Annotated in this window: 20 protein-coding genes and 1 tRNA gene (2 of these 21 running past the window's edge); 5 read left to right on the top strand and 16 right to left on the bottom strand. The window is 37.1% G+C overall.

Annotated features, from left to right (window positions below):
* The 6 genes from ACJTDF_RS00630 to ACJTDF_RS00605 all read right to left on the bottom strand — a co-directional run.
* Window positions 1–6,573, bottom strand: partial view of a Vomp family autotransporter gene (locus ACJTDF_RS00630; protein WP_407965692.1) — the 5' portion only. Its footprint begins 3,087 nt before the window's first position; 6,573 of the gene's 9,660 nt are visible here — the first part of the coding sequence; the start codon lies at window positions 6,571–6,573; its stop codon lies beyond the left edge, outside the window.
* 551 nt (window positions 6,574–7,124) lie between these two features.
* Entirely contained in the window at window positions 7,125–10,469 is a 3,345-nt protein-coding gene (locus tag ACJTDF_RS00625; protein WP_407965691.1) for a YadA-like family protein, read from the bottom strand.
* A gap of 549 nt (window positions 10,470–11,018) precedes the next feature.
* On the bottom strand, window positions 11,019–24,359 hold the full coding sequence (locus ACJTDF_RS00620; RefSeq protein ID WP_407965690.1) for a YadA-like family protein: 13,341 nt from the start codon (window positions 24,357–24,359) through the stop codon (window positions 11,019–11,021).
* 329 nt (window positions 24,360–24,688) lie between these two features.
* Window positions 24,689–25,261: a hypothetical protein gene (locus tag ACJTDF_RS00615; protein ID WP_407965689.1), complete on the bottom strand. Its 573-nt coding sequence runs from the start codon at window positions 25,259–25,261 to the stop codon at window positions 24,689–24,691.
* A gap of 1,836 nt (window positions 25,262–27,097) precedes the next feature.
* Window positions 27,098–34,231, bottom strand: coding sequence for a Vomp family autotransporter (locus tag ACJTDF_RS00610; RefSeq protein WP_407965688.1), 7,134 nt, complete (start codon window positions 34,229–34,231; stop codon window positions 27,098–27,100).
* 794 nt (window positions 34,232–35,025) lie between these two features.
* A complete protein-coding gene (locus ACJTDF_RS00605) occupies window positions 35,026–35,184 on the bottom strand; it encodes a hypothetical protein (RefSeq protein ID WP_407965687.1) in 159 nt (52 codons plus the stop codon).
* Between the two features lie 287 nt (window positions 35,185–35,471).
* On the opposite strand from ACJTDF_RS00605, the gene ACJTDF_RS00600 reads away from it, so the two are divergent.
* Both ACJTDF_RS00600 and ACJTDF_RS00595 read left to right on the top strand, forming a co-directional pair.
* A complete protein-coding gene (locus ACJTDF_RS00600) occupies window positions 35,472–36,758 on the top strand; it encodes a YopJ/AvrA family T3SS effector serine/threonine acetyltransferase (RefSeq protein WP_407965686.1) in 1,287 nt (428 codons plus the stop codon).
* A 558-nt stretch (window positions 36,759–37,316) separates the two neighbouring features.
* Window positions 37,317–38,183, top strand: coding sequence for a YopJ/AvrA family T3SS effector serine/threonine acetyltransferase (locus ACJTDF_RS00595; RefSeq protein ID WP_407965685.1), 867 nt, complete (start codon window positions 37,317–37,319; stop codon window positions 38,181–38,183).
* Window positions 38,184–38,515: 332 nt separating this feature from the next.
* Here ACJTDF_RS00595 and pgi read toward each other — a convergent pair whose 3' ends face one another.
* The 3 genes from pgi to ACJTDF_RS00580 all read right to left on the bottom strand — a co-directional run bounded on the left by pgi (window position 38,516) and on the right by ACJTDF_RS00580 (window position 44,661).
* Window positions 38,516–40,180, bottom strand: coding sequence for a glucose-6-phosphate isomerase (pgi, locus tag ACJTDF_RS00590; RefSeq protein WP_407965684.1), 1,665 nt, complete (start codon window positions 40,178–40,180; stop codon window positions 38,516–38,518).
* A 200-nt stretch (window positions 40,181–40,380) separates the two neighbouring features.
* Complete coding sequence (locus tag ACJTDF_RS00585; RefSeq protein WP_407965683.1) at window positions 40,381–43,515, bottom strand: efflux RND transporter permease subunit; 3,135 nt, start codon at window positions 43,513–43,515, stop codon at window positions 40,381–40,383.
* A 33-nt stretch (window positions 43,516–43,548) separates the two neighbouring features.
* Complete coding sequence (locus ACJTDF_RS00580) at window positions 43,549–44,661, bottom strand: efflux RND transporter periplasmic adaptor subunit (RefSeq protein WP_407965682.1); 1,113 nt, start codon at window positions 44,659–44,661, stop codon at window positions 43,549–43,551.
* 374 nt (window positions 44,662–45,035) lie between these two features.
* On the opposite strand from ACJTDF_RS00580, the gene ACJTDF_RS00575 reads away from it, so the two are divergent.
* A tRNA-Arg gene (locus ACJTDF_RS00575) sits at window positions 45,036–45,112 on the top strand.
* A 239-nt stretch (window positions 45,113–45,351) separates the two neighbouring features.
* Here the strand turns inward: ACJTDF_RS00575 and ACJTDF_RS00570 are convergent.
* Complete coding sequence (locus ACJTDF_RS00570) at window positions 45,352–47,142, bottom strand: BID domain-containing T4SS effector (protein ID WP_407965681.1); 1,791 nt, start codon at window positions 47,140–47,142, stop codon at window positions 45,352–45,354.
* 1,193 nt (window positions 47,143–48,335) lie between these two features.
* On the opposite strand from ACJTDF_RS00570, the gene rpsU reads away from it, so the two are divergent.
* Window positions 48,336–48,569 carry a 30S ribosomal protein S21 gene (gene rpsU / locus ACJTDF_RS00565; RefSeq protein ID WP_078679857.1) on the top strand — a complete coding sequence of 78 codons (234 nt, stop codon included), beginning with the start codon at window positions 48,336–48,338 and terminating at the stop codon, window positions 48,567–48,569.
* 351 nt (window positions 48,570–48,920) lie between these two features.
* Here the strand turns inward: rpsU and ACJTDF_RS00560 are convergent, their stop codons facing one another.
* From ACJTDF_RS00560 to ACJTDF_RS00550, 3 genes are all read right to left on the bottom strand, one after another.
* Window positions 48,921–50,294 carry a glutamate--cysteine ligase gene (locus ACJTDF_RS00560; protein WP_407965680.1) on the bottom strand — a complete coding sequence of 458 codons (1,374 nt, stop codon included), beginning with the start codon at window positions 50,292–50,294 and terminating at the stop codon, window positions 48,921–48,923.
* A 66-nt stretch (window positions 50,295–50,360) separates the two neighbouring features.
* Complete coding sequence (locus ACJTDF_RS00555; protein ID WP_407965679.1) at window positions 50,361–51,104, bottom strand: 16S rRNA (uracil(1498)-N(3))-methyltransferase; 744 nt, start codon at window positions 51,102–51,104, stop codon at window positions 50,361–50,363.
* 484 nt (window positions 51,105–51,588) lie between these two features.
* Complete coding sequence (locus tag ACJTDF_RS00550) at window positions 51,589–53,469, bottom strand: AsmA family protein (protein ID WP_407965678.1); 1,881 nt, start codon at window positions 53,467–53,469, stop codon at window positions 51,589–51,591.
* 310 nt (window positions 53,470–53,779) lie between these two features.
* Here ACJTDF_RS00550 and folD point away from each other — a divergent pair, with 310 nt between their 5' ends.
* Window positions 53,780–54,679: a bifunctional methylenetetrahydrofolate dehydrogenase/methenyltetrahydrofolate cyclohydrolase FolD gene (folD, locus tag ACJTDF_RS00545; RefSeq protein WP_407965677.1), complete on the top strand. Its 900-nt coding sequence runs from the start codon at window positions 53,780–53,782 to the stop codon at window positions 54,677–54,679.
* Window positions 54,680–55,017: 338 nt separating this feature from the next.
* Here the strand turns inward: folD and pgl are convergent, their stop codons facing one another.
* From pgl to ACJTDF_RS00530, 3 genes are all read right to left on the bottom strand, one after another.
* Window positions 55,018–55,755, bottom strand: coding sequence for a 6-phosphogluconolactonase (gene pgl, locus ACJTDF_RS00540; protein WP_407965676.1), 738 nt, complete (start codon window positions 55,753–55,755; stop codon window positions 55,018–55,020).
* Between the two features lie 603 nt (window positions 55,756–56,358).
* Window positions 56,359–57,642, bottom strand: a complete 1,284-nt coding sequence (locus ACJTDF_RS00535; protein ID WP_407965675.1) for an NAD(P)/FAD-dependent oxidoreductase — start codon at window positions 57,640–57,642, stop codon at window positions 56,359–56,361.
* Window positions 57,643–57,653: 11 nt separating this feature from the next.
* Window positions 57,654–57,671 carry the final stretch of a glutamine synthetase family protein gene (locus ACJTDF_RS00530; protein WP_407965674.1) on the bottom strand. 1,410 nt of this gene lie beyond the right edge of the window, so only the last 18 of its 1,428 coding nucleotides appear in the window; its start codon lies off the right edge, out of view — the gene reads right to left on this strand; the stop codon is at window positions 57,654–57,656.

Below are 57,671 nucleotides of genomic sequence, written 5' to 3'. Positions count from 1 at the left end.
ACTGATTTCTGTACCTCCTACTTGCGCACCTATCGTGATACGGCCATCACCATCTTCACTTTCCTCTTGTTGGATAAGATTATTCTCTACAACCGTCGTAAATGAACTACTAACATCCTTTAAAGCATCTGCTACATTCTTATATTCTTTCTCTCCCGTAGAACCATCTTCTTGGAGAACATTAATTGTGAAAGTAGGGTCTGTCCATTTGCCATCTTCATAGCTCGCACCACCTCCTAAATAACTAGCAATCTGGCTATTCGTGATATAAAGCTGGTTGCCCGTAACTGCCTGAGTAGAGCCTCCTGAAACCATGCCATCCTTCAAGCCTGAAAGGGTCCGGCCTTCATCATCTTTGTTCGCAAGATTGATTTCTGTACCACCTACTTTCGAACCTATCGTGATAAGGCCATCGCCTTTTTCACTTGCTTCTTGTTGTACAAGACTCTTACTTCCAACTCCTGAAAGCTCCTGATAAATATCTGAAAGAGAACTATCAACACCTGCAAACGCTTCTCCCACATTATTGTAATCACTACCCTGAACATTATAAGTCGGGGCTGTCCCAAAAAGAACACTCGCTCCACCTCCTAAATAGTTAGAAGTATTCTCAGAAATAGCTGATACATTACTTTGAACGCTCCTCATAATTATAGACAGACTATCAACTTTTCCTGTAGTTGCTGTCAGCTTGTTATCTACTTTATAAAGCTGTTTTCCTGTAACAGCTTCTGTGGAAGCTGCTGACAGTGTTCCATCCTTCAAACCGGAAAGGGTCCGGCCTTTCTTATCTTTGTTCTCAAGATTGATTTCTGTACCACCTACTTTCGAACCTATCGTGATGCGGCCACTGTCATCTTCACTTGCTTCTTGTTCAACAAGACTACCCCCTGCTACACTCGCAATTTTCGAATAAATATCCGTAATCGAAACATCAACACCAGCAAAGGCTGTTCCTACATTCTGGTAATTTTTACCCTGAACATTATAAGTCGGGGCTGTCCCATCAAGAACATTCGCTCCGCCTCCTAAATAGTTAGAAGCGTTTTCAGCAATAGCCGATACATTCCCTTCAACTTGCTTCATACTTGTTGACAGACCATCAACTTTTCCTGTGGTTTCTGTAAGCTTGCTATCTACTTTATAAAGCTGTTTTCCTGTAACAGCTTCTGTGGAAGCTTCTGAAAGTGTTCCATCCTTCAAACCGGAAAGGGTCCGCCCTTTCTTATCTTTGTTTGCAAGACTGATTTCTGTACCACCTACTTTCGAACCTATCGTGATAAGGCCATCACCTTTTTCACTTGCTTCTTGTTGTACAAGGCTCTTACTTCCAACTCCTGAAAGTTCCTGATAAATATCTGAAAGAGAACTATCAACACCTGCAAACGCTTCTCCCACATTATTGTAATCACTACCCTGAACATTATAAGTTGGGGCTGTCCCACCAAGAACATTCGCTCCGCCTCCTAAATAGTTAGAAGTATTCTCAGAAATAGCTGCTACATTACTTTGAACATCCGTCATACTCGTAGACAATTCATCAACACTCGCAGTAAGTTTGGTATCAACCTCATAAAGCTGTTTTCCTGTCACTGCTTCTGTGGAAGCTGCTGACAGTGTTCCATCCTTCAAACCGGAAAGGGTCCGACCTTTCTTATCTTTGTTCTCAAGATTGATTTCTGTACCACCTACTTTCGAACCTATCGTGATGCGGCCACTGTCATCTTCACTTGCTTCTTGTTCAACAAGACTACCCCCTGCTACACTCGCAATTTTCGAATAAATATCCGTAATCGAACCATCAACACCTGCAAAGGCTGAACCCACATTCGTGTAAGCATTACCCTGAACCTTATAAGTCGGGGCTGTCCCAACAAGAACATCCGCTCCACCTCCTAAATAGTTAGAAGCGTTTTCAGCAATAGCCGATACATTCCCTTCAACTTGCTTCATACTTGTTGACAGACCATCAACTTTTCCTGTGGTTTCTGTAAGCTTGCTATTAACCCCATAAAGCTGTTTTCCTGTAACCGCTTCTGTGGAATCTTCTGAGACTAATCCGTCCTTCAAGCCGGAAAGGGTCCGGCCTTCATCATCTTTGTTCATAAGACTGATTTCTGTACCACCTACTTTCGAACCTATCGTGATAAGGCCACTGCCATCTTCACTTGCTTCTTGTTGTACAAGGCTCTTACTTCCAACTCCTGAAAGCTCCTGATAAATATCTGAAAGAGAACTATCAACACCTGCAAACGCTTCTCCCACATTATTGTAATCACTACCCTGAACATTATAAGTTGGGGCTGTCCCAAAAAGAACACTCGCTCCACCTCCTAAATAGTTAGAAGTATTCTCAGAAATAGCTGATACATTACTTTGAACGCTCCTCATAATTATAGACAGACCATCAACTTTTCCTGTAGTTGCTGTAAGCTTGTTATCTACTTTATAAAGCTGCTTTCCTGTCACTGCTTCTGTGGAAGCTTCTGAAAGTGTTCCATCCTTCAAACCGGAAAGGGTCCGACCTTTCTTATCTTTGTTTGCAAGACTGATTTCTGTACCACCTACTTTCGAGCCTATCGTGATAAGGCCATCGCCTTTTTCACTTTCCTCTTGTTGGATAAGATTATTCTCTACAACCGTCGTAAATGAACTACTAACATCCTTTAAAGCATCTGCTACATTCTTATATCCTTTCTCTGCCATAGAACCATCTTCTTGGAGAACATTAATTGTGAAAGTAGGGTCTGTCCATTTGCCATCTTCATAGCTCGCACCACCTCCTAAATAACTAGCAATCTGGCTATTCGTGATATAAAGCTGGTTGCCCGTAACTGCCTGAGTAGAGCCTCCTGAAACCATGCCATCCTTCAAGCCTGAAAGGATTCGACCTCCATCATCTTTGTTCGCAAGACTGATTTCTGTACCACCTACTTTCGAACCTATCGTGATAAGGCCATCGCCTTTTTCACTTGCTTCTTGTTCAACAAGACTACCCCCTGCTACACTCGCAATTTTCGAATAAATATCCGTAATCGAAACATCAACACCAGCAAAGGCTGTTCCTACATTCTGGTAATTTTTACCCTGAACCTTATAAGTCGGGGCTGTCCCAACAAGAACATCCGCTCCACCTCCTAAATAGTCAGAAGCATTCTTAGCAATAGCCGATACATCACCTTCAACTTTCTTCACATTTGTAGACAAACCACTAACACTCGTAGACAAACCTTCAACAGTCTTGCTCACATCAGAAACTTTTTTGGTGGTTTCTGTAAGCTTGCTATCTACTTTATAAAGCTGTTTTCCTGTAACAGCTTCTGTGGAAGCTTCTGAAAGTGTTCCATCCTTCAAACCGGAAAGGGTCCGACCTTTCTTATCTTTGTTTGCAAGACTGATTTCTGTACCACCTACTTTCGAACCTATCGTGATAAGGCCATCGCCTTTTTCACTTGCTTCTTGTTCAACAAGACTACCCCCTGCTACACTCGCAATCTGTGAATAAAGGTCAGTAATCGAACCATCAACACCTGCAAAGGCTGAACTGACATTCGTGTAAGCACTACCCTGAACATTATAAGTTGGAGCTGTCCCACTAAGAACATCCGCTCCACCTCCTAAATACTCAGAAGCGTTCTTAGCAATAGCCGATACATCACCTTCAACTTTCTTCACATTTGTAGACAAACCACTAACACTCGTAGACAAACCTTCAACAGTCTTGCTCACATCAGAAACTTTTTTGGTGGTTTCTGTAAGCTTGCTATCTACTTTATAAAGCTGTTTTCCTGTAACAGCTTCTGTGGAAGCGTCTGAAAGTGTTCCATCCTTTAAGCCCGAAAGGGTTCGACTTCCATCATCTTTGTTCATAAGACTGATTTCTGTACCACCTACTTTCGAACCTATCGTGATAAGGCCATCACCTTTTTCACTTGCTTCTTGTTGTACAAGGCTATCCCCTGCTACACTCGCAATTTTCGAATAAATGTCAGTGATTGAAACATCAACACCAGCAAAGGCTGTTCCTACATTCTGGTAATTTTTACCCTGAACCTTATAAGTCGGGGCTGTCCCACTAAGAACATTCGCTCCACCTCCTAAATAGTCAGAAGCATTCTTAGCAATAGCCGATACATCACCTTCAACTTGCTTCACATTTGCAGACAAACCACTAACACTCGTAGACAAACCATCAACAGTCTTGCTCACATCAGAAACTTTTTTAGTGGTTTCTGTAAGCTCGCTATCTACTTTATAAAGCTGTTTTCCTGTAACAGCTTCTGTGGAAGCTGCTGAAAGTGTCCCATCCTTGATACCGGAAAGGGTCCGCCCTTTCTTATCTTTGTTCGCAAAGTTGATTTCCGTACCATCAACTTTTGCACCGATTGTAATAACACCCGTCCCAGAATCTTGCTGAATCCAATTATTTTTTTCTAATTCATTTTTTACTTCATTCAATTGCGACAAATTAACTGCATCAGTACCTTCTGTACCAGCTAATACGCCCGTAATCTTTTTATTACCCGCACTGATCCCACTAACCAGTATAGCTGGGCCAAGCACAGTGCTCCCATCTTTAATCTGTAGGCCGTTTTCATTTAAGATATTGTCTCCTACTGTTATGTTATCAACAGTGATACTCTTCGCAAGATCAAGTGTCATATTACCCATATTATCACTCACAAGTGAGAGATTCTTACTTCGGGTGCGCAGAGAAATTGTGTTGCCTGCTCCAACATTTATAGATTTATCCTCAACAGTCAGCGTCCAACCTTTCTTTGCGAGTTCTTCTACTTTATTCAACTGTTTTCTATTAACAGCCTCACTATCCGCAATGCCATCAGCAACTCCTGTGATCTTTCTGTTAGCCATATCGATTCCAGAAATCGTTATGCTTGGACCGTTTCGAAGAGCTAAGCCCTTTTGATCTAAGGTATGCCCTGCTACTGCTATGCTATCAACAGTGATATTCTTCGCAAGATCAAATGTTACTTTATTCTTTTCATCCTTTGAAATTTCAAGGTTGTCAGTAGATGAAAAATCAACAGTGCTTCCTGAAGAAATATTTGCAGAATCTTCTCCATTAACACTTAAATCCCAACTTCCTCCAGCTTTAGCTATCTCATCTCCTGCCCATTGTCTCAAAGCCTTCAACTGAGCAACATTCACAGCATCATAATCCTCTCGCCCAGCTGCTACTCCAGTAAGCACTCGCGATCGTTCACTCTCATTATCACCAATAGAGACCATCCCATTAGTAGCGCTCCATATATGATCCCCCGCTTTACCTGCCTCCTTCTCTTTATCTGTCAGAGGATCATAACCTCCCCAATTTTTTCTTGCAACTGCCTGAGAAAAAGAACCTATAGCAACCGATTGTTTGTCAAGAGTTTTTGCACTCTTACCTATAGCAATCGCTTCAATACCCGAAACTGATGCATCTGAACCTATAGCAACCGATTGTTTGTCAAGAGTTTTTGCACCCTTACCTATAGCAATCGCTTCAATACCCGAAACTGATGCATCTGAACCTATAGCAACCGATTGTTTGTCAAGAGTTTCTGCACCCTTACCTATAGCAATCGCTTCAATACCCGCCTTTGCCTTTCCACCTATAGCAACCGCGTCCGCAGAAGAGTTTGCACCCTTACCTATAGCAACCGCATCAATACCCGCCTTTGCCTTTTCACCTATAGCAACCGAGGATTGACCATTACCCGATGCCTCTGTACCTATAACTACAGCGTCTGCCCAGCTTGTACTTGCCTTCGTACCTATAACCACTCCTCGAGACACCCTTGAAAATGCTTCAGTACCTATAACTATATTATCAGGGATAGCAAGTTCTGTATCATCTCTTATCCCTGCTCTTGCTCCATAACCTATAACAATTGATCTTTTACCTCCATCGAAAGCATTTGCCTCTGCCTTGTTGCCTATAACAATTGCATCCCCCCCCCCAGCAATTACGTCTGCACCAATAGCAATAGAGTCTTTTTCTACTCTCTTCACCTTACCTATAGCAATCTCCGTATCGTTCGGAAGTAGCTCACCACGTGAAGAATTTCTCAACATATTGTTCACGACAGGTGTCTCAAACACATCAAGCACTGTATTTCTACCATCAACAGTCCAAATTGCAGGTCTCTCAAGCTGACAAGCAGCAAATTTTCTGCCAGCTATAAGTTCTTCATTATTCCCTTCAGTAATAGTTCTTCCTGTATCTATTTTCTTTGAATCAAAAGTGCTAGAAACGACAATATCATCTACACCACAAAATTGATCACTCGAAAAATGAATACTTCCGTTACGACCTTCTGAATCTCCAAGAAAAACATTTGAAGAAAGCACACCTGAACCATCAGTGCTTTTAGAGCTTTTAAGATCTTGTTGGCTCTGAATCGTTGTTTGTTGCTCTGTTGGAGAAAAAGTAGTTGCAGCAACAGGTGAAACACTTGATAAAAGCGCTGTCATAACAGTACCTAATGAAGCAGCTTTCAACAAAGGTGAACGACGAGAACAAGAATACCCCCTTAAATCACCGCTTTTTAAGATAAGATCTGATCTTTTCATAATAAATTCTCCCATAAAGATAAAAAATAAACTTTAGACATCAAAAAGACACATTCGGTGGTTATTAAGGGATCAAGAGATAAGGTATTAGTCATTTTAAGAATTCTTCAATTAATGGGTTTCTGTCTTTTTATTAAAGTCGTTTTGAGCTGTTATTTTTATTTCGTAATGTTTTTATTGAGTTAGGGTTTGATGTTTTTATAAAAATTTTTTAATGAGAGCGTATGACATTAAAAAGACATAATTTTATTTTATTAGGTTGTATTGTAGTTGTTTAAGATTTTTATATGGTTAGATAATTTTGTGAATAAATTTATTAAATGTATTTAATAGATCTTAATAAGGGATGTTTTATTCGTTATTAAGATCCTTAATGTGTTATATTAATAAAAGCGTTCTCCCAACATAAACCACAAAGAGTGGGAATTCAAGTGTTTTTTTTGTTTCTTATCGTTTATCTTAAATATTGAAATGTTCTTTACTAATATTTAGGACGTTTAAAATTCCTCCTCTAATCATTTTGGAGCAAATGAAAGTTTTTTAGTTAGGTGTTAGTTAAGAGTGAAATGTACACCTCCGCCTACTCCAAAGTGTTTACCTGCAGTTGTTACAGAGACATTAGAGCGAATATTTCCATCTTCAGATGTATAACCAGCACCAAAAGCAAAAGCGGATTGGTGGCGCCATAGACCACTACTGATTGCAATACTTAGCTTTCCAGGTGTTTCGTTATAACGAAGGTTGGCTGCTGCTATACCAATAGCTGCTGCTTGCCTTGCTTCTTGTTTTACACCCTCGATATTATAATTTAGGCTATCAAACTTCATATCAGTATAATCTTTAGCTTCAGAAACAGCATCCTTCATCTTTTCATCTGTATACTTTTTTGCATCATCGAGAACAATTTCCATTTTCTCATATAACTGCCCACCATTAATAGCTTCTTTCGAACCTTTTTCAACTTTACCATCGCCAATATTGTCAATCACAACAGGAGCACTTGCATCACCACCTGCTAAAGTGATTTTATTCGTTTTCTTCCCATCTTCATCTTTATCATATTGAACAGCACCCTCTGCCATTTGGCCAACCGAATTCTCAAAATCATCAACCTTGTTTTTAAGATCATCTACGTCGTTTTTAAGACCATCTACTTTGTTGTTCGTTTCCCAAAGCTGATTTCCAGTAACAACATCGCTAGAACCTTTTGATATATCGCCATCTTCAACGCCGGTAATCCTACTGTTGCTATCATTTCCCTTGTCATCCTTTCGGCTTGCATCATAAGCGCCTTTCTCTTCATTCCAGCTTAAACCACTCTGTGCTTTTTGATTCTCAACACTATCAATACGATTATTTAGGCTTTCCATACTTTTGTTAACACCACCAAAAGCATCAGCTACATTATTATAAGTATTATATTTCCGCTCACCAGCTTCATCACTAAAATTGAATTGAATAACTTCAAACTTTGGAGCAACCCATCCGTTAGCTCCATATTCTGCTCCACCTCCAAAATAGGAAGCTAGTTGCTGATTTGTTGCATAAAGCTGTCTTCCTGTAACCGCTTCTGTCGAATTGTCTGAAAGTATTCCATCCTTGATACCGGAAAGGGTCCGCTCTTCACCATCCTTGTTCGCAAGATTGATTTCCGTACCACCAACTTTCGCACCTATCGTGATGCGGCCATCACCATCTGCACTTGCTTCTTGTTCAATAAGGCTATCCCCTGCTACATTCGCAATTTTCGAATAAATGTCAGAAATCGAACTATCAACACCTGCAAAGGCTGAACCGACATTCTGGTAATCTTTACCCTGAACCTTATAAGTTGGAGCTGTCCCATCAAGAACATCCGCTCCGCCTCCTAAATACTTAGAAGTATTCTTAGCAATAGCCGATACATCAACTTGAACTTGCGTCATACTTGTAGACAAACCACTAACACTTGTAGACAAACCATCAACAGTCTTGCTCACATCAGAAACTTTTTGGGTGGTTTTTGTAAGCTCGCTATCTACTTTATAAAGCTGTTTTCCTGTAACCGCTTCTTTCGAGCTGTCTGAAACTGCTCCATCCTTCAAGCCCGAAAGGGTCCGCCCTTCATCATCTTTATTCGCAAGATTGATTTCCGTACCACCAACTTTTGCACCGATTGTAATAACACCCGTCCCAGAATCTTGCTGAATCCAATTATTTTTTTCTAATTCATTTTTTACTTCATTCAATTGCGACAAATTAACTGCATCAGTACCTTCTGTACCACCTAATACGCCCGTAATCTTTTTATTACCCGCACTGATCCCAGTAATCGTCATGCTTGGACCGTTTTTAAGACCGTCTTTAAGGATTAAACCTCCTTTATCTAAAGTGTGCCCCCCTACTGTTATGTTATCAACAGTGATACTCTTCGCAAGATCAAATGTCATATTACCCAGATTATCACTCACAAGTGAGAGATTCTTACTTCCGGTGCGCAGAGAAATTGTGTCGCCTGCTCCAACATTTATAGATTTATCCTCAACAAGCAGCGTCCAACCTTTCGTTGCCAATTGTTCTACTGCATTCAACTGTTTTCTATTAACAGCATCACTATCCGCAACGCCATCAGCAACTCCTGTGATCTTTGTGCTAGCCATATCGATTCCAGAAACCGTTATGCTTGGACCATCTGTAAGAACTAAGCCATTTTTATCTAAGGTATGCCCTGCTACTGCTATGCTATCAACAGTGATATTCTTCGCAAGATCAAATGTTACTTTATTCTTTTCATCCTTTGAAATTTCAAGGTTGTCAGTAGATGAAAAATCAACAGTGCTTCCTGAAGAAATATTTGCAGAATTTTTTCCATTAACACTTAAATTCCAACTTCCTCCAGCTTTAGCTATCTCATCTCCTGCCCATTGTCTCAAAGCCTTCAACTGAGCAACATTCACAGCATCAGTATCTTCAGTTCCAGCAGCTAAATTGATAATCTGCCGTGTTCTTTGCACACCTGCTGGTGTTCGTTGGCCAATACTCACCGCACTAGAATTACTAAGCCAGGTCACATCTTGATCTGTTGTTGCTTTCCCTGTGATAGGATCATAACCCGCAACACCTTTGTCAACATTGGCTACAGAGTATGAACCTAAAGCAACACCTTCTTTGATACGCACCTGAGCCCCACGACCAAAAGCTATAGAATCTCCAGCCATTGCCACAGCCATTACACCTATAGCTATAGCCCCTATTCCTCCTCCCACAGACCTGAGACCTATGGCTGTAGCCCCTTCCGCTCCCTTTTCCGTCTTAGAGGAATTACCTATAGCAATACTTCTGAACCCATGTGCCTGAGCATTCCAACCTATCTCCACAGAAGCAGTCTCGGCCCCTCCCCCTTCAGGACCTCTTTTAAACGCGTATGACGGCATAAAATTCGACACATCAGACATAGTATTTCTACCATCAACAGTCCAAATTGCAGGTCCCTCAAGCTGACAAGCAGAAAATTTTCTGCTAGCTATAAGTTCTTCATTATTCCCTTCAGTAATAGTTCTTCCTGAATCTATTTTCTTTGAATCAAAAGTGCTAGAAACGACAATATCATCTACACCACAAAATTGATCACTCGAAAAATGAATACTTCCGTTACGACCTTCTGAAGCTCCAAGAAAAACATTTGAAGAAAGTACACCTGAACCATCAGTGCTTTTAGAGCTTTTAAGATCTTGTTGGCTCTGAATCGTTGTTTGTTGCTCTGTTGGAGAAAAAGTAGTTGCAGCAACAAGTGAAACACTCGATAAAAGCGCTATCATAACAGCACCTAATGAAGCGGCTTTCAACAAAGGTGAACGACGAGAACAAGAATACCCCCTTAAATCACCGCTTTTTAAGATAAGATATGATCTTTTCATAAGAAGTTCTCCCATAAAGATAAAAAATAAACTTTAGACATCAAAAAGACACATTCGGTGGTTATTAAGGGATCAAGAGATAAGGTATTAGTCATTTTAAGAATTCTTCAATTAATGGGTTTCTGTCTTTTTATTAAAGTCGTTTTGAGCTGTTATTTTTATTTCGTAATGTTTTTATTGAGTTAGGGTTTGATGTTTTTATAAAAATTTTTTAATGAGAGCGTATGACATTAAAAAGACATAATTTTATTTTATTAGGTTGTATTGTAGTTGTTTAAGATTTTTATATGGTTAGATAATTTTGTGAATAAATTTATTAAATGTATTTAATAGATCTTAATAAGGGATGTTTTATTCGTTATTAAGATCCTTAATGTGTTATATTAATAAAAGCGTTCTCCCAACATAAACCACAAAGAGTGGGAATTCAAGTGTTTTTTTTGTTTCTTATCGTTTATCTTAAATATTGAAATGTTCTTTACTAATATGTAGGGCACTAAAAATTTCGTTTCTGATCTTTTCGAACAAAAGCGGAAAGTTTTTTAGTTATTAGTTAAGAGTGAAATGTACACCTCCGCCTACTCCAAAGTGATTGCCCGCAGTTGTTACAGAAATATTAGAGCGAATATTCCCGTCTTCCGATGTATAACCAGCACCAAAAGCAAAAGCGGATTGACTGCGCCATAAACCACTGCTGATTGCAATACTTAGCTTTCCAGGTGTTTCGTTATAGCGAAGGTTAGCGGCTGCTATGCCAATGGCTGCTGCTTGTCTTGCTTCTTGTTTTACACCCTCGATATTATAATTTAGGCTATCAAACTTCATATCAGTATAATCTTTAGCTTCAGAAACAGCATCCTTCATCTTTTCATCTGTATACTTTTTTGCATCATCGAGAACAATTTCCATTTTCTCATATAACTGCCCACCATTAATAGCTTCTTTCGAACCTTTTTCAACTTTACCATCGCCAATATTATCAATCACAACAGGCTTATCTGCATCACCACCTGCTAAAGTGATTTTATTCGTTTTCTTCCCATCTTCATCTTTATCATATTGAACAGCACCCTCTGCCATTTGGCCAACTGCATCCTCAAAACCATCAACCTTGTTTTTAAGATCATCTACGTCGTTTTTAAGACCATCTACTTTGTTGTTCGTTTCCCAAAGCTGATTTCCAGTAACAACATCGCTAGAACCTTTTGATATATCTCCATCTTTAACACCGGTAATCTTACTGCTGTCAAGATTTCCTTCTTCATCCTTTCGACTTGCATCATAAGCGCCTTTACCTTCATTCCAGTTTAAACCATTCTGTTCTGCTTGATTCTCAACACTATCAATACGATTATTTAGGCTTTCCATACTTTTGTTAACACCACCAAAAGCATCAGCTACATTATTATACGTATCATATTTCTGCTCACCAGCTTTACCACCAAAATTAAATTGAATAACTTCAAACGTTGGAGCAACCCATCCGTTAGCTCCATATTCTGCTCCACCTCCAAAATAGGAAGCTAGTGTACTATTCGTTGCATAAAGCTGTTTTCCTGTAACCGCTTCTGTCGAATTGTCTGAAACTAATCCGTCCTTCAAGCCGGAAAGGGTCCGTTCTTCACCATCTTTATTCGCAAGATTGATTTCTGTACCTCCTACTTTCGAGCCTATCGTGATACGGCCACTGCCATCTGCACTTTCCTCTTGTTGTACAAGGCTCTTACTTCCAACTCCTGAAAGTTCCTGATAAATATCTGAAAGAGAACTATCAACACCTGCAAACGCTTCTCCCACATTATTGTAATCACTACCCTGAACATTATAAGTCGGGGCTGTCCCACCAAGAACATTCGCTCCGCCTCCTAAATAGTTAGAAGCGTTTTCAGCAATAGCCAATACATCACTTTGAACATCCGTCATACTCGTAGACAATTCATCAACACTCGCAGTAAGTTTGGTATCAACCTCATAAAGCTGTTTTCCTGTAACCGCTTCTGTGGAAGCTTCTGAGACTAATCCGTCCTTCAAGCCAGAAAGGGTCCGCCCTTTCTTATCTTTGTTCTCAAGACTGATTTCTGTACCTCCTACTTGCGCACCTATCGTGATACGGCCATCGCCTTTTTCACTTGCTTCTTGTTGTACAAGGCTCTTACTTCCAACTCCTGAAAGCTCCTGATAAATATCTGAAAGAGAACTATCAACACCTGCAAACGCTTCTCCCACATTATTGTAATCACTACCCTGAACATTATAAGTCGGGGCTGTCCCACCAAGAACATCCGCTCCGCCTCCTAAATAGTTAGAAGCGTTTTCAGCAATAGCCAATACATCACTTTGAACATCCGTCATACTCGTAGACAATTCATCAACACTCGCAGTAAGTTTGGTATCAACCTCATAAAGCTGTTTTCCTGTAACAGCTTCTGTGGAAGCTTCTGAAACTAATCCGTCCTTCAAACCGGAAAGGGTCCGGCCTTCATCATCTTTGTTCATAAGACTGATTTCTGTACCACCTACTTTCGAGCCTATCGTGATACGGCCACTGCCATCTGCACTTTCCTCTTGTTGTACAAGGCTCTTACTTCCAACTCCTGAAAGCTCCTGATAAATATCTGAAAGAGAACTATCAACACCTGCAAACGCTTCTCCCACATTATTGTAATCACTACCCTGAACATTATAAGTTGGGGCTGTCCCAAAAAGAACACTCGCTCCACCTCCTAAATAGTTAGAAGTATTCTCAGAAATAGCTGATACATTACTTTGAACGCTCCTCATAATTATAGACAGACCATCAACTTTTCCTGTAGTTGCTGTAAGCTTGTTATCTACTTTATAAAGCTGCTTTCCTGTCACTGCTTCTGTGGAAGCTTCTGAAAGTGTTCCATCCTTCAAACCGGAAAGGGTCCGACCTTTCTTATCTTTGTTTGCAAGACTGATTTCTGTACCACCTACTTTCGAGCCTATCGTGATAAGGCCATCGCCTTTTTCACTTGCTTCTTGTTGTACAAGGCTCTTACTTCCAACTCCTGAAAGTTCCTGATAAATATCTGAAAGAGAACTATCAACACCTGCAAACGCTTCTCCCACATTATTGTAATCACTACCCTGAACATTATAAGTCGGGGCTGTCCCACCAAGAACATTCGCTCCGCCTCCTAAATAGTTAGAAGCGTTTTCAGCAATAGCCAATACATCACTTTGAACATCCGTCATACTCGTAGACAATTCATCAACACTCGCAGTAAGTTTGGTATCAACCTCATAAAGCTGTTTTCCTGTAACCGCTTCTGTGGAAGCTTCTGAGACTAATCCGTCCTTCAAGCCAGAAAGGGTCCGACCTTTCTTATCTTTGTTCTCAAGACTGATTTCTGTACCTCCTACTTGCGCACCTATCGTGATACGGCCATCACCATCTTCACTTTCCTCTTGTTGGATAAGATTATTCTCTACAACCGTCGTAAATGAACTACTAACATCCTTTAAAGCATCTGCTACATTCTTATATTCTTTCTCTCCCGTAGAACCATCTTCTTGGAGAACATTAATTGTGAAAGTAGGGTCTGTCCATTTGCCATCTTCATAGCTCGCACCACCTCCTAAATAACTAGCAATCTGGCTATTCGTGATATAAAGCTGGTTGCCCGTAACTGCCTGAGTAGAGCCTCCTGAAACCATGCCATCCTTCAAGCCTGAAAGGGTCCGGCCTTCATCATCTTTGTTCGCAAGATTGATTTCTGTACCACCTACTTTCGAACCTATCGTGATAAGGCCATCGCCTTTTTCACTTTCCTCTTGTTGTACAAGGCTCTTACTTCCAACTCCTGAAAGCTCCTGATAAATATCTGAAAGAGAACTATCAACACCTGCAAACGCTTCTCCCACATTATTGTAATCACTACCCTGAACATTATAAGTCGGGGCTGTCCCACCAAGAACATCCGCTCCGCCTCCTAAATAGTTAGAAGTATTCTCAGAAATAGCTGATACATTACTTTGAACATCCGTCATACTCGTAGACAATTCATCAACACTCGCAGTAAGTTTGGTATCAACCTCATAAAGCTGTTTTCCTGTAACAGCTTCTGTGGAAGCTTCTGAAAGTGTTCCATCCTTCAAACCGGAAAGGGTCCGGCCTTCATCATCTTTGTTCATAAGACTGATTTCTGTACCTCCTACTTGCGCACCTATCGTGATACGGCCATCGCCTTTTTCACTTGCTTCTTGTTGTACAAGGCTCTTACTTCCAACTCCTGAAAGTTCCTGATAAATATCTGAAAGAGAACTATCAACACCTGCAAACGCTTCTCCCACATTATTGTAATCACTACCCTGAACATTATAAGTTGGGGCTGTCCCAAAAAGAACACTCGCTCCACCTCCTAAATAGTTAGAAGTATTCTCAGAAATAGCTGATACATTACTTTGAACGCTCCTCATAATTATAGACAGACCATCAACTTTTCCTGTAGTTGCTGTAAGCTTGTTATCTACTTTATAAAGCTGTTTTCCTGTCACTGCTTCTGTGGAAGCTTCTGAAAGTGTTCCATCCTTCAAACCGGAAAGGGTCCGCCCTTTCTTATCTTTGTTCTCAAGACTGATTTCTGTACCTCCTACTTTCGAACCTATCGTGATAAGGCCATCGCCTTTTTCACTTGCTTCTTGTTGTACAAGGCTCTTACTTCCAACTCCTGAAAGTTCCTGATAAATATCCGAAAGAGAACTATCAACACCTGCAAACGCTTCTCCCACATTATTGTAATCACTACCCTGAACATTATAAGTTGGGGCTGTCCCACCAAGAACATCCGCTCCGCCTCCTAAATAGTTAGAAGTATTCTCAGAAATAGCTGATACATTACTTTGAACATCCGTCATACTCGTAGACAATTCATCAACACTCGCAGTAAGTTTGGTATCAACCTCATAAAGCTGTTTTCCTGTAACAGCTTCTGTGGAAGCTTCTGAAAGTGTTCCATCCTTCAAACCGGAAAGGGTCCGGCCTTCATCATCTTTGTTCATAAGACTGATTTCTGTACCTCCTACTTGCGCACCTATCGTGATACGGCCATCGCCTTTTTCACTTGCTTCTTGTTGTACAAGGCTCTTACTTCCAACTCCTGAAAGTTCCTGATAAATATCTGAAAGAGAACTATCAACACCTGCAAACGCTTCTCCCACATTATTGTAATCACTACCCTGAACATTATAAGTTGGGGCTGTCCCAAAAAGAACACTCGCTCCACCTCCTAAATAGTTAGAAGTATTCTCAGAAATAGCTGATACATTACTTTGAACGCTCCTCATAATTATAGACAGACCATCAACTTTTCCTGTAGTTGCTGTAAGCTTGTTATCTACTTTATAAAGCTGCTTTCCTGTCACTGCTTCTGTGGAAGCTTCTGAAAGTGTTCCATCCTTCAAACCGGAAAGGGTCCGACCTTTCTTATCTTTGTTTGCAAGACTGATTTCTGTACCACCTACTTTCGAGCCTATCGTGATAAGGCCATCGCCTTTTTCACTTTCCTCTTGTTGGATAAGATTATTCTCTACAACCGTCGTAAATGAACTACTAACATCCTTTAAAGCATCTGCTACATTCTTATATCCTTTCTCTGCCATAGAACCATCTTCTTGGAGAACATTAATTGTGAAAGTAGGGTCTGTCCATTTGCCATCTTCATAGCTCGCACCGCCTCCTAAATAACTAGCAATCTGGCTATTCGTGATATAAAGCTGGTTGCCCGTAACTGCCTGAGTAGAGCCTCCTGAAACCATGCCATCCTTCAAGCCAGAAAGGGTCCGGCCTTCATCATCTTTGTTCGCAAGATTGATTTCTGTACCACCTACTTTCGAACCTATCGTGATAAGGCCATCGCCTTTTTCACTTGCTTCTTGTTCAACAAGACTACCCCCTGCTACACTCGCAATTTTCGAATAAATATCCGTAATCGAAACATCAACACCAGCAAAGGCTGTTCCTACATTCTGGTAATTTTTACCCTGAACATTATAAGTCGGGGCTGTCCCATCAAGAACATTCGCTCCGCCTCCTAAATAGTTAGAAGCGTTTTCAGCAATAGCCGATACATTCCCTTCAACTTGCTTCATACTTGTTGACAGACCATCAACTTTTCCTGTGGTTTCTGTAAGCTTGCTATCTACTTTATAAAGCTGTTTTCCTGTAACAGCTTCTGTGGAAGCTTCTGAAAGTGTTCCATCCTTCAAACCGGAAAGGGTCCGCCCTTTCTTATCTTTGTTTGCAAGACTGATTTCTGTACCACCTACTTTCGAACCTATCGTGATAAGGCCATCACCTTTTTCACTTGCTTCTTGTTGTACAAGGCTCTTACTTCCAACTCCTGAAAGTTCCTGATAAATATCTGAAAGAGAACTATCAACACCTGCAAACGCTTCTCCCACATTATTGTAATCACTACCCTGAACATTATAAGTTGGGGCTGTCCCACCAAGAACATCCGCTCCGCCTCCTAAATAGTTAGAAGTATTCTCAGAAATAGCTGCTACATTACTTTGAACATCCGTCATACTCGTAGACAATTCATCAACACTCGCAGTAAGTTTGGTATCAACCTCATAAAGCTGTTTTCCTGTAACAGCTTCTGTGGAAGCTGCTGACAGTGTTCCATCCTTCAAACCGGAAAGGGTCCGACCTTTCTTATCTTTGTTCTCAAGACTGATTTCTGTACCTCCTACTTGCGCACCTATCGTGATACGGCCATCACCATCTTCACTTTCCTCTTGTTGGATAAGATTATTCTCTACAACCGTCGTAAATGAACTACTAACATCCTTTAAAGCATCTGCTACATTCTTATATTCTTTCTCTCCCGTAGAACCATCTTCTTGGAGAACATTAATTGTGAAAGTAGGGTCTGTCCATTTGCCATCTTCATAGCTCGCACCACCTCCTAAATAACTAGCAATCTGGCTATTCGTGATATAAAGCTGGTTGCCCGTAACTGCCTGAGTAGAGCCTCCTGAAACCATGCCATCCTTCAAGCCTGAAAGGATTCGACCTCCATCATCTTTGTTCGCAAGACTGATTTCTGTACCACCTACTTTCGAACCTATCGTGATAAGGCCATCGCCTTTTTCACTTGCTTCTTGTTGTACAAGGCTATCCCCTGCTACACTCGCAATTTTCGAATAAATATCCGTAATCGAAACATCAACACCAGCAAAGGCTGTTCCTACATTCTGGTAATTTTTACCCTGAACATTATAAGTCGGGGCTGTCCCATCAAGAACATTCGCTCCGCCTCCTAAATAGTTAGAAGCGTTTTCAGCAATAGCCAATACATTCCCTTCAACTTGCTTCATACTTGTTGACAGACCATCAACTTTTCCTGTGGTTTCTGTAAGCTTGCTATTAACCCCATAAAGCTGTTTTCCTGTAACCGCTTCTGTGGAATCTTCTGAGACTAATCCGTCCTTCAAGCCGGAAAGGGTCCGGCCTTCATCATCTTTGTTCATAAGACTGATTTCTGTACCACCTACTTTCGAACCTATCGTGATAAGGCCACTGCCATCTTCACTTGCTTCTTGTTGTACAAGGCTCTTACTTCCAACTCCTGAAAGCTCCTGATAAATATCTGAAAGAGAACTATCAACACCTGCAAACGCTTCTCCCACATTATTGTAATCACTACCCTGAACATTATAAGTTGGGGCTGTCCCAAAAAGAACACTCGCTCCACCTCCTAAATAGTTAGAAGTATTCTCAGAAATAGCCGATACATTACTTTGAACGCTCCTCATAATTATAGACAGACCATCAACTTTTCCTGTAGTTGCTGTAAGCTTGTTATCTACTTTATAAAGCTGCTTTCCTGTCACTGCTTCTGTGGAAGCTTCTGAAAGTGTTCCATCCTTCAAACCGGAAAGGGTCCGACCTTTCTTATCTTTGTTTGCAAGACTGATTTCTGTACCACCTACTTTCGAACCTATCGTGATAAGGCCATCGCCTTTTTCACTTGCTTCTTGTTCAACAAGACTACCCCCTGCTACACTCGCAATTTTCGAATAAATATCCGTAATCGAAACATCAACACCAGCAAAGGCTGTTCCTACATTCTGGTAATTTTTACCCTGAACCTTATAAGTCGGGGCTGTCCCAACAAGAACATCCGCTCCACCTCCTAAATAGTCAGAAGCATTCTTAGCAATAGCCGATACATCACCTTCAACTTTCTTCACATTTGTAGACAAACCACTAACACTCGTAGACAAACCTTCAACAGTCTTGCTCACATCAGAAACTTTTTTGGTGGTTTCTGTAAGCTTGCTATCTACTTTATAAAGCTGTTTTCCTGTAACAGCTTCTGTGGAAGCTTCTGAAAGTGTTCCATCCTTCAAACCGGAAAGGGTCCGCCCTTTCTTATCTTTGTTTGCAAGACTGATTTCTGTACCACCTACTTTCGAACCTATCGTGATAAGGCCATCGCCTTTTTCACTTTCCTCTTGTTGAATAAGATTATTCTCTACAACCGTCGTAAATGAACTACTAACATCCTTTAAAGCATCTGCTACATTCTTATATTCTTTCTCTTCCGTAGAACCATCTTCTTGGAGAACATTAATTGTGAAAGTAGGGTCTGTCCATTTGCCATCTTCATAGCTCGCACCACCTCCTAAATAACTAGCAATCTGGCTATTCGTGATATAAAGCTGGTTGCCCGTAACTGCCTGAGTAGAGCCTCCTGAAACCATGCCATCCTTCAAGCCTGAAAGGATTCGACCTCCATCATCTTTGTTCGCAAGACTGATTTCTGTACCACCTACTTTCGAACCTATCGTGATAAGGCCATCGCCTTTTTCACTTGCTTCTTGTTGTACAAGGCTATCCCCTGCTACACTCGCAATTTTCGAATAAATGTCAGTAATCGAACCATCAACACCAGCAAAGGCTGTTCCTACATTCTGGTAATTTTTACCCTGAACCTTATAAGTCGGGGCTGTCCCAACAAGAACATCCGCTCCACCTCCTAAATAGTCAGAAGCATTCTTAGCAATAGCCGATACATCACCTTCAACTTTCTTCACATTTGTAGACAAACCACTAACACTCGTAGACAAACCTTCAACAGTCTTGCTCACATCAGAAACTTTTTTGGTGGTTTCTGTAAGCTTGCTATCTACTTTATAAAGCTGTTTTCCTGTAACAGCTTCTGTGGAAGCGTCTGAAAGTGTTCCATCCTTTAAGCCCGAAAGGGTTCGACTTCCATCATCTTTGTTCATAAGACTGATTTCTGTACCACCTACTTTCGAACCTATCGTGATAAGGCCATCACCTTTTTCACTTGCTTCTTGTTGTACAAGGCTATCCCCTGCTACACTCGCAATTTTCGAATAAATATCCGTAATCGAACCATCAACACCAGCAAAGGCTGTTCCTACATTCTGGTAATTTTTACCCTGAACCTTATAAGTCGGGGCTGTCCCATCAAGAACATTCGCTCCACCTCCTAAATAGTCAGAAGCATTCTTAGCAATAGCCGATACATCACCTTCAACTTTCTTCACATTTGTAGACAAACCACTAACACTCGTAGACAAACCTTCAACAGTCTTGCTCACATCAGAAACTTTTTTGGTGGTTTCTGTAAGCTTGCTATCTACTTTATAAAGCTGTTTTCCTGTAACAGCTTCTGTGGAAGCGTCTGAAAGTGTTCCATCCTTTAAGCCCGAAAGGGTTCGACTTCCATCATCTTTGTTCATAAGACTGATTTCTGTACCACCTACTTTCGAACCTATCGTGATAAGGCCATCACCTTTTTCACTTGCTTCTTGTTGTACAAGGCTATCCCCTGCTACACTCGCAATTTTCGAATAAATATCCGTAATCGAACCATCAACACCAGCAAAGGCTGTTCCTACATTCTGGTAATTTTTACCCTGAACCTTATAAGTCGGGGCTGTCCCATCAAGAACATTCGCTCCACCTCCTAAATAGTCAGAAGCATTCTTAGCAATAGCCGATACATCACCTTCAACTTTCTTCACATTTGTAGACAAACCACTAACACTCGTAGACAAACCTTCAACAGTCTTGCTCACATCAGAAACTTTTTTGGTGGTTTCTGTAAGCTTGCTATCTACTTTATAAAGCTGTTTTCCTGTAACAGCTTCTGTGGAAGCTTCTGAAAGTGTTCCATCCTTCAAACCGGAAAGGGTCCGACCTTTCTTATCTTTGTTTGCAAGACTGATTTCTGTACCACCTACTTTCGAACCTATCGTGATAAGGCCATCACCTTTTTCACTTGCTTCTTGTTGTACAAGGCTATCCCCTGCTACACTCGCAATTTTCGAATAAATGTCAGTAATCGAACCATCAACACCAGCAAAGGCTGTTCCTACATTCTGGTAATTTTTACCCTGAACCTTATAAGTCGGGGCTGTCCCATCAAGAACATTCGCTCCACCTCCTAAATAGTCAGAAGCATTCTTAGCAATAGCCGATACATCACCTTCAACTTTCTTCACATTTGTAGACAAACCACTAACACTCGTAGACAAACCTTCAACAGTCTTGCTCACATCAGAAACTTTTTTGGTGGTTTCTGTAAGCTTGCTATCTACTTTATAAAGCTGTTTTCCTGTAACAGCTTCTGTGGAAGCTTCTGAAAGTGTCCCATCCTTCAAACCGGAAAGGGTCCGACCTTTCTTATCTTTATTCTCAAAATTGACTTCCGTGCCACCTACTTTCGAACCTATTATGATACGACCACTGTCATTCGCGCCTTCTTCTTGTTGTACAAGGCTATCCCCTGCTACACTCGCAATTTTCGAATAAATATCCGTAATCGAACCATCAACACCAGCAAAGGCTGTTCCTACATTCTGGTAATTTTTACCCTGAACCTTATAAGTCGGGGCTGTCCCATCAAGAACATTCGCTCCACCTCCTAAATAGTCAGAAGCATTCTTAGCAATAGCCGATACATCACCTTCAACTTTCTTCACATTTGTAGACAAACCACTAACACTCGTAGACAAACCTTCAACAGTCTTGCTCACATCAGAAACTTTTTTGGTGGTTTCTGTAAGCTTGCTATCTACTTTATAAAGCTGTTTTCCTGTAACAGCTTCTGTGGAAGCTTCTGAAAGTGTTCCATCCTTCAAACCGGAAAGGGTCCGACCTTTCTTATCTTTGTTTGCAAGACTGATTTCTGTACCACCTACTTTCGAACCTATCGTGATAAGGCCATCGCCTTTTTCACTTGCTTCTTGTTGTACAAGGCTATCCCCTGCTACACTCGCAATTTTCGAATAAATGTCAGTAATCGAACCATCAACACCAGCAAAGGCTGTTCCTACATTCTGGTAATTTTTACCCTGAACCTTATAAGTCGGGGCTGTCCCATCAAGAACATTCGCTCCACCTCCTAAATAGTCAGAAGCATTCTTAGCAATAGCCGATACATCACCTTCAACTTTCTTCACATTTGTAGACAAACCACTAACACTCGTAGACAAACCTTCAACAGTCTTGCTCACATCAGAAACTTTTTTGGTGGTTTCTGTAAGCTTGCTATCTACTTTATAAAGCTGTTTTCCTGTAACAGCTTCTGTGGAAGCTTCTGAAAGTGTCCCATCCTTCAAACCGGAAAGGGTCCGACCTTTCTTATCTTTATTCTCAAAATTGACTTCCGTGCCACCTACTTTCGAACCTATTATGATACGACCACTGTCATTCGCGCCTTCTTCTTGTTGTACAAGGCCACCCCCAGATCCATTAGAAATCTTCGAATAAAGATCAGTGATTGAAACATCAACACCTGCAAAGGCTGTTCCTACATTCTGGTAATTTTTACCCTGAACCTTATAAGTCGGGGCTGTCCCAACAAGAACATTCGCGCCACCTCCTAAATAGTCAGAAGCATTCTTAGCAATCTTCGATACATCACCTTGAACTTGCTTCACATTTGTAGACAAACTACTAACACTCGTAGACAAACCTTCAACAGTCTTGCTCACATCAGAAACTTTTTTGGTGGTTTTTGTAAGCTCGCTATCTACTTTATAAAGCTGTTTTCCTGTAACAGCTTCTGTGGAAGCTTCTGAAACTAATCCATCCTTCAAGCCCGAAAGGGTCCGACCTTTCTTATCTTTATTCTCAAAATTGACTTCCGTGCCACCAACTTTCGAACCTATTATGATACGACCACTGCCATTCGCACCTTCTTCTTGTTGTACAAGGCCACCCCCAGATCCATTAGAAATCTTCGAATAAAGATCAGTGATTGAACCATCAACACCAGCAAAGGCTGCTCCTACATCCTTATAATTTCCACCCTGTATCTTATAAGTCGGGATTTTCCCACTAAGAACATCCGCTCCGCCTCCTAAATATCTAGTAGTATTCTTAGCAACATCTGATACATCATTTTTAACTTTGAACACATCTGAAGACAAACCACTAACACTCGTAGACAAACCACTAACACTCGTAGACAAACCATCAATAGTCTCGCTCACATCAGAAACTTTTTTGGTGGTTTTTGTAAGCTCGCTATCTACTTTATAAAGCTGTTTTCCTGTAACAGCTTCTGTCGAGTTCTCTGAAAGTGCTCCATCCTTGAGGCCGGAAAGGGTCCGCCCTTGATGATCTTTATTTGCAAAATTGACTTCCGTACCACCAACTTTCGAGCCTATTATGATACGACCACTGCCATTCGCACCTTCTTCTTGTTCAACAAAATTATCTTTTGTTACTAATTCCCTTAATGCTTTCAGCTGCGCAACATTCACAGCATCAGTATCTTCTCGACCAGCTGCTACTCCGATAATTTGTCGTGTTTTCTTTTTAGCCTCATCACCAATAGAAAGAATACCATCGCTAGCTCTCCATATATGATCTAAACTACCTTCTAAATATTTACCCGACAAAGGATCATAACCATTATAACTACTTCTAACACGAGCCACACTATCAAAACCTAAAGCAATACTTTTATCGGCTTCACTTGTAGCGTGATATCCTATAGCAATCGCACCCTCCCCCTTCGCCTCTGCTGCTGAACCAATAGCAATCGCTTTGAAGCGACTTGATGTATTGTAACCCAAAGCAATCCCGTCTCTTCTTGTCAATGAAGCGCTACCTAAAGCAACAGAATTACCATCTAAAGCTTCAGCATGAAATCCTATAGCAACCGAGCCGCTATTAGAAACCATGCCGTTATCTAGTGCAGCTGCTTGCGTACCTAAAGCAATAGATCTTCTGTGAGCCGTAGTCTGCATACCTATGGCAATCGCACCCGTATTCGCCTCTATTGACGGATTAGCCCCCAACGCTTGTGCTTCTAAACCTATAGCAATATTTCTAGCCGATGGAAGTAGTGTACCATTAACGTCCTTAGATGGCTCATCACGTGGAATTTTTTTCAACACATCATTCAAAACAGATGTCTCAGACACATCAAGCACTGTATTTTGACCATTAACAGTCCAAATAGCTCGTTGAACTCCAAAACCATGAGAGCTACAATTATCAAATTGGTGATGCGTGAGAAGATTTACATAATTTTCCTCACTAATTATCTTCCTTGAATCAGAGGAAATAGAAATAAGGATATTGTCCACACCACAGTAATGATCACTCGTAAAAGCAGAACCATGAAAATTTTTTGAAGCTCTATCAGGAGATTCTAGGGAAATTATACCTGCACCCTTAGAGCTCTTTGAACTTTGTATCGTTGTTTGTTGCTCTATTGGAGAAAAAGTAGATGCAATGACAGGTGAAACACTCGATAAGAGCGCTGTCATGGCTGTTCCTAACGAGACAGCTTTCAACAAAGGTGAACGACAAGTAAAAGGATGATCATTCAAAGCACTTCCTTTTGAGACAACGCATGATCTTTTCATAAGAAATTCTCCAATAAAATAAAAAATAAATTTTAGACATCAAAAAGACACATTTAGAAGTTACTTGGTCTTTTGAAGTGCGGTCTTTGATCGCCATAGAAAGTTTTAAGTTATTATGTTCAGTGAAGGGGTTATCTGAGATAAGCACAGATTTTCTTTTAAGAAGAATTTATGATGTTCTTATTTTCTTTCGCTGAAGTATTATTAATAGTTTGTGTAAACCCTCCAATATATAAAACTAAAAAGCGTATTTTTCTGTAATAAAAGTTTAAGAATAGATGTTCTTTATTTAGTGTTAGAGAAAAACGTAATAGAGATTGTTTTGTGTTTTACGTGACGGTTATTGTGTAAGATTTCGTAAGAATATTATGACTATCCGGAAGTAACCTACCACTATTAATTTTCCCAGATCCCTCATCACGTAGAAATTTTCTCAACACAGATGTCTCAGACACATCAAGCACTGTATTTTGACCATTAACAGTCCAAATAGCTCGTTGAGCTCCAAAACCATGAGAGCTACAATTATCAAATTGGTGATGCGTGAGAAGATTTACATAATTTTCCTCACTAATTATCTTCCCTGAATCAGAAGAAGTAGAAATAAGGATATTGTCCACACCACAGTAATGATCACTCGTAAAAGCAGAACCATGAGAATTTTTTGAAGCTCTATCAGGAGATTCTAGGGAAATTATACCTGCACCCTTAGAGCTCTTTGAACTTTGTATCGTTGTTTGTTGCTCTATTGGAGAAAAAGTAGATGCAATAACAGGTGAAACATTCGATAAGAGCGCTGTCACGGCTGTTCCTAACGAGACAGCTTTCAACAAAGGTGAACGACAAAGAAAAGGATGATCATTCAAAGCACTGCCTTTTGAGACAACGCGTAATCTTTTCATAAGAAATCCCCCCATAAAAATAAAAAATAAATTCTAGATATCAAAAAGACACACTTAAGCGCCACTCAGTACTTTGAAGTAGAGTTTTTGTCGTCATAGAAAATTTTAAGTTATTATATCCAACGAAAGATTTACCTGAGATTGGTAAAGTCTTTTTGTAAGAAGTATTTTTTCTTTTCTTGCTTGTTTTCGTTGAATTATTACTCATAGTTTATATCATCTCCCCCAATGTTATGATATTAAAAAGTGTATTTTGCTGTAATAAAAATTTAAGAATAGATGTCCTTTATTTGGTGTTAGCGAAAAACATAACAGAGATTGTTTTGTGTTTTTACGTGATGGTTATTGTGTAAGATTTTATAGAAATTGCTGCATTTTTCGGGTTTTCCTCTTGAAATGTAGATATTGTATGTTTTATTTTGTTAAAAAAATCAAATAAAATATACAATTTAACGTTTTATTAACAGCTTTGTGTATGTTTTATTTTCCTGGATAAAACACAAAGAATGAAATTGCAAGGGGTATTTTTGTTTTTATTCGTTTTTTATTGAAGTGACAAAAATATTGGAATAGGTAGTTTCATCTTCAGATGTATAACCAACATAGAAAGAAAATGTAGATCGGCCTTTCTATAAATCGCTGTTGGTTATTATACTTAGTTTTCCAAGTGCTTCGTTATAATAAAGGTTGGTGATTGCTATATTGATAGTGGCTGATTATCTCACTTCTTTATTGTAATTCAGGCCATTAAACTTCATATCGGTATAATCTTTAGCTTCAGAAACATCATTTTGCATTATCAAAGACAACTTTCATTTTTTTATAAAATTGCCCACCATTAATAGCTTTTTTCGACTTTATCATCGCTAACATTATCAATGACAACAGAAGCACTTGTATCATCACCTGCTAAAATGATGTTATTGTTTTTTTACTATCTGAATCTTTATTATATTGAACAGCGCCCACTGCCATCTGAGCAACCGAATTCTCAACATCATTAAACTTGTTTTCAAAATTATTCACTTTTTGATTTGTTTTCCAAAGCTGTTTCTCAATAATTGCATCACGAGATGCCTTTTTCTACTTTACTATCTGCCACATCGTAATTTGTCCTGCTTCACCATTATGACATTACGTTATAGGCACCTACATTTCATTTTAAACCATCCTGCTCTGTTTGCTTTTCGACATTATCGAGACGACTATTTAGGTTTTTTACATTTTTATTAACATCATCATTTGCCGACACATTTTTATCATAACTCCGAAAAAATTGTATTCTTAGAAATGAGTGGCCTTAAAATATATCTGAAATACCAATATTGTCTAAAATAAAACTGTTTTTATAATAAAACATGAGTTCAATTTTAAATCCACATTGTTTTATTTAAGAAGTCTATTGCTTCTTCACTAAAATTAAAAATTATTAGATTATTTTTCGATATATAAAATACATAACCTATTAAAAAACACCGAATAATCCCTTACATTTTCAAATATAGTCTGCTTTATCTTTAATAACCCATAATGAGAAAACCAATATAGCTCATAGAAAGAAAAAAATTAAACAGGGATCAATTAATTCGAAAAATACATCTCAACAAATTGAGGCATATATTTATTGTCAATAAAATTACAAAACTTCTATGAAATAATGAAATAGAAGACAATATTTCTTTCTTGATCTATATTATAAGACAGTCTTCTCTTTATAAAAAACTTACACCCTTCCCTCATTTTTGAGGGAAGGGTGTAAATCTATCTTAATCTTAATGGATTTCTATTAATATCACTGAGGGACAATCATACCATGCATGCACCTCTATATTACTATTAACGCACCGGCAAGGTAAAGCTGAGTCCTGCACCAACACCCCAATGACCTCCCGCACCTGTCACAGAAACATTAGAACGGATATTTCCATTTATAGATGTATAACCAGCACCAAAAGCAAAAGCAGATTGGCTACGCCATAAACCAGTTCCAAATGCAACACTTAATGCACCAGGAGTAGTATTATACCGCAAGTTAGAGACTGCTAAACCAATTGCTGCAGCTTGTCTTGCTTCTTTTCGTACTCCTTCAATGTTATAATTTAAAGCATCAAACTTCTTATCCGTATAATCTTTTGCCTTCTCTACCGCATCATCAATAGCATCTACAACAATATTCTTGACCTTTTCATCTGTATATTTTTTTGCATCATCAAGAACAATCTCCATTTGTTGCTTAGTATAGTCATGTAGCTGACCACCATTTACTGCTTCTTTCGAACCTTTTTCAATCTTACCATCTGCAAGATTGTCAATGACAACAGGCTGCCCAGCATCACCTCCTGCTAAAGTGATTTTATTAGTTTTTTTGCCATTTGCATCTTTATCATATTGAACAGTATTCTCAGCTATACCATTAATCGTGTTTGACATATTGTCTACTTTATTTTCAACATTAGTAACGCGCTCGTTGGTATCCCAAAGTTGCCCACCATTAACTGCCTCTTTTGAGTCTTTTTCAACTTTACCATTTGCAACACCAGTAATCTTACTATCCTTTCCTTCTCGGTTTGCATCATAAGCGCCTTTTTCTTCACTCCATTTTAAAGCATCTGAATCAGAGCCACCTTGTCCACTTTGATTTTCAATCTTCTTAATCCGATCATTTAAAATAGACATTCCCCCATTCACACCAGCAAAAGCACTAGCAACATCCTTATAGGCCCTTTCAGAAGTAGAACCATTAGCACCAAACTGATAAATCGTAAAAATAGGATCTTTCCACTCTCCATTTTCATATTGAGCACCGCCACCAAAATATGAAGCAAGCTTGTTACTCATCTGAAAAAGCTGACCACCATTTATTGCATCTGTCGAGTTCACATCAATTTCTCCATCTAAAAGAAATGTCAGTCTGCTATCTTGTTTTGCTTGCCCTTTAGCCCCATGAAGTGCAACAAAAGCTCCTTCTTGTTCACTCCATAACAAAGCATCAGTAGAGATATTGGAAATCTTTTCATCAAAGTCCTTAATCAAATATTGGATGTGCGTATTCACATTTTTAATATTCGCATCAAGCCCTGCAAAAGCTGAACCAACATCGTTATAGCTCTCTCTTGTTACAACTCCTTCTGTTGTCACATGCGATAAAGTGTAGATTGGCCGCGTAAAGCTACCATTGTTGAATGCTGTACCACCACCAAAAATGTCCGCAATATCCTGAGATAAGTTATTAATCTGTTTTCCATTAACAGCATCGCTCGATTCATCAGAAATTTTACCATCTTTAAGATTACGAATAGCAACTGGGCCCTCACTATTTTGTCCACCCAAAGTAATCTTTTTATAATCAATGCTACCATCTGACGCCTTATCATAAAGAACTGCAGCAGCACTAACAGACTCAAAATCTGTAGTAATATCTTTCAAACGTTTATCAAGTTGATCTTTGTTAACAGCTTCGTTGCCTTGCACCGCAGCTTTCACACCAGAAAGAGTTCTATCTTTCCCTGGACTATCTGAAATATCAATAGTAGTGCCGCCTCTTCCCTTACCGATAGTAATAACTTTCGTAACTTCATTTTGCTGAACGAGACTATTTTCCGTTATATCGAATATTTGATTATGAATATCCTCAATAGAACCATCAACACCCTTAAACGCTGAACCAACATCATTATACTTAGAGCCATTAATTGTGTAAGTTGGCGCTTTACCAGTCAAAACATCTGCACCACCACCTAAATATTTTGATGTATAAACTGCAACCTTTGATAAATCACCTTGAAGATTCGTTATATCTGTCTCTGCTTTTTCTACACTATTATTGAGTTCAGCAACTTCTTGATTTGTTTCCCAAAGCTGTCCACCATTCACTGCATCGGTTGATTTGTCAAAAATAAGCCCCTCTGCAACACCAGTAATCTTTCGTTGTTTCTTTGTATTGTTTAGGACGCTAATTTCAGTACCATTCACATTCTTACCGATTGTAATAAGACCATTACTCCTTTCTTGCTGGACAAGACTATTTTCCGTTATATTGGAGATTTTATTATTAATTTCTGTAAAAGCAGTATCAACACCTTCAAACGCCGAGCCAACATCATTATACTTAGAGCCATTAATTATATAAGTTGGTGCTTTACCATCCAAAACATTTGCACCTCCACCAAAATACTCCGATGTATTTGTCGCAACTTTTGTTAAATCAGTTTGAATATTGGTTATATTTTCATCTATATTATCAATCTCACTATCTAATTCTGAAATTTTTCCATTAGTCTCCCAAAGCTGACTTCCATTTATTGCCTCGGTCGAGTTTTCAGAAACCTCTCCATCCAAAACACCAGAAATCTTCCTCTGTTGGTTTTTATTATTTACAATATGAATTGTACCACCACTGGTTTCCTTACCAATAGTAATAATACTGTTTTCTTCATCTTGCTGAACAAGATTATTTTCCTTCATATTTAATATCTCTTTACGAATCTCCGTAAAATTAAGATCTACACCCTCAAATGCTGAACCAACATCATTATACTGAGAGCCATTAATTGTGTAAGTTGGCGCTTTACCACTCAAAACATTTGCACCACCACCTAAATACTTTGATGTATTGCTTGCAACCTGCCAAAGCTGATAGCCATTTATTGCATCCGTTGATTGATTAGAAACATCTCCATCCTCAACACCTGTAATTAGCCTCGATTCACCTTCATTGTTCGTAATATCAATTAGAGTACCACCTGTTTTTGCTCCAATAGTAATATCCTGATCTGAATCTTGCTGAACAAGGCTATTTTCCGTTATATTGGAGATTTTATTATTAATTTCCGTAAAAGTCGTATCAACACCTTCAAATGCCGAGCCAACATCATTATACTGAGAGCCATTAATTGTGTAAGTTGGTGCTGTACCAGCCAAAACATCTGCACTACCACCTAAATACTTTGATGTATTGCTTGCAACCTGCCAAAGTTGACTACCATTTATTGCATCCGTTGATTGATTAGAAACATCTCCATCCTCAATACCAATAATCTTCCGTAGATTACCTTCACTGTTCGTAATCTCAATTACAGTACCACCTGTTTTCGCTCCAATAGTAATATCATGAACTGAATCTTGCTGAACAAGGTTATTTTCTGTTATATTGATAATTTTATTATTAATTTCCGTAAAAGTCGTATCAACACCTTCAAATGCCGAGCCAACATCATTATACTTAGAGCCATTAATTGTGTAAGTTGGCGCTGTACCAGCCAAAACATCTGCACCACCACCTAAATACTTTGATGTATTATGATCCAACTCTTCAATAACTTGTTCAGTCTCCCAAAGCTGTCCACCATTCACTACCTCAGAGGATCCTTTGGTAATCGCTCCTCCCAAAACACCAACGATCCTCCGTCTTCTACCTTCATTGTTATGAACATGTATTTCAATGCCACCTGTTTCCGCTCCAATTGTAATAATATTATCCTGAGCTGAATCTTGCTGAACAAGGCTATTTTCCGTTATATTGGAGATTTTATTATTAATTTCCGTAAAAGTCGTATCAACACCTTCAAATGCCGAGCCAACATCATTATACTTAGAGCCATTAATTGTGTAAGTTGGCGCTGTACCACCTAAAACATCCGCACCACCCCCAAAATACTTTGATGTATTGCTTGCAACCTGCCAAAGCTGACCACCATTTATTGCATCTTTTGATTGTTCAAAAATATCTCCATTTTTAACACCAATAATCTTCCGTAGATCACCTGTACTGTTTTTAATATCAATTACAGTACCACTTGTTTTCGCTCCAATAGTAATAAGATTATCTTGAGTTGAATCTTGCTGAACAAGGCTATTTTCCGTTATATTAGAGATTTTATTATTAATTTCAGCAAAAGTCGTATCAACACCTTCAAATGCTGAGCCAACATCATTATACTTAGAGCCATTAATTGTGTAAGTTGGCGCTGTACCATTCAAAACATCTGCACCACTTCCAAAATATGATGATATCCTGTCCGCTACCTCCCAAAGCTGAGAGCCATTTATTGCATCCGTTGAGTGAGCAGAAATATCTCCATCATCAACACCAGTAATTTGCCGGTATTCATCTTCACCGTTCGTAATATCAATTACAGTACCACCTGTTTTCGCTCCAATAGTAATAAGATTATCTTGAGTTGAATCTTGCTGAACAAGACTATTTTCCGTTATATTGGTGATCTTATTATTAATTTCCGTAAAAGTCGTATCAACACCTTCAAATGCCGAGCCAACATCATTATACTGAGAGCCATTAATTGTGTAAGTTGGCGCTGTAGCATCCAAAACATTCGCACCACCTCCAAAATACTCTGATGTCTTGCTTGCAACCTGCCAAAGCTGACTACCATTTATTGCATCTGTCGAGTTCACATCAATTTCTCCATCTGAAAGAAATGTCAGTTTGCTATTTTGTTTTTCTTGCCCTTTAGAGCCATGAAGTGCAACAAAAGCTCCTTCTTGTTCACTCCATAACAAAGCATCAGTAGAGATATTGGAAATCTTTTCATCAAAGTCCTTAATCAAATATTGGATGTGCGTATTCACATTTTTAATATTCGCATCAAGCCCTGCAAAAGCTGAACCAACATCGTTATAGCTCTCTCTTGTTACAACTCCTTCTGTTGTCACATGCGATAAAGTGTAGACTGGCTGCGTAAAGCTACCATTGTTGAATTCTGTACCACCACCAAAAATGTTCGCAATATCCTGAGATAAGTTATTAATCTGTTTTCCATTAACAGCATCGCTCGATTCATCAGAAATTTTACCATCTTTAAGATTACGAATAGCAACTGGGCCCTCACTATTTTGTCCACCCAAAGTAATCTTTTTATAATCAATGCTACCATCTGACGCCTTATCATAAAGAACTGCAGCAGCACTAACAGACTCAAAATCTGTAGTAATATCTTTCAAACGTTTATCAAGTTGATCTTTGTTAACAGCTTCGTTGCCTTGCACCGCAGCTTTCACACCAGAAAGAGTTCTATCTTTCCCTGGACTATCTGAAATATCAATAGTAGTGCCGCCTCTTCCCTTACCGATAGTAATAACTTTCGTAACTTCATTTTGCTGAACAAGGCTATTTCCCGTTATATTGTAGATTAGATCATAAATGTCCGTAAAAGTCCTATCAACACCTTCAAACGCTGAGCCAACATCATTATACTTAGAGCTATTAATTGTGTAAGTTGGTGCTTTACCACCTAAAACATCTGCACCACCACCTAAATACTTTGATGTATTGCTTGCAACCTGCCAAAGCTGATAGCCATTTATTGCATCCGTTGATTGATTAGAAACATCTCCATCCTCAACACCTGTAATTAGCCTCGATTCACCTTCATTGTTCGTAATATCAATTAGAGTACCACCTGTTTTTGCTCCAATAGTAATATCCTGATCTGAATCTTGCTGAACAAGGCTATTTTCTGTTATATTGATAATTTTATTATTAATTTCCGTAAAAGTCGTATCAACACCTTCAAATGCCGAGCCAACATCATTATACTGAGAGCCATTAATTGTGTAAGTTGGTGCTGTACCAGCCAAAACATTTGCACCACCTCCAAAATACTTTGATGTATTTGTGGCAACTTTTGTTACATCAGTCTGAATCTTAGTTATATTTGTCTCTATATTATCAATCTCAGTATCTAATGCTGAAATTTTTTCATTAGTCTCCCAAAGCTGACCTCCATTTACTGCCTCAGTCGAGTGTTCAGCAACCTCTCCACCCGAAACACCAGAAATCTTCCGAGATTGCTTTTCATTGTTTACAATATCGATTGTATCTCCATTAACACCAGAACCAATAGTAATAACACCTGTACTTCCATCTTGCTGAATAAGGTCATTACCTCCTGTAAGGATCATATCTCTTAATGCTTGTAACTGTGCAACATTCACTGCATCTGACAAATCAGTACCAGCCGCTACTCCCACAATCTGTCTAGTTACTCCATGCTGAGAATTACCAACACTGACTGCACCTTTAGTACTTTTCCATACAAAATCATCTATTGTCGAGTTACCGTTAACTCTAGGATCATAACCAGCAGCACCATAAGGAGTAACTGCAACAGAATTTCCTCCTAATGCAACACCACTTTCAACAGTCACCTGTGCACCGCTACCAATAGCAACCGAAGACGTCGTCCCAGCTACAGAATCATGTCCTATAGCAACTGCCCCTTCAACATATGCATGTGCTTTGTTTCCTAAAGCAACACTGTTTAAACCTTCTGCATGTGCTCTTGTACCTAAAGCAACACTATTTAAACCTTCTGCCTTTGCAAGAGAACCAAATGCAGCTGCAGATTTACCTGTCGCTTCAGTTCCAACTCCCATGGCAACACTTGCTTCCCCAGTCGCAAGAGAAGAAACACCAAAAGCTTGTGCTCCACCAGCCTTCGCAGTCGCGCCTGCACCAAATGCTGTAGAATAATTTCCCGATGCATAAGATCCACAACCGGTTGCAAAAGAATAAACACCAAAAGCTTCAGGCATAGCATTGGCAACACCACCTGTTGCTATCCCCATATAACCAACATTATCTTCCGTTATACCTTCACCAGCCCAATTAACTTTTTTTGTTGAAGAGCCATAAGGATTCCGACCAGAAAATGTTTCGTTATTAATAAACCTCTCATATTGCTCTTCTGCAGTTATAGCCGTACCAGGTTTTTGAGCACCACCGCGACCAACAACATTATCAACACCACAAAAATCATCATCACCGCTAAAAACAATACTACCATGACTCCCATTTCGATAAGCAGAAGTGGGAGCATTTGAACTTTGATTAGTCGCTCCTGTTAGTGCAACATTAGCCGAAAAAACAGGAGAGGTACTGGACAAAAGAACAGATACCGCTGCTCCTAACGAAACCGTTTTAATGATATTTGGTGTTGAATTTTTTTTCATAATAAACCCCTCAATAAAAAACACATTCAATGCTAAAAACAAAGCCCAGCCTCACAAAAAGAGCAAAATCAACCCCTCCGCAAAAGCACTTTTGCGTACTAAAAACTTATAAAAATCTAGAAGCTACCCCGCCAATGCCGAAATCTATTGTGGTATCATTCTAAAACACTGAATTTCACAAAAGGTCTAAAACCTCTCCATTCAAAAATCTTAAAATAAATCAACAAAAAATTTGAAATCACTGTGTTCTCTCTGTCAGAGAGCAATGCAATCCTTCCTTTGATAAAAATCATTTTCAATAAAGAACAATTTGTCCTTTAGATGGAGCACATACATAAAATGGCAAGTGTATAAATGAATAATTTTTTCTTGATCCTAAAAAATGCATCTTACATCAATAATCAAAAAATACTTAAGCAATGCATCACACCTGCAAATTCGCAGTGATAAGTTTTGCACTCCAGCAAAGTCTTCCTTAACTGGAAACTGCTACAAAAGAGAGAGCACTCTATCCTAATTCTAATTGAAAAAGACGACAACCAAAAACAGCTTATAATAATACTGCCTTTTCTTTTTGGCTATTTTGATCATTTGAATTTCTTTATCATTCAGACCAATCATAAAACTCATACGAGTTTTTTATTCTGTGAACAGGTCGCTAACGATATATGTGTATATCATTTTGATGTTTTTTCTTTAAAAAAAAATTCTGTAAAATCCACTCACAAAAACAGATTGCTTTCTGCAATTTATTAAAAAACTGTAGCCTTAACTAGGGCATAAAAAGATTTAATTTACTGAACCAACCCCCGAAAACAATGTAATGCTTCCTGGTGTTTTCTTTTAACTTCCAGTATTTGACCAACTCTTCTCTTAAATCCATGATATCGAGCAACAAGAATACGTACATCAACACTACAAGCTGTTATGCTATCTTTATCATGGTTCCACATAGGACAACGTTAAAGCAGGCAAAATATTGAAGTACAATTAAAGAACTTCGATAAATTAGTTCAGGGTTCTAAATATTCTATGCGTCTTAGAATAAACCAAAGAGTACAGGAAATATAAAGCCCTAATTTAAAATAAAATAAGCTTTGCAAAATCTATAGTAAAAGCGACTTAAACTTAACAACATGACTTTACTTATTTCGCTCTTCAGGGTGCGAAGAAGCCAATATAAACATCTTTTAGCCCCAAAAAACTGTTATTTTATATTAATTATTAAAGGAGATTAATTATGCCTAAATCAAAAAATTTAACAGACCAAGCCAGCGGTCCAATTCAAACAAGTAGTCCATTAAATAGTAGTACAACATTAGAAGAGCTTCTAACACAGTTAGAGACTTTGGAGGCTCAAGTCAGTGATCCAATTCAAGCCAGCGGTCCAATTCAAACCAGCGGTCCAATTCAAACCAGTAGTCCATTAAATAGTAGCACAACATTAGAAGAGCTTCTAACACAGTTAGAGACTTTAGAGGCTCAAGTCAGCGATCCAATTGAAACCAGTGATCCAAGCCAAGTCAGCGATCCAATTGAAACCAGTGATCCAAGCCAAGCCAGCGGTCCAATTCAAGCCAGCGGTCCAATTCAAACCAGCGGTCCAATTCAAACCAGCGGTCCAATTCAAACCAGTAGTCCATTAAATAGTAGCACAACATTAGAAGAGCTTCTAACACAGTTAGAGATTTTGAAGTCTAATAAAATAACGGAAAAACCAAGTATCTTATTCAACAAGAAAACATTAACAAGCGTTATTTCAGATTTAGAAAATGACATTACTAATAGTAGTTTCGTCAACGCTAACTACGCACATCTAGACTTTACAATGATGCCCCGCTTAGTCGAGCAGGAAAATAATAAATGTCCAGAGATAAATCTTCAATTCACTACAGATCCTGAACAGCTTGTGAAATCAATACAAAAAGTAATCAATCAGGGAATTCCATCTTCTAGATTTCTAGTTGGCCTAGAAGGCAATGCCCCTCATTTTGCGATAATTGATCAACAAACCATTGCTAATAAAACATCCTTAATATTGTTTGAAACTACAAAATTCACGTACATGAATGCAGAAATACTAGGAGTGACGGTGAAATCAGCCATTGAAGCTGCCCAACTACCTTATTGTTATTTTTCCATGGCGGAAATGAATCTTCAAGCAGACTCCTTTGAAAGCGGAATTATAAGTTTACTTCTTGCCAAAAAACTTCATCTCGAAGCTGATAAATTAAAAGTAATGCACCAAGATAATATTAGCGGTATTTTATGTAAGCGAGGAATTCCTTTACCTTATCATAAAGTGGATGAATATCTTCCAGGCGTTTTTTATAAACATGCACAAACTGGAAAACGCATCCGTGAATATGTAGATACAAATCGAAAGTATTTTACTAAAAGAATTAATAACAAAGATGAAACTCTGCATCATAGATTAGATAGACACTCAGTGTTATTAGAAGATAAGGTTGTATCTTGTTCATCACAGAAGAAAAGAATTGATAAATATAAAGCTCTGGTAAGATAAATATAAATCTCTGATTACAATGTCTGCTATGCTGTAATATCACCTTGTGTGACTATAACTATAGGATGTGTTGAGCTTCGTTAATCAGAGATTTTTTTGATGCTCGATAAATCGATGAATAACACTTAAGTATGATGTCCTAACAGTTGCTGATAAATTAAATACAATGACAAAAGTTTGTTGCTGCATGCTTCTCTAGAAAGGTCAGAATTTTTTTCAAACATTCTATTAGCTATTAGAAATAGTCTTCAGTTTTTTACAATCGGTTAAGATAAATATCGAATTTTTGGGCTAAAATGATCCGCAGTAGAACTTGCTCTATATGATAGCTCCATTTGCAATGAATAAAGATATACTTAAACCTACTTGTAGTAATCTATCATACTGCATAATTACATAAGACAAAGATTGCTGAATATAAAAATCTGATAAGATAAAGCTTTTTAGATTTAAAATATTGATTTTACTTTTTTTTCAACAATCGACATATAACATAATTTAATCACAATAATATTATTTATTAAATTTTTCGATAATTTTCATAAAGGAAGAGATGCAATGCGAAAATTATTGGGAGCAATAAAAAGTGCTGTTGGTTTATCTAATACTGAAGATGATATTGATTTCAGTGATGCATCGCTAGAAAATATTATTATAAATTTAGAGAATGACATTGTTAATAATTATTGCTTTAACACTAATTATATAGAAAGCGATTTTAAAATGATGCCCGCCTTGCTAAAGCAGGCGAATAATAAGTATCCAGAGATGAATCTCACATTGATTAAAGAACCTATAGATTTCGTCGCATCATTCAAAAAAAAAATTAAAAGTGGAATTAAGTCTTCTAGGTATATAGTTAACATTGGAGGAGATGATAATGCAGTTCATTTTGGAGTAGTTGATCACCAAACTATCGATAACAAAATATCCCTGATATTATTTGAACCTGCAAGATTTTGTTTTCCAACCGCCGCGATTCTAGGAGCAAAAATGCAAACGATCATAGAAACTCGGTTATCTCACTGTTATTTTTCTATGGCGGAAATGGATATTCAGCGAAGTATATCTGAATGTGGAATTTTTAGTTTATTTCTCGCTAAAAAACTTTATCGTCAATCTGATAAATTAGAAAAATTACATAGAGATAACATTAAAGGTAATCGATGGGATAGAGAAACCCATTTATCTCATGATTTGTTGGATACATATCTTCCAATCGACTTTTATAAACACGCGCAAGGTTTAAGACGTCTTCAGGAATATGTGAAAAAAAAACCAGAAGCCAAAAACGAAATTATTAACAAAAAAAATGAAACCATTTTTGAGAGATTTGAAAAAAATTCAGTTGTATTAAGAGGTAGATGTATATCTGTCTCAGCACACAGAAAAAGGATTACTGAATATAAATCTCTGATGAGATAATAATATCATTTTTAATGTTTGATCACTATAAATGAAATAGAAAATAAATTATGAATATAAATTCATTGAGTTTATTAGCCTTTGGCTTCTTTTTTAAGATTTATCATATGCGAACATCATAAATTAAAGAGAGTAGATATATTTTACTGACTGTTTTTATGAAGCAATTATATAACAACGAGTTTTTATATATTTTTTCTATATCTGAGAGTTTTAAATTAATATTATAAGTTCTACATCATAAGAGTTGTCTAATATTCTATAGTTTTAAGCGATACTTCCATACATTCGATAATTGATTTCTCAAAAACTTTTCTACTACACACATATTATTAATCAAGTGCAGACGTTTTTTTGATACGCCTGTCTTGAATATGCGCTAACAATCCTAATGTTGAACTATCATGATCGCTATTTTCGTCTTTTCCACAAATCATCGGCAATAATTCATTTGCTAACTCTTTGCCAAATTCAACACCCCATTGGTCAAATGAATTAATATTCATTAAAATGCCTTCAACAAAAATACGATGCTCATAAAGCGCAATTAAACGACCAAGGGTAAAAGGCGTCAATAAATCTTGAAGCAAGATAATACTAGGCCGATTTCCTTTACAACTTTTATGAAGAGCTAAATCATCCACATCAGTATTATCAACTCTACGAATAGTATGTGATGCATATTCAATATTACGACCCTTCATCAAAGCTTCTGACTGTGCCAAACAATTAGCTACCAGCATATCATGCATATGATGTAAATTTGGTTCATGCCCTTTTACAAATAGAATAAATTCTACAGGAACAATATCTGTTCCTTGATGTAAGAACTGAAAAAAAGCATGCTGTCCATTTGTTCCTGAAGCACCCCAAACAATCGGCCCACTTGGAAAATTCATTGGTTTACCATCCCAAAAAACTTGCTTGCCATTTGATTCCATATCAAGCTGCTGTAAATAAGCCGGCAAACGCTCCAAACGCTGGGAATAAGGAACAACAACACGTGATGTATAACCACAAATGACACGATGCCAGAATCCTAAAAGAGCAAATCGAATAGGAATATTTTGATGTAAAGACGCGCTCTTAAAATGTTCATCCATCTGCTGAGCACCTTTGAGAAATTGACGGAAATTCTGACCACCTATTGCCAACATAATAACAAGGCCAATTGCTGACCAAACTGAATAACGCCCCCCTATCCAATCCCAAAATCTAAAAATTTTTGATGGAGCTATTCCAAATTCTATTACTTTATCGACTGCACTTGATACAGCAACGAAATGTGTTTTTATTGCTTCCTTGCCTAAATGCGCGCTGATCCATTGACGTGCAACACGAGCATTAACCATTGTTTCAATTGTAGTAAAAGTTTTAGAGGCAATAACAAATAACGTTGTTTCTGGATTTAAATTAGCAAGAGTATCAGAAATATGTGCACTATCAACGTTAGAAACAAAATGACAACGTGGGCCATCATGATATGGCTTTAAAGCACTAGTAACCATCGCAGGGCCAAGATCAGAGCCCCCAATACCGATATTCACAATATCAAGTATCTTCTCACCACTGCTTCCTTTATAGCTTCCATCGCGGACTATTTCAGAAAATGTTTCCATATGGGAAAAAACAGCTTGAATATCTTGAACAATATTGCATCCATCTAACATAAAAATTTCATCGACAGAAAAACGCAATGCAACATGAAGAGCTGAACGTTTTTCAGTTTTATTAATAATTTCACCAGAAAACATTGCTTTACACCAGCCTAATACATCTGTTGCAACAGCAAGATTATCCAAAAGTCGCAATGTATTAAATGTTACACCACATTTAGAAAAATCAAAAAGAAGATCATCAAGTTTTAAGGAAAAATGAGTAAAACGTTGTGCATCTTCTGCAAAATGTTGACGGATATCACAAACTCCATCTTTTATAAGATGCTGTTTTAGCGCCTTCAAAGTCTGTTTAAAAGCTTTTTCATTACGAATTATCAATTATATCTCCCGAACCATTGATAATAGAGTTTTTAATATTAATGATAACAAGGTAGAGAACTATTCAACTTATTTTAAAATCATTTTCATTGCTCACTTACAAAATAAAGCTATGCAAAAACAAAAAAGATAAAGTATTAAAATGATATCTTTTAAATAAAAAAAATTTGAAAATCTATTAACCTTTTATTTTTAAAAAGTCATTCAATATGGTTAAGCTCCCTTTTTAAACGCAGAGCTTCCTCTGCTTTCGGTTGTACAAAACGTCCCAATAAGAGATAAACAACTGGCGTCACAAAAAGAGTAAAAATCGTCGCTAGGCCTAAACCGCCAACAATAACCCATCCTAAAGCTATACGTGCTTCTGCACCAGCACCTTTTGCTAAAACTAAAGGAATTCCTCCTAAGATAGCGCAAATCATTGTCATACACACTGGACGAAGACGAATATTTGCCGCATCCTCTACAGCTTCACGCACGCTCTTACCCTGATCACGTAACTGATCTGCAAATTCAACGATTAGAATACCATTTTTTGCCATAACTCCAACCAATAAAATCAAACCGATTTGACTATAAATATTCAGACTAACACCGCTAAAAAGCATAGCAATTACAGCACAACCAAGTCCTAATGGTACAGTCGCTATTATAATAAAACCTGAAACAAAACTCTCAAACTGCGCAGCTAAAACCAATAGAATAATCACAAAGGCAATACCAAAAACAATCATAAAACCAGAAGATGTCTCACTAAGTGTCGCAGCTTCACCCAAAGGAACAATATAATTTCCTTCCACTAACAAAGGAGAAGCAATATTTTCTATAGTTTGATACGCATTTCCTAAAGAAAAACCTGGAGCAAGATTTGCACTCATAACAACCGCACTCATACGTTTTTCTCGTTTTAACTGCGGCGCAATAGCTTTTTCATGCAAATTTGCAACAACCGATAAAGGAACATATTTATCATCTGTAGTTTTAAAAAAAACACTCTCCAAATCAGATGGATTAGTAATGGGATTCTTACGCGATGTTAGTTTAACATCGTAAGAATGATCATCTACATAAATAGAACCAATTTTTCTTCCATCTAACATTGCTTGTAGCGTATTACCTACGTTAGTGATATCAATACCTAAATCAGAAGCTTTTTCTCGATCAATTTCAATAAAAAATTGTGGTTGTGTTGCGTCTACCGTAAGCCGGGGACGAATAAAACGCGTATCAGATTGCAAAAGCTTAATCAGTTCCCCAGCAATAGATTGTAATTTTGTATAATTATCTCCAAGAATTGCGAATTGTAATCCTTGGCCAGTTCCTCGAACTCCTAATGAATTTCCTTGTGCTGCGAATACAAATACTGCTGGAAATTCTTTAACCTTCATATTAATATCTTCCACAATTTCTTTCTGGCTCCGAGAACGCTGATCCCAAGATGAAAGCAACAAAACAAGAAAAGCACTATTAGGTGAACCACCAACTCCAGCAACAGAGTAACTATTAATAATCTCACCAGAATCACGCAAAGGCTCTAAGCTCGCTTCAAGCTGCTTCACCTGCTCATTCAAATATTGCACTGAAATCCCTTGTGGCCCATTAATAACCAAAAAAACAACGGCTCTATCTTCTGTTGGTGTTAGCTCCTGTTGCAACTTCATGTAGCCTCCAAGACAAAAGCTTGCAAAAACAAATGAAACCAGTACAACAGTCCAAGGACGTTCTAGGCATTTATGTAAACTATAAGCATAACTTCTGCTAAAGAAAGTACCTAATTTATCCAAAAGAGCAAAATAATGTGCTTTTTTTTCGCTGTCTCCAACATATTGTTTAAGAAAGCGTGAAGCAAGCATAGGACAAAGTGTCAAAGCAACAACTGAAGAAAGTAAAATAGAAATAGCTAAAACAAAACCGAATTCTTTAAAAAGCCCCCCAACCTGTCCAGGAAGAAAAGAAATAGGTACAAAAACAGCAACTAAAGTTAATGTCGTTGCTAAAACAGCAAAAAACACTTCTTGTGTTCCTACTACTGCTGCTGATCGAGATCCTAATCCCGTATTGCGCCATCGAACAATGTTTTCAAGAACAACAATTGCATCATCCACAACAAGTCCCGTCGCCAAAACAAGCCCTAAAAATGTCAGAATATTCAATGAAAACCCTACAAGATAAATCGCTGCAATTGTCCCTATAAGAGTAACTGGAATAGACAAAATAGGAATAAGTGTTGCACGAATATCTCTCAGAAAAAGAAAAATAACCAAAATAACACTTAATACAGCGATGACTAATGCAATCTCAACTTCATGAAGAGCACTGTTAATAAAAATAGCATCATCACTAAGAATACTCATATGCACAGAAGGAGGCAAAACAATTTTAAGTTGTTCAAGAGCTGCGCGAATACCTCTAGAAATATTAAGAGTATTAGATTGCGCCTTACGCACAATTCCTATCCCAATCCCTGTTTTCCCATTAACACGAAGAATAACTGTTTCTACATCGGGGGATAAAGTAACATGCGCAACATCTCCAAGTCGTACATGAGGCTTTAAGATGACTTGTTCAAAAGCTTCAGGTGTTGTCAAACGAGCAGTTGCACGTACAATTAAGGTTTGTATAGAATTGCGCAACGATCCTACAGGAGCATCAGTTGTCATATCAGCAAGAACACGGGCAATATCTCCCACGGTCAATCCATAGCTAGCAAGCTTCGCTTGATCGACATCAATCTGAAAAATTTTCGTGCGAGCATTATCAACTTGCACATCACCAACACCATCAACAGCAGAAAGCTTATCAACAATTTGATCATTTACAATTGTTGTTAAATCATCAATATTCATCGTTGGTGAAGTCACAACTAAATACATCATCGCAGCAGCATTTGAATCTGCTTTAATGATTAAAGGTGCATCTGCATCTTTTGGTAGAGAATAAGTAACACGAGAAATGGCATCACGGATGTCAGATGCTGCAACATTTAAATCAACCCCAACATTAAAACTAATTTCTACACGAGAGCGACCAAAAGAAGAAGTTGAAGAAATTGTTTTAATCCCTGAAACACGAGCAACAGCATCTTCTATAACTTTCGTAATCTCACGATCAATTGTTTCTGCTGATGCACCAGAAAAAGTTGTCATAATCGTCGTTACTGGAGTATCAACATCTGGCAACTCACGCACATCAACATTCATCCATGCAGAAAATCCTGCAATTATGATCATGGCATTCACAACAAAAGTGAAAACTGGCCTCCGAATAAACAATGCAATCATACCGCCTTGTCCTGGTTGCGTTACAAATTGTTTTGTTTTAAGTTCTTGACTCATTATACATCCCGCTTACTCATCACCGATAATTACTTAATTACTATTGGAACCTTTTGAGTCTTCAATAATGACACTCCTACCTGGATAAAGCGTTTGTACCCCTTGTATAACAACTTGAGCATCATTTTCTAAAAAAGCTTTCACAAATATTTGATCTGTTTTATGCTTAATAATCGATATTGGAATACGTTCTACCTTATCTTCTCTTACACGCCATACAAATGACCCTTTACTATCCCATTGAACGGCTAGAGGATTAACAACAGGAAATAAACCGCTATCGAATTGCAATGTAACAGAAAAAGACATACCAGACATAAGTGTATCTTTTTTATTTTCGATCTCAACTTGAACACGAAATGTGCGGCTTGCAACATCAACTATATTATCAATCGCATAAATATAACCAACGAAAGTCTCACTCGACTGTGTTGTTAAAGTTACAACTACTTCATCTCCTTTGTTAATACGTGATGCATATTGTTCAGGTACCCATATATCGATTAAAATGCGCTCTCTATTTTCAATACGAGCTATTTCAGTATTAAGAGCAACAGCATTCCCTACATCAATAGGCAAAATACCAACAATTCCGCTAATTGGTGTACAAATCGTCCGTCGATCAAGTGCTAATTCAGCATCACGCAAAGCCAAATTTGCATTATCTAGCTCTAAGCGCGCTGTAAGTTCTTGAACTTCTGTTGCTGTATTAGTAGCACGTAACTTAAGAATACGCGAAAGCGTTAAAGCACTATTGTCACGTTGTACCTTCGCTCTTGCAACCGCTATTTCTTCCTTTTTAGAATCAAGTTTTGCAATCAAATCACCAGCTTGCACTTTTTCTCCAGCTGATACAAAAAGTTTATCAACAACACCTGCCGACCAGGGAGTTAATCCTACTGTTGCAATAGCTCTTCCATTGCCAATTAAATTGAGCTTTTCACTAAAATTTTCAATCTTAACAGAATCAACAATAACTTTCGCTGCCGACATATTTGTCGGTGATTTTAGTGTTTTATGCGGTACATTTTTTGCTTGTTTCACTGCATAAATAGAGCTCTCTAAACTATATTTAGACTTACAATAAGAAATAATCAAAACGAAAGCTAAAAGTACCAATGGAACAATCTTTTTCCACAATCTCATACCTCTATCCTTGATTTATAATGAATGTACACATCTGTATGAAATAATTTTATGTAATATTTAAGTTTTATCAAAAACCAAATTACAGATAGTATCTCTTAAACTCTCATCACAAAAACGTATCTCATTTACACTTGACTATCTTTCGTAGATCAGACCGTCAAGTTAACTATCGTTCATATTGGAACTTTACTATGACACAATGATATAAGTACTATGCAGAGACTTTCTAGCAATCGAGAAATTACAACAGTATTTCGACAACAATATATAATGGACTAACAGATAAAAATCTTTATTTTTACCAAGTTTCACTTGTAATTCACTAACGAAACAATTAAGAATCCAATATTCTAACTAAAAAAACTAAGTGTGCACCCGTAGCTCAGCTGGATAGAGCACCAGACTACGAATCTGGGGGTCAGGAGTTCGAATCTCTTCGGGTGCGCCAATAGGTTTTGTGAATAATATGTTAATTTCGTTTATACTTTTTGAATAGTCAGGATAATATAATTAAAGGTAAAGAAGTAGGGCTTTACATCTTCCTTTCATAAGTACTACAAACAAAGTTTCTTTAAAGAATTATTGCACTTTAGATTATTATAATAGAGACAAGTACGAGCGTCTTACATAGATACTTTATAAAAAGTACTCACCCATGAATATAAAAAAGTAAAAGCTTTTATATTTCTAACAGACTATACTCATCGTTTTCGAGTCATGATCCCTGTTTCTGGTTAGCTGACATACTTTGTGAGCTTTCTTAACAATTGCTGTAACTTCCCGCGCTCTACTTACTGATATACCTATACTGTCAGCAAACTTAACATAATATCCCTTCTCAAGTACTTCATACTCCCATGATGAAAGGCGATCTTTAACTTTATTCACAAGATCTTTAATCTCTTCGTGAAGGGAAGGATTGGCATTTAAGGCTTTGATCTGATTTTCTTCAGATAAAGAAAGGATATTTCGCACTTGACTAGGCATTTTTACCATTCCTTGGCAACGTTCTTGTTGTTCTTGATGTCTTTGCAGAACTCTTTCTCTAGTAAAAATTACAGTACTTATATAATCATCGACTGCTTGCTCGAGCTTAAAGTAATCTATCTTAGCTTGTTTGCGCGCTGGATTGTCGACACCTAATATTGTCGTACCTGCAAACTTATATTTAAAAAGACTCACATGCTGTCTGATATGCTCTTCACCGAGACCTGAAGCTACATGAATCAGATTTATATCCTTCTCCAACATTTCCGGGCTTCTATAGACACATTTTGATAAACTTCTGATTCTTTGCATAGCCCTTTGGACGGAGCCATTTTTTAGAATTTTTGAAATAATCTCTTTTTCCGTTAAAGAGGGCACTTTTTCTTCTGGAATGAGAACATTTTCAACAATTTTTTTGGACGTTGGAACTGTAAAAGTAATCCTATCACCAAGCCGCAATGTCTTTACTGCTCTCGGCGCAATATAATCTTTTTTGCATAAAACATACTGATCATCTATTATGAGATCATCTACCATAAGCATAATAGAATCTCCGCTACAACCTCTATAGAGACCTGTATAAGTAAAACCTGGTTTTGCTGCTACAATAAACTTATCTCTGATATCTGTGGTCATATTTTCATATTGTATGAATTCTTTTAAAATATTTACTTTTTCTGGATTAGAGATATCTTCAAAAAGATCGTGTATAGCAGTTTCGTCATCTTTATTAAATGATAATGCAGCATAACGGGCATATTTCCAACGTTGGTTTGTTATAACTGAGAAATCAAGTCTATGCCCTGCGGCCTCTGCCATTTTTTCAAAAAATATACGGTTTACGGGTCCATTTCCATTCCTGAAAGGATATATATTATACAAGCGAGAAAATATTGTTGATGCTTCACGAACAAATTCTTCACGTGATAAACCTTTCAAACTATTTTTCTCGGCAAGTATTCGATCAATTTCTTCTAAACCGCTTTTAACTTTATCACTGCTTATAGAGCACTTCAGGTCAGGTATTTTTAATGTTGAATTCATCTCAACTGTACCATCTGAAAATGTAAATGGAAGCTCTCGGGTACAACCAGCCCATTCAAATGTATTTTCAAACAAGCGCTTATGAAGATATTTTAGATAAGAGGAATCAAATTTTTCTGGCAGTGGCTCTTCTTTCAGATTAACACTCGCTTGTATTACATCATGCGCACATCTTTTCTGAACACTCACACTCTGCAATTCATCTTGATATTTTATCGTGACAATATTTTTTTTACTAAAATGATCCATTAAATCATTAAATTGCGTTAATGGATAATTCCTGCACGCATATCCTCCCACAATTCGGAGAGTCTCAGGAGAGACATAGCAACTATCAAGCATAGCAACATTGAAAACTATATCAAATACTTCACAGAATCTTTGGTGTTTGTTGGCGCTTTTAAGAAGCGTATAATAATTTAAAATTTCTTTACAATTTGTAGGCATTTCTTTTTGTCTTAAAATCTATTAATTATTCTTATAAAAATATCGAAATAAATTTACATATTTTTTAATTATTATCAATATGTACTTTATTGCCAATACAACATAAATTTTATATTGTAAATTTATAATTTAAGAAAATTTAATTCTGAATTTACAATAGATTAAGTATTTTTTATTAATAAATAATTTTATTAAATAAAATTTCTATTTCTAATAGAAATTACTATTAATATTATGAGTATAATTTCTATAAAAAATCAATATATATTTAAAAATATTAATGTTTGTTGTTTCTAAATCAATTACGTAGAAATGAATTTTTAGATAATGGATGCCTTAGCAAAAATAAAGTGTCGATTTTTTTAAAATACCTGTAGATGTTGTCGCATCATTTACCTGAAATACAATGGTTGTAGAAACACTTGAATTGGAACGAAGCAAACATAACTTCTACGGACCGTATATATAACTCTTAAAAGAATATCTAGAATACACGATCAGCAAGAAAGATATTATTATCTTTTTCAACAGTGTTACTAACGATTTTTCAAATATAGATTGAGTTTTAGATTAATTGTTTCTTGTTAGAAACTTGACATCGCCTATTATTTGAGGATTTTCAAGATAATATCGATATCTGCTTCTACTGTTAAAAAAGGATTATCGATCGTTTGAAAAGTGATCATGCTGTCGCTTTTCCATACACTAAAGTAACCACCTAAATGCACTATGACATAAAGAAACGGACAATTCTAGAAGAGTATGATGAGTTCTTTATCTTGAACTTTCATGACAAAATTTTTCAATAAACACGTATTTTTAAATATCTGCTTCATTCACCACATTGCATATGAATTTCTATTTTTTCTTAAGTGTGTTGGAGCGAACTCCATCTGAAGTTCCTAACAAATTGAAATCCATTCTAACGTGCAAATTATCGTCTTCCGATATCCGCAAAATCATAATGCCGATAAGACTACCATTACTCTTTTCAATATCACAATGACGGCTATTTCATGGAATAGAAAGCATGTTAGCAATTGATAGCAAAAAGAATAGAGTTTTTGAAAAGCAATATAGACAAGCATCCTATTTATATGGTATATGTTCTAGTACTCTTTTTACTTAGTAGTTTTAAGAGATTTTATTTTTTGCTCATTTATTTTTAATATTGAAACAAAGCAGGATAAGTTGTGCAAGTACTCGTTCGTGATAATAATGTTGATCAAGCGCTGCGTGCGTTGAAAAAGAAGATGCAACGTGAAGGTATCTTCCGTGAAATGAAGATGCGTGGATACTATGAAAAACCATCAGAAAAGCGTGCTCGTGAAAAAGCAGAGGCTATTCGTCGCACACGTAAACTTGCTCGTAAACATGCACAAAGAGAAGGACTAATCAGTGGCAATCGTGCTTTTTCTACGCGATAAATATATTATTTATTGCTGTAATACAGCAGTTTAACTAAAGCATAAACAGAAGTGGAAATCTGTGCTTGCTTTTTTAATGTAAATTATCTGATTTTATGGTTAAGTATTATAAAATAATTTGATTATTTTTTAGGTTTTTTTCATTAAACTAGTAAAGTAGCCTCATAAGATAAGGTAACTGTAAACAAAGCGCTTTTTATGATTCTTCGTGTCAATCAAGCTTTGTATTCTTATTTTTATATAAATATTGTGCTTATAATTCTAAATCAGTCAAATGTGAGGCTATGCTAAATAAATATTAATTAAAGTATGTAAAGTATTAACAAAAAGAGCTTTTTTATTTTAAATAATTTAGTAAGCATACTCTAAGAACACTGGTTCCACAGACTTACCCCAAATAGAATGATAGTTAGATAAAAATTTATCAGCATTTGTTCGCCCCATTGCTACTACTTCCTCCAAAGGAGCTAAAAAATCTGTCTCATCAAAACCATCAGTATCATACTGCTGACGATTTTTTAAACCTTTACGTGAAATAGCAAGAGCGTGACGTGCTAATTCTAAAATTATAGTTTGACGAAAAGGTGTTTTTAGTCCCTCTTTAGCAACGCGTGTATGCATTTCTACAACTTCTTCAAAACACCAATCTTTTGTCAGAGCTTCTGCTTCATTCAGTGCCTCACTATCATAAAGAAGACCAACCCAAAAAGCAGATAATGCACAAATATGCTGTAAAGAACCACCATCAGCACCTCTCATTTCCAAAAAGCGTTTTAACCGTACTTCTGGAAATAAAGTCGATAAATGATTAATCCAATCTCCTATAGTCGGTGCTAAATTCGCAATCTCCCTTCTTAAAGCGCCATTCATAAATTGACGAAAAGTTATATGCGTACAATCATAATAATGCCCATCACGCACAACGAAATACATTGGTACATCAAGTGCCCATTCAACGTAATCAGAAAAACCAAAACACTCAGAAAATACGAAAGGGAGTATTCCTGTTCTCTGATTATCAGTATTATGCCAAACATGAGAACGCCAAGATAAAAAACCATTTGGGCACCCCTTAGTAAAAGGAGAACTGGCAAATAATGCTGTTGCAATAGATTGTAACTTCATTGCTACTTGCATTTTCCGTCGCATATCAGCCTCAGATGAAAAATCAAGATTCACCTGAATAGTTGCTGTTCTATACATCATATCAAGGCCACCATGACCAACTTTTGGCATATAATTGGTCATAATTTGGTAACGCGACTTGGGCATTCTTGGTGTTTCATCTAATGTCCATTTTGGACTAGCGCCCATACCTAAAAAACCAATACCTAGCGGCTGTGAAATTTTTTTGAGAAGTTCTAAATGCTTCATAACTTCACAATAAGTATGACCAATTGTTTTCAGCGGTGCTCCAGATAATTCGAACTGCCCCCCAGGTTCTAAAGAAATAGCACCTTGATCCACTGATCCTAGAAGTCCAATAATATTCCCTTCATCTAAAATAGCTTCCCATCCTAAAGCTCCTTGCATTCTTTCCAATAACACTCGGATTCCTCTTGCACCTTCATATGGAACAGGACGGAAACCATCTACGTAAAATGGAAACTTTTCGTGTTCTGTTCCGATACACCAATCATCCTCTGTTTTACAGCCTTCTTCGAAATAACTAACTAAAGAATCTAAGCTATTAATTTCACTTTTGTCGGTTGTATCAAGTGCCATCAATTATTTTATCCTATTATTAAGTATGCTATTAAATGAATTGTTTTGGATGATATTGCAAGTGTCTTAACCAATTAACCAATCTCTCATCGTAGCATTAACAAGAGTTAATGCAGCAACAGCTGCAGTGTCAGCACGCAAAATGCGCGGGCCTAATGACACAGAAAATACAAAAGGATATCTCTTCAAAAAAACTCTCTCCTCTTCACTAAATCCACCTTCTGGACCAATAAGAACACCCAGCGGATTTGTTCCATGTTTTTTAAAAAAAGAAATTGGATTATAGGATTCGTTCAACTCATCACAAAAAAATAAAGCACACGTTTTATCCCAATTTTCTAAAAATGTTTCTAATGATACAGCAGGTGCACATTTTGGCAAAGATAAAATACCGCATTGTTCAGCGGCTTCTATAATATTAGCCTCTATACGCGCCATATTAATACGAGTAACTTGTGTATGATGCGTTATAACAGGATATAAAACAGATACCCCCATTTCTACAGCTTTTTGTATCATATAATCCAAACGCATATGCTTAAGGGGGGCAAAACAATAAAAAAGATCCGAATGTGTCGTCTGCGGCCTTTCCTGATGAATAAGGTGAGCCACCACAATTTTTTTTTTAATAAAAATAAGCTTGGCAAGCCATTCACCATCCTGCCCGTTAAAAAGCAAAATCTCAGCGCCTTCTTTCATACGCAAAACATGCATAAGATAAGAAGCTTGTTGACCCTCTATTACTATTTCTTCGTTTAAAGCCAATAATTGCCGAACAAATAGTCTTTTTAATTTATAATTTGCACGCATAAAAAACTTGTACCAAAGCTTTTTAGAATCGTCAAAAGAATGCAGCAATAAAGAAAAATCAACAGAAAAATGAAATCTATAAAACTAAATTATGAAAGAAAGATAGAATTTTTTTTACTTTTATAAGATATAGCTGGAACAAATAGAATGTTAAACAATTTTTAATTTCATAAAAATTCATAATTAATAATACACAGTATTATACTTAATAGCTTACCTTATAATTGGAGAAAAATATGTCTATTCAAAAAGCTACAATTATCACTATTACCTCAATTCTAGTCTTTATTCTAGTTACTATAGGAATTAGCTCAGTTGGAGCAGATGAGAATTGTGTAATTATCCAAGATGGCTACTGTATTTCCACTCACTTCAATAGACATACACCAGCATAAATACATACACATAAGCATATTCTTAGAATTTTATATAAGACAATATTTCCTAAAAATTCTCTACATTACCAATAATAATGAAAAAAATACTAGTTTTCATTAATATTTTTCTTGATGAAAAAATTGCCGAAAATTTTCTCTGTAGGACTGAATGAAAAAATTAAAGGTTGTTCAAGACTATTAGTGAGACACTCGATATCTTTGCATATAGTCTCTGAACGATTATTTTTCTGTAATTTTGCTCGTAATATAACATCATTCTGTCCATTCTTAGTATCAAAAATTTCTGTTGCTCTATGAATAAACAAATTCCAATCTGTAGTATGCATTAATGCTTCTGTTACAAATATTGTACCATCTGAAAATTTCGCCTTAATATCCAAACGATCAAAATCTGTTGAATGCTTCTGATTATGCATTAAAAGAAACTGTTCATTTTTTGAAAATTTATTTTGTAAATCATTCAGATTATATCCCACCACTTGACCAGAGAGCATATTCAATGTTAACTGCCCTTGCATCTGAGTAAGAATTTTTGACCAACAACTAGGAAACATCTGTATTGTCATAATAAAATTTGTTTTGGCTTGTACAAATGGAGTAAGTCCTAAAGCTAATAGAATGGTCTGTGCATCAACAGAAGTACCTGAAGCGCTTACTTTAATATGTGTTTTTTTACTATCTGGAATAATCTGGATATTGCTTTGAATAGAACCACCAAAAATGTTCACGTTTCCAAGATCAAAAATGCCATATCCGTTTTTAATTTGTATTGCGGCTGCCAAATCAGTAAGTGCAATATTACCTATTTTCGCTTGTGGTGCTGAAAGCCGTACATCTAACCCTATCTGATTTAAAAAAGCTAGATTAAAAAATTCATTTTCCTGTTTAGAGCAAAAAAATAATGATTTCATCATGTTAAAATCAAGCTTATCAAAACCTAAAGATCCAATAAGAATAGGTACATGATTTTTAAAATCAAATTCTAAAGCTCCACGCGCATTTGCTGTACCCATCATAAATATAACATTGTTCATTCGAATACGCGCCGGCTGTGCTAAAAAATGAGATTCCCACACAATAGGTATTTTCAACTCATGCCCCCAAAACTGATTGCCACCGATCCATGCTACTGTCTGATCCCAACCGGGAGAACGTAGTGAAACCTTTCCATCAAAAATATAATATTCAGATAACCTTGCCTGTCCTTCAAATGTTATACCACCACGCACAGAATTAAAACTTATCTTAAGTGAGCTTTTACCTCCTGCCAAAAGAAACAAAGCTTGATCAGCATTCATTAATAATTCCGTTAGCTCTCCATGCCAACGTGCTTTGGCACGAAATTGCAATGCCTGTGTTAATCCAGGCCAATCTATCGATGCATTTAACTCTGTTATTTGTTCCATTACACTAGAAACACCGTCACGATACATCAGCGTACCATTTTCAATAACAATACGTCCAAAAGGTTGATTTAAAAGGCTTGCTATATCTGGATTATCAGGATTAAACTTAATAACTTCACGAGCATTCTGTATTGCCAAACCTAATGCACCTTGCGACCGCAAAAGTGTATCAAAAAAATCAGATACTGTTTTAACAGGTTTATCCATAACAAATTTGGGATACATAATTCGCGTTTCTGAAAAAGAAATATGTCCCCAAAGAAGAGAAACTAAAGAAAGATCAACTTCTATTGATTCTACTTCCATTAAAGGTGCAACATTTTCAATTTTTGGCGTTAAAGTAACTCCTGAAAGAAACGCTTTTGGATAAGGAAAAATTTTTAATCTTGGAGGATCGCGTAATTGAACATTATAGCCAGTCCATACACTTAAATCCTGTGCTAAACGGATACGAATCGCATCTGTTGATACAATATAGGGCAAAATAATAACAGCAGCCCCACCTAAAAAAACAATTGCGATAAAAATCCCACTTAAAAATTTTATTATTTTAATGCACACAATTTTCCTCTAAGCTCTCGTTCTTAACACAAACTAAAATCAAATATAACGAAGTGCAGAAAGATTTTTATACTCTTGAAGTCTATTATACATATTAACAGTTCAATTATTTCCACTTTTATCGAAATTTTATTGGAACAGCGATATCATTACCTTTTCAGCAAACAATTTATTTTTAAATATCTTCAAAATATATGAGAACCATTTCACTACCTTTTTTACCCTAACTTAAACATTGTTATAAACTCTATTTTATTATCAGCAAATGCTTTATATAAAGCCAAACAGCCTTATCGAAAGGATTCCTCTTATGGATAATATTATTGACGGGAAAAAACTTGCCGAAGACATTCTGGTTAAAGTTAAAAATGAAACAAAAAAACTCTACGATAGTCATAAAATACAACCTGGTATCGCTGTTATTCTTGTAGGAGATGATCCTGCAAGCCAAATTTATGTTTCATCAAAAAGTAAAAAAGCTGAAGAATGTGGCTTCCTTTCAATCAAACATGTCTTTTCCAAAGAAACACAAGAAAAAGATCTCCTTCAACTTATCGAAACGTTAAATTCTGATCCTAAAATCCACGGCATTTTGGTGCAACTTCCTCTTCCTGCTCATATCAATACAAACAATGTAACGCAAAATATTGCTTTCCAGAAAGACGTTGATGGTTTCCACTACATAAATATAGGAAAACTCACAGCAAATGTCTTTGAAGACACAATAGTTCCTTGTACACCAGCTGGTATTATGATGATGATCCAACAAAAATGTGGCAAAGATTTATCCGGTCTGGATGCTGTCATCGTCGGACGCTCTAATATTGTTGGTAAACCCATGGCAGCCCTCTTAACAGCAGCCAATGCTACAGTAACGATTGCACATAGTCGTACCCGTGATCTTGATGAAATATGCCGTAGTGCTGATATTTTAGTAGTAGCTGTTGGTCATCCCAAGATGATTAAAAAAGAATGGGTCAAAAAAGGAGCTATTATTATCGATGTTGGTATTAATCGAATTGCAACATCAAAAACGGACAAAATAACAACCTATATTGTTGGCGATGTTGATTTTGAAGAAGTTAAGGAAAAAGCCGCGGCTATCACCCCTGTACCAGGAGGTGTTGGTCCTATGACTATTGCCATGCTTATGGTTAATACACTTAAAGCTGCCGCCCGAGCCCACAAATTACCTGTACCAGAATTCTAAAAATTGTACGTACCTTCATTACATGAATGATAAATTATTTCTTTTATATTTTAATAACATCATAATAGAAAATATTTCTTAAGCTGTGCAACGCGTTAATTAACACATAACAGCAGACATATTCGGTATTATATTCATTATTTAAAAGGTCTAGTAATGTGATCATTCCGGTGCTCGATTATCTTTTATCTACAATCATTTATAATGAAAGCCTCCTAATTCGCACATCTTTTAGCAATTCATTACCATAGAAATTGTCTCCGAAAAATTATCTCAATTTCTTATTAATTTGCACATTTAATTATAAGAAAGAGCATTTCATTCCTAAAATACTTTCATTACTTTTTTGCTTCTTGTACTTCATTTTCTGCAGGAGACCAATAAACTTGAACGAGATGCTGTGCGTGATGTAAAACTGCTCTGATAGGCATTTCCATTTCAGATCCATTTCGACAAGCTTCTTCGAAACAAGCGTATTTTTGAAATCCTTCAAAATGAAGAGCAATAAAACGAGATTGAATTATAACCGGCAAAGTCAATGTCAATCTTGGCTCAGCAATACTCTTTGCATAAATAGGTAAAACAAGTGCTTGTGATTGTAAGTCAAGTGCTTGCTCCAAACGATCACTATTTGGAAAAAAAGAAGCAGTATGTCCATCAATACCCATTCCTAAAACAATAACGTCAAACGGCATAGGCAAGGTATTCACACGATTAGCAGCTGAAAAAGCAGCAAGCTCAGCAGTTACTGCTTTATGATAAAGCCCTATAAAACGTGCTTTAGAAGCAAAATTTTGTAATAAATGGTGCCGCACACAATATTCATTTGAACGCTCATCGCTAATAGATACAAAACGCTCATCAACCAAAGTTATAATGATATTTTGCCAATCAATATCAACTTTTGACAAGTAATGAAAAAACAGTTCTGATGTCTTCCCACCAGAAACAGCTAAAACTGCTTGTTTACGCTCAAGAATAGAAACACTAAGCTCTGCTGCAACCCTATCCGTTAATGCTAATGCTAAAGTAGAAGGTGTTTCAAAATTTAAACGGTTGATATTCATTTCATACATAATTATCGCCCCAAATAAGTTATTCTATGCGCACCTATCACGTTCATTCAAAATAGTTAAAACAAATATCCTCTCAATAAACCAGAATTATGCTAATGCATAGAGGGTCTGATTGTCTTCCATTCTTTAAGAATTGGATCAATCCAACAATTTCATCACAATGCACAAACAATGCTTTATTTGCACATAGCGCCAACAAATAAGTATTCAAAAGCACTAAAAATTATCCTCAGAAAACGCATCTGAAAATTCAAATCTCATGATATATAATAAAACTACAGACTTGTTGAAACTGAATCTTCCTTTATCAAATAATGGATAAGTAATTAACCAATGAGACTTTTTTCTACATTCATATTAAAAATATTATGAAAAATAAGTTTTAAAATCACAAAAAATTCAGGCATATTCTTATCTATCGATAAATAAAAAATTGTCTTCGTCAATGAAAAATTATCAAACATAATCTTATAAACTATAATATTTCTCTATCACTTACCTCTTTTCATAAATCACATAAATACAGTCTTACAAAAACCCATGCTACAAAGCAGATAGATGCAAAATAATTCATTAACTTTCCTCATTTCAAATCATGACTAATTAAAAATGATCCATCAACGAAAACCAATTCATGGCTAAAAATATAAGTGGATAACGCAAAAATTTTCCACCTGGAAAAGAAGAAATTTTTAAATCTTGAAAATATGCAAAACGCTCATGCTTTCCAGATAACCATTCAGCATATAATTTCCCTATAAAGGGAGCTAGCATAACCCCATGCCCTGAATATCCACCACAATAAGTAACACCTGGCATAATTTGGCGAACATAGGGCATACGTTCAACTGTAATTGCTACTGTTGCTCCCCAACAATGAGTCAAATTTATAAACCGTAATTGAGGATAAACTTCAATAATTTGTCGATATATACGCTCATTTAAGTTAATCGGATACCGATGATCATAACTTTCTACCCCCCCAAATAATAAGCGATTATCAATACTTTTGCGAAAATAACGAACCATAAAACGAGAATCATCTACTGCTTCACCATTTGAAAGAATCGAACTATGCTTTGGTAACGGCTCAGTTGCTCCAATATATGAGCGAATAGAAACAATATTTTTCTCAACAAAATGCTGAAGTCCAAGTTTATAGGCATTGGTTGCTAATAAAACATTCTCAGCCCTAATATTCGCCCGCTCTGTTATTGCTACATACTGATTTCCCTTTCGTTCTATTCCTGTTATTTGTGTTTTTTCATAAAGTTTAGCACCAGCCTTTTTTGCTTTTTTTGCTAACCAAACAACAAATTTCAAAGGATTGATATGACCAGTTTCTGCGTCATAGAGACCACCGTGATAAAAAGATGAACCAAGTCGCTCAGCGGTTTCATTTTTATTCATAAAAGTAAGACCAGAGTAACCATAACGCTGCAATGTCTCAACATGCTGCTGATAAGCTATAATTTCACGTTTTTTATGGATAACTGAAAGCTGCCCTATCATAAAATCAATCTTACAATCAGGTCTAATACACCAAGACAAAATATCTCTTTTAGCTTCTTCAGCTAAATCAAACAGTGCTTTACTTCGTTCAAAACCATATTTTTTCTCTAACGTTTCTACCCATTGCCGTTGCCCTGTTCCTAATTGCCCTCCATTGCGTCCAGAAGCCCCATCGCCAAAACGCGATGCCTCACATAAAATAACACTAACTCCATTTTTAGCTAAGTGATAAGCAGCTGAAAGCCCCGTAAAGCCACCTCCAATAATAACCACATCACACTGTGCTTGTTCATCAATGAATGGATACGAAGGACGTTCTTCTAAAGTATCTTCATACCAAGAATCTCCAGGAGAAATGGGATTATAGTCGCTCATAGTAGAAATACTTAAACATTCAGCAGAAG

This window comes from Bartonella bennetti, from assembly GCF_045945445.1.
GTDB lineage: Bacteria > Pseudomonadota > Alphaproteobacteria > Rhizobiales > Rhizobiaceae > Bartonella.
This window is presented reverse-complemented; position numbering and strand designations above follow the sequence as displayed.

What these genes read in the sequence shown, in the direction of transcription:
- ACJTDF_RS00625 (WP_407965691.1), bottom strand. Translation starts at nt 10,469, where the DNA reads ATGAAAAGATCATATCTTATCTTAAAAAGCGGTGATTTAAGGGGGTAT.
- ACJTDF_RS00620 (WP_407965690.1), bottom strand. Translation starts at nt 24,359, where the DNA reads ATGAAAAGATCATGCGTTGTCTCAAAAGGAAGTGCTTTGAATGATCAT.
- ACJTDF_RS00615 (WP_407965689.1), bottom strand. Translation starts at nt 25,261, where the DNA reads ATGAAAAGATTACGCGTTGTCTCAAAAGGCAGTGCTTTGAATGATCAT.
- ACJTDF_RS00610 (WP_407965688.1), bottom strand. Translation starts at nt 34,231, where the DNA reads ATGAAAAAAAATTCAACACCAAATATCATTAAAACGGTTTCGTTAGGA.
- ACJTDF_RS00605 (WP_407965687.1), bottom strand. Translation starts at nt 35,184, where the DNA reads ATGTGGAACCATGATAAAGATAGCATAACAGCTTGTAGTGTTGATGTA.
- ACJTDF_RS00600 (WP_407965686.1), top strand. Translation starts at nt 35,472, where the DNA reads ATGCCTAAATCAAAAAATTTAACAGACCAAGCCAGCGGTCCAATTCAA.
- ACJTDF_RS00595 (WP_407965685.1), top strand. Translation starts at nt 37,317, where the DNA reads ATGCGAAAATTATTGGGAGCAATAAAAAGTGCTGTTGGTTTATCTAAT.
- ACJTDF_RS00585 (WP_407965683.1), bottom strand. Translation starts at nt 43,515, where the DNA reads ATGAGTCAAGAACTTAAAACAAAACAATTTGTAACGCAACCAGGACAA.
- ACJTDF_RS00580 (WP_407965682.1), bottom strand. Translation starts at nt 44,661, where the DNA reads ATGAGATTGTGGAAAAAGATTGTTCCATTGGTACTTTTAGCTTTCGTT.
- ACJTDF_RS00570 (WP_407965681.1), bottom strand. Translation starts at nt 47,142, where the DNA reads ATGCCTACAAATTGTAAAGAAATTTTAAATTATTATACGCTTCTTAAA.
- ACJTDF_RS00560 (WP_407965680.1), bottom strand. Translation starts at nt 50,294, where the DNA reads ATGGCACTTGATACAACCGACAAAAGTGAAATTAATAGCTTAGATTCT.
- ACJTDF_RS00555 (WP_407965679.1), bottom strand. Translation starts at nt 51,104, where the DNA reads ATGCGTGCAAATTATAAATTAAAAAGACTATTTGTTCGGCAATTATTG.
- folD (WP_407965677.1), top strand. Translation starts at nt 53,780, where the DNA reads ATGGATAATATTATTGACGGGAAAAAACTTGCCGAAGACATTCTGGTT.
- pgl (WP_407965676.1), bottom strand. Translation starts at nt 55,755, where the DNA reads ATGTATGAAATGAATATCAACCGTTTAAATTTTGAAACACCTTCTACT.
- ACJTDF_RS00535 (WP_407965675.1), bottom strand. Translation starts at nt 57,642, where the DNA reads ATGAGCGACTATAATCCCATTTCTCCTGGAGATTCTTGGTATGAAGAT.